This is a genomic window from Lacibacter cauensis, assembly GCF_007830055.1.
Lineage (GTDB): Bacteria > Bacteroidota > Bacteroidia > Chitinophagales > Chitinophagaceae > Lacibacter > Lacibacter cauensis.
This window is the reverse complement of sequence record NZ_VLLE01000002.1, coordinates 770,339-828,009: the sequence shown is the minus strand read 5'-3', so window position 1 is coordinate 828,009 and position 57,671 is coordinate 770,339. Positions and strand designations below refer to the sequence as shown.

Annotated in this window: 36 protein-coding genes (2 of these 36 running past the window's edge); 32 read left to right on the top strand and 4 right to left on the bottom strand. The window is 42.2% G+C overall.

All coding sequences use genetic code 11. The annotated features are described in order from the left end of the window. From IQ13_RS03505 to IQ13_RS03495, 3 genes are all read left to right on the top strand, one after another. A protein-coding gene (locus IQ13_RS03505; protein WP_144884545.1) for a NarK family nitrate/nitrite MFS transporter crosses the window boundary here: on the top strand, positions 1 to 769 show its 3' portion. It extends 530 nt beyond the left edge of the window; 769 of the gene's 1,299 nt are visible here — the last part of the coding sequence; the start codon falls outside the window, past its left edge; it ends in the stop codon at positions 767 to 769. Positions 770 to 818: 49 nt separating this feature from the next. Then, the gene (locus tag IQ13_RS03500; protein ID WP_144884543.1) at positions 819 to 4,394 is read left to right on the top strand and encodes a nitrate reductase; all 3,576 of its coding nucleotides are present in this window, start codon (positions 819 to 821) and stop codon (positions 4,392 to 4,394) included. A gap of 78 nt (positions 4,395 to 4,472) precedes the next feature. Beyond that, positions 4,473 to 5,969 (top strand): rubredoxin, encoded by a 1,497-nt coding sequence (locus IQ13_RS03495; RefSeq protein WP_158637293.1) that lies wholly within the window; start codon positions 4,473 to 4,475, stop codon positions 5,967 to 5,969. On the opposite strand, the gene mobA is transcribed toward IQ13_RS03495, so the two are convergent. Together mobA and IQ13_RS03485 are read right to left on the bottom strand one after the other, a co-directional pair. Beyond that, complete coding sequence (mobA, locus tag IQ13_RS03490; RefSeq protein WP_144884538.1) at positions 5,955 to 6,539, bottom strand: molybdenum cofactor guanylyltransferase; 585 nt, start codon at positions 6,537 to 6,539, stop codon at positions 5,955 to 5,957. The genes IQ13_RS03495 and mobA overlap by 15 nt on opposite strands. Before the next feature lie 11 nt (positions 6,540 to 6,550). Then, the gene (locus IQ13_RS03485; protein ID WP_144884536.1) at positions 6,551 to 6,850 is read right to left on the bottom strand and encodes an Rdx family protein; all 300 of its coding nucleotides are present in this window, start codon (positions 6,848 to 6,850) and stop codon (positions 6,551 to 6,553) included. Between the two features lie 121 nt (positions 6,851 to 6,971). Here IQ13_RS03485 and IQ13_RS03480 point away from each other — a divergent pair, with 121 nt between their 5' ends. The 12 genes from IQ13_RS03480 (at position 6,972) to moaCB (ending at position 18,212) form a co-directional block, all read left to right on the top strand. Further along, entirely contained in the window at positions 6,972 to 7,796 is an 825-nt protein-coding gene (locus IQ13_RS03480; protein ID WP_144884534.1) for an MOSC domain-containing protein, read from the top strand. 110 nt (positions 7,797 to 7,906) lie between these two features. Continuing rightward, positions 7,907 to 8,887: a GTP 3',8-cyclase MoaA gene (gene moaA, locus IQ13_RS03475; RefSeq protein ID WP_144884532.1), complete on the top strand. Its 981-nt coding sequence runs from the start codon at positions 7,907 to 7,909 to the stop codon at positions 8,885 to 8,887. Positions 8,888 to 9,106: 219 nt separating this feature from the next. Continuing rightward, positions 9,107 to 9,571: a (2Fe-2S)-binding protein gene (locus IQ13_RS03470; protein ID WP_144884530.1), complete on the top strand. Its 465-nt coding sequence runs from the start codon at positions 9,107 to 9,109 to the stop codon at positions 9,569 to 9,571. A 2-nt stretch (positions 9,572 to 9,573) separates the two neighbouring features. Further along, positions 9,574 to 11,676, top strand: a complete 2,103-nt coding sequence (locus tag IQ13_RS03465; RefSeq protein ID WP_144884528.1) for a xanthine dehydrogenase family protein molybdopterin-binding subunit — start codon at positions 9,574 to 9,576, stop codon at positions 11,674 to 11,676. A gap of 11 nt (positions 11,677 to 11,687) precedes the next feature. After that, positions 11,688 to 12,845 (top strand): XdhC family protein, encoded by a 1,158-nt coding sequence (locus tag IQ13_RS03460; protein WP_144884526.1) that lies wholly within the window; start codon positions 11,688 to 11,690, stop codon positions 12,843 to 12,845. After that, a complete protein-coding gene (locus IQ13_RS03455; protein WP_144884524.1) occupies positions 12,835 to 13,458 on the top strand; it encodes a nucleotidyltransferase family protein in 624 nt (207 codons plus the stop codon). The genes IQ13_RS03460 and IQ13_RS03455 overlap by 11 nt, the downstream gene beginning before the upstream one ends. A gap of 108 nt (positions 13,459 to 13,566) precedes the next feature. After that, positions 13,567 to 14,745, top strand: a complete 1,179-nt coding sequence (locus IQ13_RS03450; protein WP_144884522.1) for a molybdopterin molybdotransferase MoeA — start codon at positions 13,567 to 13,569, stop codon at positions 14,743 to 14,745. Positions 14,746 to 14,750: 5 nt separating this feature from the next. Then, positions 14,751 to 15,488: a sulfite exporter TauE/SafE family protein gene (locus IQ13_RS03445; protein ID WP_144884520.1), complete on the top strand. Its 738-nt coding sequence runs from the start codon at positions 14,751 to 14,753 to the stop codon at positions 15,486 to 15,488. 26 nt (positions 15,489 to 15,514) lie between these two features. Then, positions 15,515 to 15,742, top strand: a complete 228-nt coding sequence (locus IQ13_RS03440) for a MoaD/ThiS family protein (protein WP_144884518.1) — start codon at positions 15,515 to 15,517, stop codon at positions 15,740 to 15,742. A gap of 2 nt (positions 15,743 to 15,744) precedes the next feature. Beyond that, complete coding sequence (gene moeB / locus IQ13_RS03435) at positions 15,745 to 16,857, top strand: HesA/MoeB/ThiF family protein (protein ID WP_144884516.1); 1,113 nt, start codon at positions 15,745 to 15,747, stop codon at positions 16,855 to 16,857. Beyond that, positions 16,857 to 17,297 (top strand): molybdenum cofactor biosynthesis protein MoaE, encoded by a 441-nt coding sequence (locus tag IQ13_RS03430; protein ID WP_144884514.1) that lies wholly within the window; start codon positions 16,857 to 16,859, stop codon positions 17,295 to 17,297. The genes moeB and IQ13_RS03430 overlap by 1 nt, the downstream gene beginning before the upstream one ends. A 3-nt stretch (positions 17,298 to 17,300) precedes the next feature. Next, positions 17,301 to 18,212 carry a bifunctional molybdenum cofactor biosynthesis protein MoaC/MoaB gene (gene moaCB, locus IQ13_RS03425; RefSeq protein ID WP_144884512.1) on the top strand — a complete coding sequence of 304 codons (912 nt, stop codon included), beginning with the start codon at positions 17,301 to 17,303 and terminating at the stop codon, positions 18,210 to 18,212. Between the two features lie 13 nt (positions 18,213 to 18,225). On the opposite strand, the gene IQ13_RS03420 is transcribed toward moaCB, so the two are convergent. Beyond that, complete coding sequence (locus tag IQ13_RS03420; protein ID WP_144884510.1) at positions 18,226 to 20,064, bottom strand: C1 family peptidase; 1,839 nt, start codon at positions 20,062 to 20,064, stop codon at positions 18,226 to 18,228. 304 nt (positions 20,065 to 20,368) lie between these two features. Here IQ13_RS03420 and katG point away from each other — a divergent pair, with 304 nt between their 5' ends. From katG to IQ13_RS03390, 6 genes are all read left to right on the top strand, one after another. Next, positions 20,369 to 22,576, top strand: a complete 2,208-nt coding sequence (katG, locus tag IQ13_RS03415) for a catalase/peroxidase HPI (protein ID WP_144884507.1) — start codon at positions 20,369 to 20,371, stop codon at positions 22,574 to 22,576. Positions 22,577 to 22,710: 134 nt separating this feature from the next. Next, positions 22,711 to 23,823, top strand: coding sequence for a formylglycine-generating enzyme family protein (locus IQ13_RS03410; protein WP_144884505.1), 1,113 nt, complete (start codon positions 22,711 to 22,713; stop codon positions 23,821 to 23,823). Between the two features lie 221 nt (positions 23,824 to 24,044). After that, complete coding sequence (locus tag IQ13_RS03405) at positions 24,045 to 27,248, top strand: SusC/RagA family TonB-linked outer membrane protein (protein ID WP_144884503.1); 3,204 nt, start codon at positions 24,045 to 24,047, stop codon at positions 27,246 to 27,248. A gap of 20 nt (positions 27,249 to 27,268) precedes the next feature. Beyond that, positions 27,269 to 28,813, top strand: coding sequence for a SusD/RagB family nutrient-binding outer membrane lipoprotein (locus tag IQ13_RS03400; protein WP_144884501.1), 1,545 nt, complete (start codon positions 27,269 to 27,271; stop codon positions 28,811 to 28,813). Between the two features lie 39 nt (positions 28,814 to 28,852). Further along, positions 28,853 to 30,376 carry a DUF5689 domain-containing protein gene (locus IQ13_RS03395; protein WP_144884499.1) on the top strand — a complete coding sequence of 508 codons (1,524 nt, stop codon included), beginning with the start codon at positions 28,853 to 28,855 and terminating at the stop codon, positions 30,374 to 30,376. A 39-nt stretch (positions 30,377 to 30,415) separates the two neighbouring features. Continuing rightward, entirely contained in the window at positions 30,416 to 31,909 is a 1,494-nt protein-coding gene (locus IQ13_RS03390) for a calcineurin-like phosphoesterase C-terminal domain-containing protein (RefSeq protein WP_144884497.1), read from the top strand. A 51-nt stretch (positions 31,910 to 31,960) separates the two neighbouring features. On the opposite strand, the gene IQ13_RS03385 is transcribed toward IQ13_RS03390, so the two are convergent. Beyond that, positions 31,961 to 33,304, bottom strand: a complete 1,344-nt coding sequence (locus tag IQ13_RS03385) for a GH1 family beta-glucosidase (protein WP_144884495.1) — start codon at positions 33,302 to 33,304, stop codon at positions 31,961 to 31,963. Positions 33,305 to 33,575: 271 nt separating this feature from the next. Here IQ13_RS03385 and IQ13_RS03380 point away from each other — a divergent pair, with 271 nt between their 5' ends. The 11 genes from IQ13_RS03380 to IQ13_RS03330 form a co-directional block, all read left to right on the top strand. Next, entirely contained in the window at positions 33,576 to 36,014 is a 2,439-nt protein-coding gene (locus IQ13_RS03380; protein WP_242009470.1) for a bifunctional YncE family protein/alkaline phosphatase family protein, read from the top strand. A gap of 256 nt (positions 36,015 to 36,270) precedes the next feature. Next, complete coding sequence (locus tag IQ13_RS03375) at positions 36,271 to 37,914, top strand: right-handed parallel beta-helix repeat-containing protein (protein WP_199758158.1); 1,644 nt, start codon at positions 36,271 to 36,273, stop codon at positions 37,912 to 37,914. Positions 37,915 to 37,920: 6 nt separating this feature from the next. Next, entirely contained in the window at positions 37,921 to 39,357 is a 1,437-nt protein-coding gene (locus IQ13_RS03370) for a sulfatase-like hydrolase/transferase (RefSeq protein ID WP_199758157.1), read from the top strand. Between the two features lie 39 nt (positions 39,358 to 39,396). Further along, entirely contained in the window at positions 39,397 to 40,851 is a 1,455-nt protein-coding gene (locus IQ13_RS03365; RefSeq protein WP_144884489.1) for a sulfatase-like hydrolase/transferase, read from the top strand. Between the two features lie 272 nt (positions 40,852 to 41,123). Continuing rightward, positions 41,124 to 45,179, top strand: a complete 4,056-nt coding sequence (locus IQ13_RS03360; RefSeq protein ID WP_158637292.1) for a hybrid sensor histidine kinase/response regulator transcription factor — start codon at positions 41,124 to 41,126, stop codon at positions 45,177 to 45,179. Between the two features lie 154 nt (positions 45,180 to 45,333). Next, the gene (gene lacZ, locus IQ13_RS03355; protein WP_144884485.1) at positions 45,334 to 48,480 is read left to right on the top strand and encodes a beta-galactosidase, LacZ type; all 3,147 of its coding nucleotides are present in this window, start codon (positions 45,334 to 45,336) and stop codon (positions 48,478 to 48,480) included. A gap of 5 nt (positions 48,481 to 48,485) precedes the next feature. Beyond that, positions 48,486 to 50,015, top strand: a complete 1,530-nt coding sequence (locus IQ13_RS03350; RefSeq protein ID WP_144884483.1) for a sulfatase family protein — start codon at positions 48,486 to 48,488, stop codon at positions 50,013 to 50,015. A gap of 129 nt (positions 50,016 to 50,144) precedes the next feature. Further along, positions 50,145 to 51,644 (top strand): alpha-L-fucosidase, encoded by a 1,500-nt coding sequence (locus IQ13_RS03345; RefSeq protein WP_158637291.1) that lies wholly within the window; start codon positions 50,145 to 50,147, stop codon positions 51,642 to 51,644. Positions 51,645 to 51,701: 57 nt separating this feature from the next. Further along, entirely contained in the window at positions 51,702 to 53,222 is a 1,521-nt protein-coding gene (locus IQ13_RS03340; RefSeq protein WP_144884481.1) for a sulfatase, read from the top strand. 254 nt (positions 53,223 to 53,476) lie between these two features. Then, the gene (locus IQ13_RS03335) at positions 53,477 to 56,590 is read left to right on the top strand and encodes a SusC/RagA family TonB-linked outer membrane protein (RefSeq protein ID WP_144884479.1); all 3,114 of its coding nucleotides are present in this window, start codon (positions 53,477 to 53,479) and stop codon (positions 56,588 to 56,590) included. A 36-nt stretch (positions 56,591 to 56,626) separates the two neighbouring features. Further along, positions 56,627 to 57,671, top strand: partial view of a RagB/SusD family nutrient uptake outer membrane protein gene (locus IQ13_RS03330; protein WP_158637290.1) — the 5' portion only. The gene runs 518 nt beyond the window's last position; the window shows 1,045 of its 1,563 coding nt (coding positions 1-1,045); the start codon lies at positions 56,627 to 56,629; its stop codon lies beyond the right edge, outside the window.

Sequence of the window (57,671 nt, the reverse complement as noted above, 5' to 3'; positions counted from 1 at the left end):
TACAAAAGCAGAAGCATGGCGCTATGCCATGATCGTTCCCGGTGTAATGATGTTGATCGCTGCATTTCTTTATTTCCGTTATACAAAAGATACACCCGCCGGTAACTACGATGAAATTGAACGTGAAGTAAAAGCAAAAGGCAAAACGGATTACAGTGTGTTAAAAGACTGGAGAGTGTGGGCACTGGCCTTAGCCTATGCAGTTTGTTTTGGTATGGAAATCACGTTCGACAATATTGCGGCTTTACATTTTGTACAGGAATTTAAATTAACACAAGGCAGTGCAGGTTTCTGGGCCGGAGTGTTTGGCTTCATGAACATTTTTGCACGTGCACTCGGCGGCATTTTTGCCGATAAAGTGGGTAAGAAATACGGCATGCGTGGCAAAGGTTTATTGCTTGCTACCGTATTGTTGCTCGAAGGCGCAGGGTTGATCCTGTTTGCACAGGCCGGTTCGTTTGCGATGGCCATCATCTCCATGATCTCGTTTGCATTATTCCTGAAAATGGCGAATGGTGCTACCTATGCCATCACTCCGTTCGTGAATGAAAAAAATGTAGGATTAGTGAGTGGTATTGTTGGAGCAGGTGGTAATGTGGGAGGTATGTTGTTTGGCTTTCTCTTCAAAAGTAAAAGCATTACCTACGTAGAAGCGTTTGGCTATATCGGTATGATCGTGATTGCTGTATCATTGCTGGTATTAGTGACAAAGTTTACCAAAAAAGAAAAAGCTGCTGAAATAAATGTAGCACTTGAAAATGCTGCCTGATGATGAAACGATTGCTTGCCTTTAAAAATTAATACATGTTGACGTAATTATGGTGAAGATATCAGAACATACTCATTCGAAAACAAATCTTACAACCTGTTGCTATTGCGGTGTGGGTTGTGGTATTGTTACCAGTAAGGATAAGCTTGGACGTTTGCATGTGGAAGGTGATAAAAACCATCCGGTGAACAAAGGCATGCTTTGCAGTAAAGGCATGAACCTGCATTACACGGTGAATGATCGCTCTGATCGTTTGTTGTACCCGGAGATGCGATACAACCGCAATCAACCCCGTCAGCGTGTTACATGGGATACTGCTTTGGAACGAACTGCAAAAGTGTTTGCTACGTTGATTGAAAAGTATGGTCCTGATTCGGTTGCCTTTTATGCATCGGGACAATGTTTAACAGAAGAATATTACGTCATCAATAAACTCATCAAAGGATTTATTGGCAGCAATAATATCGATACCAATTCCCGCCTTTGCATGAGCAGTGCCGTAGTTGGTTATAAAATGAGTTTGGGTGAAGACAGTGTGCCGGTAAGTTATGATGATCTGGAGCTGGCAGATGTGATTTTTGTTGCAGGTGCAAATCCTGCCTGGTGTCATCCCATTTTGTGGAGGAGAGTAGAGTCTGCACGTGAAAAAAATCCTGATCTGAAAATTATTGTCAGCGATCCACGTAAAACACAAACCTGTTCAATAGCCAATGTGCATCTGCAGTTGAATCCCGGTACAGATGTTACGCTTCATCATGCAATCGGAAGAGTGCTGATCGAGACTGGAGACATTGATCTCAATTTTATTACCAATCATGCAGAAGGTTTTGAAAAATACCGAACCACTGTATTTGAACGCACGGTTGCTGAAGCAGCTGTTATTTGTGGCGTTGCTGAAAAGGATATTCGCTTAGCTGCATCGTATATCGGTAATGCGAAAGGTTTTATTACCATGTGGACGATGGGTTTGAACCAAAGCGTGATTGGCGTAAACAAAAATCTTTCGCTCATCAACTTAAATTTAATTACAGGTCATATTGGAAAACCCGGTTCCGGTCCGTTATCATTAACCGGTCAGCCCAACGCAATGGGCGGAAGAGAAGTAGGTGGCTTGAGTAATTTATTACCTGCGCATCGTGATTTGCTGAACCCCGAACACCGTGCTGCTGTTGAACAATTCTGGGGCGTTGCTCCCGGAACAATTGCAGCGAAGCCTGGTCTTACTGCTACTGAAATGTTTGAAGCGTTGAACGATGGCCGCTTAAAAGCAATCTGGATTCTTTGCACGAATCCGCTCATCAGTTTGCCCGATGTGCGTGTTGCAGAAGAAGGATTGAAGAAAGCAAAGTTTGTAGTGGTACAGGACATTAGTAATAAACCCGAGACGATCAGGTATGCAGATGTGGTGTTACCTGCTGCTGCATGGACAGAAAAAGAAGGTACGATGACGAATGCAGAGCGCCGCATCAGCTACTTGAATAAAATTATAGATGCACCGGGAGAAGCATTGCCCGATGCAGAGATCATTTGCCGCTTTGCAAAAAAGATGGGCTATAATGGTTTTGATTATAACAGCTTCGCTGAAATTTTTGCAGAACATGCTGCATTAACAGAAGGAACGAATGTTGATATGAGCGGATTGAACTACGCTATTCTCAAAGAGAAACGTACGGTGCAATGGCCTTATCCGAAAACTGCAGAGGGCTATGGAACAAAGCGTTTGTTTACTGATCATAAATTTTATACGCCTTCACAAAAAGCCATCATTCATTCTTTTAACGACGAAAATCAATCTGAAAAGTTATCGCCTGATTTTCCATTGATCTTAACCACCGGTCGCATCAGGGATCAGTGGCATACGATGAGTAAAACAGGAAAAATAAATAAACTCAAACAACATATTTCTGAATCGTTCCTCGAAATTCATCCGGAAGATGCAGAGAAACGTTCCATTAGAGAAAACGATGTTGTAGAAATTTTTAATGGCAGAGGTAATGTAAGAGTAAAAGCAAAATTCACAACCGATATTAAAAAAGGTGTTGTGTTCCTGCCGATGCATTGGGGTAAGGTATTGAACAGTGATCTGAACCGTGCAAACAATCTTACCAACAACTTAGTTGATCCAAAAAGTAAAGAACCCGATTTTAAATTTTCTGCTGTTGAAGTAAAACTGTATAAGAAAGCCAAACAAAAGATCATTGTGGTTGGAGCAGGTGCCGGTGCCTGTGGTTTTGTACGCAGCTACCGCATGATCAATACCGATGATGAAATTGAAATTTTCAGCAAAGAAGATTTTCCTTTTTATAATCGTGTATTGTTGCCCAATTATATCAGCGGCACATTGCAATGGCAAAGCCTCATTAAAATGAGCGATGCTGAAGAATATGATTACAACATCAAACTGCATCGTGGTGTAAGCATTAACGAGATTAACCGTGAACAAAAAACGGTAACAGATAGTAAAGGCAACACGCATCACTACGATGTGTTGTTGCTGGCAACAGGTAGCCGTGCAGCCATGTTGCGTGATGTGCCTGCTATGCAGGGCATCTTTACCATGCGCAGCAGAAACGATGCAGATAATTTTAAGCATCATGTTGATGCTGCAAAAGCCCGCCCGGATGACCCGGTCGGACGGGGAAAAGTAGTGATCGTTGGTGGAGGTTTGCTGGGTATTGAATTGGCCGCATCACTTCGTGAAGTAGGAGTGGAAGTAACCATCATTCAACGTATCTCCCGTTTGATGGATCGTCAGCTTGATCCGTTGGGAAGTCAACTGTTGCATGAGGAGTTAACAGATAAAGGGGTTGATATTTATTACAACGACGAGATCGAACGTTTCCTCGGCGATACAACGGTAACGGGCATTCGGTTAAAAAGCGGTTTAATGATCGATTGCCAGGCAATCGTCATTGCAATCGGCACGGTGCCGAATATTGAAATTGCAAAAGCTGCAGGTATCGATTGCAAACGTGGTGTGGTGGTGGATGAATTCCTGCAGACAAATGATCCTTCTGTTTTTGCCATTGGAGAAATTGCAGAGTTCAAAGGATTCCTGTATGGCATTACTGCAGCAGCCGAACAACAAGCCGAAGTGGTTGCAAGATATTTAGGCGGCGATATATCGACCTATTATTCAGGTTCATTGCTGATGAATATTTTAAAAATGCATGGCACAGAACTTTGTTCATTGGGCGAAGTGGAATGTCCGGACGATCCTGCGTATGAAGAAGTGGTGTTTATTGATAAAGCCAAACGTTACTACAAAAAATGTATCATTCATAATGATCGTTTGGTTGGTGCTATTTTAATTGGTGATAAGAGCGAGTTCCTTGAATACCGCAATCTCATTGAACAAAAAATGGAGCTGAGTGAAAAACGGTTACAACTGTTACGTTCTGGTAAAGCGCCTGAACCGGTGATTGGCAAACTGGTGTGCAGTTGTAACAATGTGGGCGAAGGAAATCTTATCAATAAAATAAAAGAAGGTTGTAAAGATCATTTGCAGTTGTGTCAACTCTCCGGTGCAGGTATGGGTTGTGGCAGTTGCAGACCTGAGGTGAAAGCGATACTGGAAGCCAACCTTCAAACAAGCGTTAAGGAAACTGCAATGGCAGATAAATAAAGTAACCCCAACGGCGGCTCATACTGAGCTTGTCGAAGTAGGCCCCGTTGGCGGTTGCTTCATAAAATGAAAGTATGTATGAGTAACAGTTCAACCATAAAGATCAATTTCCGTGGCGGTATTATTTCGCCCGGCGATCTGTACAATACATTGGTGGCTTGCACAAAAGTGGGTATCCGTCATGTAAGCTTTGGTTTGCGTCAGCAATTACTCATTAGTGTAAGCGTTGAGAACAGGGAAGCATTGCTGAGCGAACTTGATCTGATCGATATTGTTTATGAAACAGGTAATGATCGGCATCCGAACATCGTGAGCTCTTATCCAGCAGAAGAAATTTTCATCAATAATACCTGGCTCAGTGAAGGTGTGTACAAAGATATTTTTGATGGCATCGATTATCAGCCCACTTTAAAAATCAATGTAAGCGACAGCAACCAGAGTTTTACACCGATGCTTACGGGTAATATCAACTGGGTGGCTGCAAAAGATGCAGCACACTTCTGGCACCTGTTCATTCGATTCCCGAAAACAAATACCATTTTCGAATGGAACCAGTTAGTATATACGAATGATGTAGCAAGGGTATCAAAAGAAATTGAGCAGATCATCCTTGCTCATAAAGAACGTTTTTCCGATAATGCCGAAGCACAGGGCGAAACATTAATTAAGCTTGTGCATACCGATAAATACATTACCAAGTCTGCGGATAAGACGGTTCAGTTGCCAACATTCAATCTTCCTTACTACGAAGGGTTCAACCGTTACAACAATAACAAATACTGGATGGGGGTGTACAGGAGAGATGAATTATTCAGTGTTGATTTCCTGAAAGAAGTGAGTAAGCTTTGCCTTGAAACCAAGATCGGGCAACTATGTTCTACACCGTGGAAAAGTGTTGTTGTAAAAGGCATTGATGAAAAAGATAAAGCGAAGTGGAGTTTATTGCTGGATAAATACCACATCAATATGCGCCATGCAGCAAATGAATTGAATTTCCAGGTGGAAGATGATTGCAGCGAAGGGTTGGCGTTGAAGAACTACCTCGTTAAACAACTCAATAATGAAGATATACGAACCTTTGGTCTTTGCATTGGCATTAAAACAAGAAGCAAGAGCGAAGTGTTCAGTAGTATATTGATAAAACGGAAGCCACTGCTAAAACTGTTTGGCTGGGAATTTCTGTACCTCTACGATGTACTTTGTGCCAACGAATTCAACCCCAACGAACGTACCGGTTATGTGTTCAGCAGTAACAATCCTAAATTTTTATTGTCTGAACAGTTACGACGTTCTATTGCTGCGTTCTATCAACAGCTTGAAGGCAAGCAGGCAAAGGTTGAAAAAGTAGCAGCACCAAGAAAAGAAACCGATAAAAAAACGGTAACAGCATATGTGCATCAATGCAGCGATTGTTTAACTGTGTACGATGAAACAGTGGGAGAGCAGGAAAACAATATCGCAGCAGGTGTAAAGTTTGAAGCATTGCCTGCAGATTACTGTTGCCCGTTGTGCGATGCAGGGAAAGAAACTTTTGTAAAAGCGGAAAAATCAAAGCTCGGTCTACAAACCATTTAACTCGGCATGTGCATTAAAGTTGCGGAAGAATGATTTCTGTTCTTCCTTCACCGGAATACTGTAAACAGATAAATGATCGAGCATAAATTTCATGCTGTGGCGTGTAAGCTCACCTCTTTGGCGCATCTCATCAATCGTTAATAATCCTTTTGCCACATAAATGGCACACAAGGGTTCATGCTCTCCATCATTATCGAACAGGTAAGCATCGTAACCGGGATTATCGAGATAGTATTGATACAGTTCTTTGAGTAATGCTGAATCCATCAGCGGCAGATCGCAGGCCAGCACCAGCAGATCCTGCGTGGGTAAATGAACATGTGCACTCAGTACACCCAGCAACGGCCCGTGTACAGCAAGTGAAGCAGCATCAACAATTAAATCATCTTTCGCAAACACCTCTGCATAATCTGCAAACTGTTGATTGTTGACAGAAATTTTTACCGGCAATTGCAATGCAGCAATTTTATCAACAGCAGTCTGTGCCCATGTTTTTGCTTCATGTTTCAACAGGCCTTTGTCTGTGCCCATGCGTGTGCTTTGTCCACCGCAAAGTATAATGCCGGTCATAACTGTTGCGATTAAAGTGAACTATGGTGATGCGGTTTGGTATCGGCATGTCCAAGACTTTTACCCGGACTGACAATATCCCGTACAATTTGCTTCAGTTCTTTTATCTCCGGAAAACCGCCGTAGGTTTTGCGATTGAAAATTTCTTTGCCATCAATGGATATATGAAAATCGCCGCTTACTTCACTGGGTTGCAGCGTAACGCCTTTCAATTCGTTTTCGAATGTGGTAAGTAATTCCTGGGCAATATAAGCCGAACGTAACAGCCAGTTACATTTCGGACAATATTCAATGGTAATAACGGGTTTCATGTTTGCTTTGGCTTAAGGGGTGAAAGAACAGGATAAATTTACTGCTATTTTAACCGAATAAGCAGAATTCTTTCCGTTGGAAATACTGCCGGTTGGCTTTTAAAAACCTGTAATTTTAACCATGCTTTCTATCAGCCATTTATATGTGTATCCCATCAAGTCGTTGGGCGGAATTGAATTAACCGAAGCCCGTTTAACGGACCGTGGGATTGAACACGACAGAAGATGGATGCTGGTGGATGAGAACAATCGTTTTCTAACGCAACGGGAGTTTCCGCAAATGGCATTGTTGCGCACAGCCATTGATGCAAATGAATTAACCGTTTATGAAAAGGGGAATGAAGCGGATACGATCCGTGTTAACTTGAAGCCGACTGAAACAGCAACAGTGCGTGTGCAGGTATGGGATGATGTGGTTGAAGCGATCGTAATGAAAGACGAAATCAATCAATGGTTTTCAGAAAAGTTAAACCGTGTTTGTAAACTGGTATATATGCCCGATGCAAGCCAACGGAAAGTAGATGCAGATTATGCGTTGAACAATGAGCTCACCGGATTTTCCGACGCATTTCCGGTGCTGATGATTGGCCAGGCATCACTGGATGATCTGAACAGCAGATTAACAACAGCTGTGCCGATGAATCGCTTTCGCCCGAACATTGTGTTTACAGGAGGAGTCGCATTCGAAGAAGATACGATGCAGCATTTCCGGATCAACGGAATTGATTTGTATGCCGTAAAACCCTGTGCCAGATGCGTGGTTACAACCACCGACCAGGAAACCGGTATCATTGCAAAGGAGCCATTGAAAACATTGGCATCGTATAGAGCAGGAAATAACAAAGTGTATTTCGGACAGAATATTTTATATAAGCAGGAAGGAATCATAAGAGTGGGAGATGAGTTGAATGTTGTGCAGGTAAAAGAAGCGTTGGAGTTGAATTAATTTAACGAACGTCATTAAGGGCTCGTCATTGCGAGCCTTGTTGTTTGGCGAAGCAATCTGTTATTTAAAAGATTGCTTCGTACCTCGCAATGACGAATAAAAAGAAGAACATGTTGATCGACAAATATAATCGTGTACATAATTATTTACGGATATCGTTAACCGATAACTGTAACCTGCGTTGCTTTTATTGCATGCCGGAGGAAGATTACGAGTTTACCAGGCAATCACACCTGATGCAGGCGGATGAAATAGAATCATTAGCAAAAACATTTGTACAACTCGGCGTCAACAAGATCCGTTTAACCGGTGGCGAACCATTGGTACGCAAGGATGCTGCGGACATCATCCGTCGTTTGGGCAAATTGCCGGTGAAACTCACACTCACTACCAACGGTACAAGACTGCATGAGTTTGTGGATGTGCTAGAAGATGCAGGTGTACGTTCACTCAACGTAAGTCTTGATACATTGCAGGCTGAAACTTTTCAGCATCTCACCAGAAGAGATCAGTTTCAAAAAGTATATGACAATATTCAATTGCTCATCAGCCGCAATTTTCATGTAAAAGTAAATGTGGTGGTGATGAAAGGTTTGAACGATGGCGAGATTAATGATTTTATTGCATGGACAAAAAACACGCCTGTGCATGTCCGTTTCATCGAATTCATGCCGTTCAGCGGTAACCGTTGGACAAGCAACCAGGTTTTTACCTGGCAACAGATTTTACAGGTAGTGGAGCAACAAAATTCTTTTCTTCCGTTGAAGAATGAAGCGCATGATACAGCCAAAGGTTATATCGTTCCCGGTCATGCCGGAACATTTTCGGTGATCAGTACCATGAGTGCGCCTTTCTGCAGCAGCTGTAACCGCATGCGTTTAACAGCCGATGGTAAAATGAAAAACTGTTTGTTTGCCGAAAAAGAAATGGATCTGTTAACGGCTTTGCGTAACGGACAAGATGTAACACAACTCATCTCACAAAACATCTCTGATAAAGCAAAAGAACTCGGTGGGCAATTTACTGCCAACTTTGAACACATCAATGCCGATGCAATTCATAACAGAAGTATGATCGGAATTGGAGGATAAGAGCAAGTGCGAATTTAGAAGTACGGGGTACGAACGTCAGACGCCCTCGTCGGACGTGAAACGAATTGTACATAAATGTCTAAGCAACAGATTGTATTTAAGTTAATAAACTGCAACAATTTCCTTTTGAATTACTCAGTTACAACCATTCGTGTAAATGTGTTTTATTTTAGAATAGTATATTTTAAGATTAACTAACTTTCCTCAAAGTATTCCATTATGGCAATAATTAATCTGAATGTAAACGGTAAAACACTTTCGGTTGATGTCGATCCGTCTACACCATTGTTATGGGTTTTACGTGATCATCTGAATTTGGTTGGTACCAAGTTTGGTTGCGGCATGGCTCAATGCGGAGCATGCACTGTTCACTTGAACGGTAACGCTATACGCTCCTGTACATTGCCGGTGTCGTCTGTAAAAACAAATGCCATCGTTACCATTGAAGGATTAAGTGAAAAAGGTGATCATCCGTTGCAACAGGCATGGGAAGAACTCGATGTATCGCAATGTGGTTATTGCCAGGCAGGCCAGATCATGAGTGCTGCTGCCTTACTAAAACGCAATCCCAAACCCACCGATCAGGATATTGATAATGCCATGTCGGGAAACATCTGCCGCTGCGGCACACATGTACGCATTCGCAAAGCAATTCATTTAGCAGCTAAAAAAAGCAAAAAATAATTATGGCAACAACACATTCAAGAAGAAACTTTCTGAAAGTATCTGCTTTATCAGGTGGTGGTATGCTCATCAGCTTTAGTTTGCTCAACCTCACAGCAGAAGCAAAAGCATTGGAAGATGTGGTCTTTACACCTAATGCATATATCAAAATTAATGCTGATGGTTCCATTGTGTTATTTGCACCCAATCCGGAAATTGGACAGGGTGTAAAAACATCGTTACCCATGATCGTTGCTGAAGAACTGGGTGTTGACTGGAGAAAGATCAAAGTAGAATTAGCACCATTAGACAGTAGAATGGGCCGTCAAACAGCAGGTGGCAGCGGATCGGTGCGTGGACGTTTTACAGAACTGCGTACAGTTGGTGCAACTGCACGTGAAATGTTGATTGCCGCTGCTGCACAACAATGGAATGTTTCTGCAGCAGAATGTACGGTTGATAACGGAGAGGTTATTCATAAAACGAGTGGACGTAAACTGAGTTATGCATCGTTGGCATCTGCCGCAGCAAAACTGGAAGTGCCAACAAAGCCTGCGTTAAAAGATCCGAAAGAGTTTAAACTCATCGGCACACGTGTGCAGGATGTTGATGCGCATAAAATAGTAACCGGTCAGCCGTTGTTTGGCATTGATACCAGAAGAGAAGGAATGCTGTTTGCAATGGTAAGCCGTCCGCCTGCGTATGGCAAAACATTGGGCGAAGTAAACGATGCTGCAGCATTAAAAATAGATGGTGTAAAAAAAGTTGTGAAGATCAAGAATGCAGTGGCTGTGCTTGCCACCTCAACCTGGGCAGCGAAGAAGGGAAGAGATGCATTGGTGATTCAATGGAACGCAACAGAAAAACTGGAGAATACTGCAGAGCATTTTGCCACATTTAAAACAATGCTTGATAAACCAACTGCAACTCCTCAACGAAACGATGGTGATGTGGATGCAGCTGCACAAGGCGCTGTGAAGGTTTTGGATGTAACCTATGAAATACCAACATTGTCGCACGGACAAATGGAGCCGTTGAACTTTTTTGCCAATGTACAAGATGGTAAAGTAGAATTGTTTGGCCCAACGCAGGTACCTGCGGCTGTCAGAACCGAAGTATCGAAACAATTAGGAATTCCTGAAGCGAATATCACCATATCATCTCCACGGCAAGGTGGTGGATTTGGCAGAAAATTAATGACCGATAATGGTGTTGAAGCAGCGTTGATTTCTGCAGCAGCACAATGCCCGGTGCAGGTACAATGGACACGTGAAGATGATATGCAGAATGATTTTTATCGTCCGGCAGAAATGTGGCGCTACCGTGCAGCACTTTCGGCTACTGATTTATTATCCTGGCATCAATCAGGAGTAGGTATTGGTCGAGGTGTGCGTGGCGATAGTTATGTTGCGGGCGCAATTGCCAATTACCGTGCCGAAGGACAAGGTCTCACCAGCAATACACCCACCGGCTGGTGGAGAGCACCCGGCGCCAATACACTTGCTTATGTTGCTGAAAGTTTTATGGACGAATTGTGTACGGCTTTGAAAAAAGATCCTGTTGCATTTCGTTTAGCGTTACTGAAAAAAGCAAAAGAACAAACGGTTGGAAAGATCAATTACGATCCTGAAAAATATAAAAGCGTGATTGATCTTGTCGTGAAGATGAGCAAATGGGGCACAAAAACACCCGGTGTGTTCAGAGGGTTTTCAACTTGGTTTTCGTTTGGTTCCTATGTAGCGCAGGTGGTGGATGTACAAATGGTGGATGGACAACCAAAGGTGAAGAAAGTGTATTGTGCCGTTAACTGTGGCCGTGTTATTAATTTGAGTGGTGCAGAAAATCAGGTACAGGGTTCTATTGTTGATGGTATCTGTCATGCTATGTTTCCGAAAGTAACGTTTGTAAATGGTGCTGTGGTTGAAACAAACTTTCATCAATATAAATTTTTACGCATGAAGGATGCACCAACAGAAATTGAGGTGCAGTTTGTTGAAAGTGATGAAGCGCCAACAGGTTTAGGAGAGCCCGCTTTACCGCCGGTAGCCGCAGCTTTGGCCAACGCCATTTTTGCAGCAACAGGAAAGCGTTTACGTAAGTTGCCGTTTGCAGAACAGTTGGGTTAGTTGAGTATTGCATGACAAAAGAGATCAATGAAATAATTGCAGCATATAAACAGGCAACGCAGAAAGGAACGAAATCTGCGCTTGCAACGGTAGTATATGTAGAAGGTTCATCGTATCGCCGGCCCGGTGCACGCATGCTCGTGGAAGAAGATGGACGGATCACGGGTGCCATCAGCGGTGGATGTTTAGAAGGTGATGCATTACGAAAAGCATTGCTGGCGATTCATCAAAACCAAAACAAACTTGTTACCTACAATTCAATGGACGATGAAGATGCTGCGTTTGGTGTGCAGTTAGGCTGCAATGGTATTGTACATATTTTGTTTGAACCGATTGATGCTGCTGACGAAAATAATCCCATCGCTTTATTGGAACGTTCGCAGTTGTACAGAAGAGAAACAGTTATCGTTACCTTGTTCTCGCTCAATAATTTTCATGGTCATCAGCCCGGCACCTGTTTCTTTCTTGACACAGCAACTTCCTTGGCGAAGATTGATGATGCAGGCTTGCTCACACATATTCAAGCCGATGCTGCAACTGTTTTAAGTGAAGGCTCTTCTTCCTTTAAAGAATATGCAGCATTTGAATTAACCGCTTTTGTTGAATTGGTTCAGCCAACTGTTTCATTAATCATTATCGGCGCAGGTAACGATGCATTTCCATTGGTAGAAATGACGAGTGTATTGGGTTGGCAGATCACCGTTGCAGATGGAAGACCCACACATGCCAATGCGCAACGTTTTCCAGGTGTTCAACACTTGCTTACAGGAAAACCTGAAGAGATTATCAACCAACTTTCACCCGATGAATGGACAGTATTTGTATTGATGACACATAACTATAAGTATGACCTGGCGATGTTGAAGCAGCTGCTGCAAATCAACTGCAGATACATCGGTACACTTGGGCCAAAGAAACGTTTGGAACGGATGTTCGATGAACTAAAAGAAGAAGGTATTATGGTAACAGATGAACAACGGGCAATGATCCATGGGCCGATTGGTTTAGATATAGGCGCAGAAGCAGCAGAAGAAATTGCATTGTCTGTACTGGCAGAAATAAAAGCTGTATTTGCAAAACGAACCGGAGGCTTTTTAAAGAACCGTTCTGTCAGTATTCATACCCGCAACGAATTGGAATTACAGAAAGCAGGCAGCAATGGCAAATGAACAAATGCATAGCAATCATACCGGAGTTATACTACTCGCTGCAGGCGCATCATCCCGCTTAGGTTCTCCGAAACAGTTATTGGATTTTGCCGGTTCAAAGCTTTTGCAACATGCGATTGATACAGCACTTGCATCCGATGCAATGCATGTAGTTGTTGTAGTAGGGGCAAATGCAGAGATCATCAAACAGGAATTACAACATACAACTGCCAAAGTTTTTGTGCATGATGCATGGAACGAAGGAATGGCTTCCAGTATCCGCTTCGGTTTACAAACGTTGCTGAAATTGCATCCGGAAGTTGAAGCAGCTGTTTTCATGGTAGCCGATCAGCCGTTTGTAACAGCCGACTTATTAAATGAGTTGATGGAACTAAACAAAAAAGAACAGCACAACATTGTTGCAAGTAAATATGGAACTACTTTTGGAACACCGGTGTTATTTAGCAAACGTTTCTTTCCTGAGCTGATGAAATTAACAGGGGATACAGGGGCAAAAAGCCTGGTTCGAAAATATCAGAACGAAGCAGCGTTTGTTCCTTTTCCGAAAGGAGAGATTGATATTGATACGATGGAAGACTATGAAAAGGCGAAAGGTGGAGGGTTTAAGGCGTGAGGAAGAAAGCACCCCACGTTACACCTGCCAGCCCGATATGTTAGAGATGATAGCAGTCTTGAATCGTTTTTCTTAGACCTTACAGCTTATACCCTAAACCCTAAAAAAGTGATTTCAGTAACAGAAGCAAAACATATTATTTCAACAACTGTAACAGCATTACATCCAGTTACAGTACCGTTGTTACAGGCAAGAGGAAAAGTACTGGCTGCAGACATAGTTGCAACAGTTGATATTCCTGCCTTTCCGCAATCAGCAATGGATGGTTATGCATTTGCTTTTGATGATATCCAAAAAGAATTGATCATCGAGGGAGAAATGGCTGCAGGAAGTTCTTCAACTGTTGAAGTAACGACCGGAAAAGCCATCCGCATTTTTACTGGTGCACCTGTACCTGCCGGAGCAGATACCGTGGTGATGCAGGAAAAAGTAAGAACAGAAAACGGTGTGTTGCTCATTGACGATGATAAACTGCAACGCCACAGCAATCTTCGTCCTGTTGGTTCCGAAATAAAAGCAGGTGAATTGGCTTTACCGAAAGGGGGTATACTCACTGCTGCTGCCATTGGTTTCTTAGCTGGAATTGGTGTAACGGTAGTATCCGTCATTCCTGATCCTGTGATCAGCATTATCCTTACCGGCAACGAATTGCAGGAGCCGGGCAAGCCATTGTTGTACGGACAAGTGTATGAATCGAATTCGTTTGGTTTAACAGCCGCATTGGAATCGTTGCATCTTTCTGTTCATCGCATTTATAAAGCAGAAGATGATCCGGAAATATTAACAGCAATCCTGCAACAGGCGTTAAACGAAAGTGATCTTGTTTTACTCACAGGCGGTGTAAGTGTAGGAGATTATGATTTTGTGTTGCAGGCAGCAAATACATGTGGCGTTTTGCAACAGTTTCATAAAGTAAAACAACGGCCGGGTAAACCTTTGTTCTTTGGTACGAAAGATAATAAGTTAGTGTTCGGCTTACCGGGTAATCCTTCATCAGTGCTTACCTGTTTTTATGAATATGTAACGGAAGCATTGTCGCTGCAAACAAAACGCCCCTTACAATTAAAGACTGTGCAAACTGTCTTGGCGAAAGATTGTATAAAGCCACCGGGACTTACGCATTTTCAAAAAGCCTATTACGACGGAGAAAAAGTATTGCCGTTAACAGCACAGGAATCGTATAAACTCAATTCCTTTGCAACAGCCAATTGTTTGCTGGTGCTCGATGGAGAGAATGACGAGTACAAAACAAACGATCCGGTAACCATTCATTTACTGCCTGCATAATTGCTATGGATTTTATTTACCTGTTTTATATCCTCTTGTTTCTTGTTGCATTTTTATATGCATCAGTAGGGCATGGCGGTGCCAGTGGCTATTTGGCATTGATGGCCATCTTCAGCATTGCTCACGACGTAATGAAGCCAACTGCATTGCTGCTGAATTTGTTTGTATCGCTTACATCGTTCATCCAGTTTTACCGGGGTGGATATTTTCGGATGAAATTATTTCTGCCGTTTGCATTAGCGTCTGTACCGTTTGCATTTGTCGGCGGGTTAATAAGTATTGAAGCCGCTGTTTACAAGCAAATACTGGGATGGTTGTTATTATTACCGGTCATTCGTTTTCTATTCTTTGGTAATGTGCGGGTAGCAGAACAAAAAAGCTATTCACTGCCTCTGGCAATTTTAATCGGTGCTGTTATTGGCTTCCTATCCGGGTTAATAGGAATTGGTGGAGGTATTATCTTATCGCCCGTGTTACTGTTATTACGGTGGGCGGATATGAAACAGACTGCAGCGATCAGTGCCCTGTTTATTTTCGTCAACTCGCTTTCCGGGTTAGCCGGTCAGTTAACGAAAGGTATTCACTTTACCACAGACATGTATTTGTATGTGATCATTGCTTTTGCAGGAGGGTTTGCCGGTGCTTATTTCGGCGCAGTAAAACTGAAACAGGTAGTTTTAAAATACATACTGGCAACTGTATTATTGGTTGCTGCAGTTAAATTGATTGTTACTAGTATTTAAACAAGGAAGGAATAAATTTGCAGTACATGATCACTGTTTTATTTTTTGGGAAGTTGGCCGAAATAGCAGGTGCAAAAACCGAACTGCCGCATGTAGCATCAACTGATGAATTACTGCAGCAATTACGGACAAGCTTTCCATTGCTTGCCGCAGAGAAATTTATTGTAGCAGTAGACAAAAAAACAATCACAGAAAATACTTTGTTAACAGATAACTGTACGGTGGCTTTATTACCTCCTTTCTCCGGCGGATAACCATGAACAACGACCGACTATATGATCGATACCAACGGCAACTGATCCTGAAAGGATTTGGCGCCGAAGCACAGCAAAAGCTGTTGTCGGCTTCTGTGTTGGTCATCGGTGCAGGTGGATTGGGTTGTCCGGTGTTGCAGTATCTTGTTGCAGCAGGTGTCGGCATAGTCGGTATTGTGGATGATGATAAGGTATCGCTTTCAAATCTGCATCGGCAGGTGTTGTACAATGTACAGATGATCGGCCGGCCAAAAGTGGATAGTGCGGTTGAAGTACTGCAGCAATTGAATCCGCAAACAAAATTCACCGTTTACAACGAGCGACTCACAGCTAAAAATGCAGCAACCATTCTTTCCGTATTTGATGTAATCGTCGATGGCTCTGATAATTTTGCTACCCGGTATTTAGTAAATGATGCCTGTGTGTTGTTGAACAAGCCATTAGTGTACGGTGCTATTTCACAATACGAGGGACAGGTAGCTGTGTTCAATATCGAACAATCTGTTAATTACCGTGACCTGTTTCCGCATCCGCCAAAAGAAGGTGAAGTATTGAACTGTGCAGAAGCAGGTGTATTGGGTGTATTGCCGGGCATCATCGGCAGTATGATGGCGAATGAAACCATTAAGCTCATCACTGGTACAGGAGTGTTGTTGGCGAATAAATTATTTACCTATAACACACTCACCAACCAAACCTATGAACTGGAGTTGAGCAAACATGGAGAAACTTCAGCGCTTATTCCTGCAACAATCGAAGCATTGCAGCAAACAGATTATGAATGGCTGTGCGGCACTGCAACATTGATCAATGAAATTGATGCAAGTACTTTTAATGAAATGATTGCAGAAGGCAAAGCAGCTATTGTGGATGTAAGGGAAAAAGATGAACAGCCTGTTGTAACAGAATTCAGCCACATGCAGATTCCGTTAAACCAGTTGCAACAACATACAGCCTGGTTAACAGAAAATACGATTGTTGTATTTTGTTTGTCAGGTAAACGAAGTGCAGCAGCGGCTAAACAGCTGGAAGAATTATTCGGCACTTCGAAAAAGATCTATAGTTTAAAAGGTGGTATCCAGCAATGGATGCAGCAACAAAAACAAACCGTGTAATGGAACGTAAACCGAAGAATATATTTGTACAGGGTGCGATTGCCCCCGCATTTATTGCAGACAGTATTGCGAAACACAGCAGTAAAACAACTATCGGCGGGCATAACATTTTCTTAGGACAGGTGAGGGCAGACCTAATTGATGAAAAGAAAGTAGCCGCTATTGAATACACAACGTATGAAGAACTTGCATTGGAAAAAATGCATGTCATCCGTCAAGAAATATTTGCGAAATATGAACTCACGTGCATGCATGTGCATCACAGTCTGGGTACAGTAGCTGCCGGGGAAATCTGTTTGTTCGTGTTTACTTCCTCTGCACATCGCCGTGCGGCAATCGATGCCTGCAATGAAGCGGTGGAACGTATTAAAACAGAATTGCCTGTCTGGGGCAAAGAATTATTTGAAGACGCATCGCATCAATGGAAAGTAAATCAATAAACAATGGTCGACATTACACATAAATCAACAACCTTACGCCAGGCAATTGCATCGGCAACCCTCACTGTTTCCAAACAGGAAACCATTGATGCGATTCAAAATAAATCTGTACCAAAGGGTGATGTGTTTGAATTTTCACGTGCAGCAGGTTTATTCGCCATCAAAAAAACAAGTGATGTGATTCCTGATTGTCATCCGTTACCGGTGGAGTTTGCAGCCATCAAGCATGAAATAGAAGGATTAAGTATCCGCATTCTTGTTGAAGTGCATACGATCTATAAGACAGGTGTGGAAGTGGAAGCCATGCATGGTGCAGCCATCACTGCATTGACCATGTATGATATGCTAAAACCTTTGGATAAGGGCGTGGAGATTTCTTCCATCAAACTCGAAAGCAAGAAAGGCGGTAAAACAGATTTCAAAGATGAGTTGAAAGAAAGCATCCGCACAGCAGTCATTGTTTGTTCCGATTCTGTGGCAGCAGGTACCAAAGAAGACAGCAGCGGTAAAGCCATTCTGCAAAAACTCGAGAAGCATCAACTGAAAGCAGCTGTGTATGACATTATTCCCGATGAGTTTGATGCCATTCAATCAAAAGCAAAACAATACAGCAACGAAAACTATAACCTCATCTTATTCACAGGGGGCACCGGTTTGTCGCCAAGAGATATTACACCCGAAGCCATTCAACCTTTACTCGATAGGGAAATTCCCGGTATGATGGAAGCTGCACGCAGCTATGGGCAACAACGCACGCCCTATGCTATGTTGTCGAGAGGTGTAGCCGGTTTCATTGGCAACTCACTTGTTATTACATTGCCCGGTTCAACCAAAGGTGCTGCAGAAACCATGGATGCGTTGTTTCCTTATGTGCTGCATTTGTTTCGTGTAGCAAAAGGTATGCGGCACGATTAAACCAACAGCTTCGCTACGAACGTTTAATATTTTTAATGATGGTTTCGATTGTGGTAGCATCATTATCAAACCCGCCGTGTGATGTACTTTTTGTAGCAGCTCCGGGGCTATTGAACGATTTGATGGATGCTTGTTTGTACCTCGGCTCATCTTTAAAAAACTTTTCCATACCTAATACCGGTGTTTTACGGCCCGGTTCAAACGAATTGGAAACAAGATAGAGCAGCGATTTCGAATAAATGGAACAATTATCTTTCTGCTCAACTTCATCGCTTAAATGAAATTGATAATAGTTGCCTATTTTTTTATTGTTGATGGCTTTAAGAATAGTTGCATCAAACAATTCATTGGTAACTGCAGGAGCCATAAACTGCACAGTTTTAAAATTCCATCCAAGGCTGATCATTTTTTCGGCAAGGTGACTATGTACAATACTGCCGGCTGAGTGACCGATAAGATGAATATTTACATGCTTCTTTAATTCGCTGGCAGGCGATGTTGCATATTTGTACAGTAGCTGGCCGCCGCTGTTTTTTTGATAACTGATGGCCTTTGCATTTTCTTTCATTTCCTTCCATATTTTAATTCCCAAAGGTGCTGCCAATCGTTCCAGTCGTTCGTCTTTCCAATTAATAATTCTGTCAATAAGACCACCGGTCATTCGGGGTTCTTTGCCCAGCAGTGTATCTTCAATCATATTCTTTACCGTATTGAAAATATCCGTTTCCCACATCAGCATAATCGGAAAAATCTGTGCATCGTATAATTTTTTGCACCACACAGCATAACTGTCGGCAGCCGATTTTTCGCCCACCAAACCACCGTGTGCATAAATGGCTACATCCATTGGTTTGTTTTGCAAGCCCCAGCGTTCACGTGCAATACCGGCGTGTTGTGTTACCAGCGATTCAATGTCCATTTCAGTTGTTCTGTATTCTCCCGAATTACTGAGCATGCCGTTATTCTCCATATCAATGATAAACGGATCAAGCTCTCGCTTCTTAAGGATAGGGTCGGTAGCAATTGCCACTTTGTTTTTACTGTCGAGGCGTAGCGTGGCAGAGTTAGCAATGGTTAAATGAAGATCTGTTGTAACACCTATTTGTGCAACCCAGCAATCCATAGCATTCTGCTGCCAGTCTTCGTAGGTTAATACAGCAAGTCCATCCGTTCCCCAGGTTTTGCCCCAGGAGTTTTGAATAATAAAACCTGTTTGGTTATAGCCAATAATAACGAACGCATGGCCTCCGTCGCTTTCTTTCGCTTTTGTATTTGGAATTTCCAGGTAGTGGTGATGTGTTGATTTTTTCAAATGATCCCAGCCTGCATGGCAAACCGCACTGGCATACAATACCCCCAAATCGTTGATGGCACAATGCATGTCTTCAATACTTTTGGGTTCTACCCTGTAATAGGCGCCCAAAGGATGGTTAACAGAGTTGAGCCACCAATCGCCATCTGTTGCAGTAATGTCGGGCTTGGGCATTTCAAGTGTTTTCCAAAAACGGCTTTCGCACGCACCATGTTTGTGCCAGCCTTTAATTGCACCTCGCAGACTGGAACCTTCGTCTTTTTTGTAACCCGGAAATTCATCGTAGCGACGTGCCATGGAATACAGCATAAAAGGAGAGGCTGTAAATGTATGATTGGAGGGATCGATTTTCCGAACCAGAAAATTAACCACTGTTGCCAATGCAAAACCTGTACAGGCACTGGTTTCTTTTTGATTTAAAACAGGAAGCTTTGTTTGTTGAATAAACGATTTTCCGGGAGCTGTTGAAACGGAGGGTTGATACATTCGGTCCCTGATATCAATTTTATCGGGAACAACATTGTGTTTTCTGCTTTTCATATTAAAAGGTGTTATGAAACAAAGTAGAAATTAAACCCGAACGATACAAGAGGCAGCAACTTCTTTTGTAATATGGAATCATGCTTAATCTGACAACTGTCAGCTGCTTCTGTTTCAAAATATCACGAGCTGCTGTTAACTTTAATATCCGGCTGTTTCAGTGATTGTTTCGAACCAACTTATAGATAATAACTATGGAATGATAAAAACAATCAATTGAACTTATAATTCTAAGTCAGTAGTTTTGACGCATTAACATGTCCTGGAAACTTCATTACTAATCTTTCATATCAAAACGTAAAAAATGGAAAATAACACATCGCAAGGCAAGTGTCCGGTTACCGGCGCTATGAGTAAGCAGAGTGCAGGTAGCGGTACCAGAAACCGTGACTGGTGGCCCAACCAGTTAAAGTTGAATGTGCTTCGTCAGCATTCAGCCTTATCTAATCCAATGGGTGAATCTTTTAATTATGCTGAAGAATTTAAAAGCCTCGACCTCGATGCGGTGAAGAAAGATATTTATGAGTTGATGACAACATCGCAGGATTGGTGGCCTGCAGATTATGGTCATTATGGTCCGCTCTTCATCCGCATGGCATGGCACAGTGCAGGTACTTACCGTGTGCACGATGGCCGTGGCGGTGGTGGTGCAGGTACGCAGCGTTTTGCTCCTTTAAACAGCTGGCCCGACAATACCAACCTGGATAAAGCTCGTTTGCTGCTCTGGCCAATCAAACAGAAATATGGTAAGAAATTATCTTGGGCCGATTTAATGATCCTTGCAGGTAACTGCGCATTGGAATCAATGGGCTTTAAAACATTTGGTTTCGGGGGGGGGCGTGAAGACGTGTGGGAGCCGGAAGAAGATATTTATTGGGGTTCTGAAACAGAATGGCTTGGCGATAAGCGTTACACCGGCGACCGTGAACTGGAAAATCCATTAGCTGCTGTACAAATGGGTTTGATCTATGTAAACCCTGAAGGGCCTAACGGCAACCCTGATCCGATTGCTGCTGCACGTGACATTCGTGAAACTTTCGCACGCATGGCTATGGATGATGAAGAAACGGTTGCATTGATTGCAGGCGGGCATACATTTGGTAAAACACATGGTGCGGCAGACCCTAGCAAATACGTTGGTAAAGAACCGGCAGGTGCAGGTATTGAAGAAATGAGTCTTGGCTGGAAAAACACATTTGGCACAGGTGCAGGTGCAGATACTATTACCAGCGGTTTAGAAGGTGCATGGACAACCACGCCTACAAAATGGAGCAACAACTATTTCGAAAACCTGTTTGGTTACGAGTGGGAATTAACAAAGAGCCCTGCAGGTGCACATCAATGGAAGCCGAAAGGTAATGCGGGTGAAGGGTTGGTGCCGGATGCACATGATCCATCAAAACGTCATGCGCCGTTTATGTTAACAACAGATCTTTCGTTGCGTTTCGATCCTGCATACGAAAAAATTTCCCGTCGTTTCTACGAAAACCCCGATCAGTTTGCCGATGCGTTTGCACGTGCATGGTTTAAACTTACCCATCGTGATATGGGGCCACGTAACCGCTACCTCGGTAAAGAAGTGCCCACAGAAGAACTCATCTGGCAAGACCCGATTCCTGCGGTAACGCATGAGCTGATTAACGAACAGGATGTTGCCGCATTGAAAGCAAAAGTGCTGGCTTCTGGCTTAACGGTATCAGAGTTGGTAGCTACTGCATGGGCATCTGCATCTACCTTCCGTGGATCGGATAAACGTGGCGGTGCAAATGGTGCACGCATCCGTCTTGCTCCGCAGAAATACTGGGCAGTGAATAATCCAACACAATTATCAAAAGTGCTGGATGCACTGGAAGCAATTCAAAAAGAATTCAACAGTGCGCAAACAGGCGGTAAGCAGGTTTCAATTGCCGACTTAATTGTACTGGCAGGTTGTGCAGCTGTTGAACAAGCAGCAAAAGATGCAGGCTTTGCAATTACAGTTCCGTTTACGCCTGGCCGTACAGATGCATCGCAGGAACAAACAGATGTTGAATCGTTTGGTTACCTGGAACCTGTTGCTGATGGTTTCCGTAATTATCTCAGCAGACGTGCTACAACAACTTCTGAAGAGCTGTTGATTGATAAAGCACAACTGTTGACACTTACAGCTCCTGAAATGACAGCATTGGTAGGTGGTATGCGTGTACTCAACACCAACTTCGATGGTTCGAAACACGGTGTGTTAACGAATACACCGGGTGTGTTGACAAACGATTTCTTTGTGAACCTGCTCGATTTTGGAACTACCTGGAAAGCGGCCGATCCTGTACAACAAGGTTTCTTTGGTACAGACCGTGCAACAGGCGATCTAAAATGGACAGCTACACGTGCAGATCTCATCTTTGGTTCTAACTCCGAGCTTCGTGCAATTGCAGAAGTATACGGTTGTGCAGATGGCAAAGAAAAGTTTGTAAAAGACTTTGTAGCTGCATGGAATAAAGTAATGAATCTCGATCGTTTCGATCTGGCATAACAGGTTGTATATTGGTTATAAAGTGAGGTGGTCTGTATACAGACCACCTTTTTTTTGAACGATTTAGATGCATACTATTTAATAAGTTTGCTGTTAAGGTTGCAGCATATCTTCACTGCAAGAAACAAAGATTGATGAAACGGATGTATACATATGCTTTTGCGCTTTCTACCCTTGCTTTGCTTAACAGTTGTGCAGAAAATAGAGATGCTGATAAACAAAAAAGCGATTTGGTTGAATGTGCTGCAGATAATGCAGCCGGTTTTTTACCGACAGTTGAAAACAATCTTACCAGACCAACAACTCTTCCCGAAGGAATGGTTTGGATACCGGGAGGCACATTTTCGATGGGTACTGCAGAAGCCAATGAATCGTTATGCGAAGTAAAAGGCCTTACTACCGATGCAACACCTATACACCAGGTATATGTTGATGCATTTTTAATGGATGAACACGAAGTAACCAATGAAGAGTTTGCAAAATTTGTAGAAGCAACCGGCTACAAAACAGTTGCCGAACAAGTGCCCACCAAAGAAGAATTTCCTGATGCGCCTGTTGAAATGCTGGTTGCAGGATCGGTGGTGTTCAGTCCGCCGGCAAACGCCGTGAACTTAAATGATTACATGCTGTGGTGGCAATTTGTAAAAGCTGCCGATTGGAAACATCCGCAAGGTGCAGGCAGTAGCATTGAAGGAAAAGAAAATTATCCTGTTGTACATATAGCTTGGGAAGATGCAATGGCTTATGCAAAGTGGGCAGGTAAACGTTTACCAACCGAAGCCGAGTGGGAGTTTGCAGCAAGAGGTGGTTATTGCGGAAAACGTTTTGCATGGGGCGATGAGTTCAATCCATCGGGTAAAGCAATGGCTAATACCTTCCAGGGAAAATTCCCCAACAACGATCTTGCAAAAGATGGCTTCAAAGGCATTGCGCCGGTAAAACAATTTGCAAAAAACGGTTATGGTCTGTACGATATGGCCGGTAATGTGTGGGAGTGGTGTGCTGATTGGTACAACCACGATTATTACCAAAGCTTACCTGCAAACGAAGTCATTAAAAATCCGGTTGGCCCTGCAGAAAGTTTTGATCCGGCTGAACCGGGCATGAAAAAGAAAGTACATCGTGGCGGTTCGTTTTTATGTACTGATCAATACTGTTCCCGCTATGTAATGGGCACACGTGGAAAAGGTGAGTGGCGTACAGGCACCAATCATCTTGGCTTCAGATGTGTAAAGGATGTGCAATAAAAATTGTTATTGATAAATGAAAAAGTCAGTTCAGTTGAACTGACTTTTTTTATTGCATGCATGTTCTTCATTAGTTAATATACACGCAATTCTTTCCATTCGTCACGCTTAATATTCCCATAACCTTCACATAACACTACGGAAACATACAGCTTTCATCTTGCGCCCGGTATAAAATTCGACTCGATCATTTTTCAAACTCTTTAACCAAAACTTACAAGATGAAGCTTTCTTTTTATGTAAGCCTTTGTTTCTATTTTCTATTTCTTGCATTTCCTGGTTTAACACAAACGCAACCACAAAATTCGGCTGTGGTAATTTCCGGTATTGTAAAAGATGCAGAGACAAATAACGGGCTTGCAGGCGTTACTGTTGCGGTAGCAGGTAAAAAATCATTATTTGTTACACAGGAAGACGGTAGCTACACCGTTGCTGTTCCCAAAGGAACAACCATTGTTTTTTCTGCTGTATCGTACGAAGAGCAGCGCATTGTTGTGAGCGACAATCAACGCATCCGAAATGTATTATTAAAGCCCGCAGCAAAAGAACTGGAAGGTGTTGTTGTAACCGCACTGGGCATTACACGTAAACAAATGGCATTGGGATATGCAGCAACAACCATCGATAACGAACAGTTAACCGATGCAAAATCTGCCAACTGGATTGATGCATTGTCGGGTAAAGTTGCCGGCTTAAACATGGTTCGTTCGGGTAGCGGGCCAACAGGAACCAACAAAATTATTCTGCGTGGTGAAAATAATTTAACAGGTGATAACGAAGCATTAATCGTTGTTGATGGTGTTGTTATTAACCAAGGTAGTGGTCGACGCAGCTCCATTGCGGGTGAGGTAGTATATGGTACCGGTAGTGACAATATGCCTGCTGATTACGGAAGTAGTCTGAATGATTTGAATCCGGAAGACATTGAATCGGTGACAGTGTTGAAAGGCCCCGGCGCTGCAGCATTGTACGGACAGCGTGGAGCAAACGGTGCAATTATTATTACCACAAAATCGGGCAGTTCAAAACGGAAAGGTTTGGGTGTAACCTTCAGCTCCAATGTTTCAATGGAACAGGTGAACCGCTGGCCCGCATTGCAATACGAATACGGACAAGGTCTTGCCGGTGCTGCTTATTATTCCTTTGGTGCATCAGCAGATGGTGCAAGTACCAGTGGAACAAGTTCGGCTTATGGTCCACGGTTTAATGGTCAGCAGTTTTTCCAGTTCGATCCTGTTACACAGGCACAGGGTACACAACGTACAGAATGGAGACCTTACAAAAACGGGGTGAACAGTTATTTCAATACCGGGAAAACTATCACCAATTCCATAAGTGTAGATGGTGGTACCGATAAAACAACAGCACGTTTTTCGATGACGAATGTGTTGAACGACTGGATAACTCCCAACACCGGCTACAAACGTAATACAGTTGCATTATCGGTCAACTCAAAAGTGAATGATAAACTGCAGATTAGTTCAAAAGTAAACTACACCAATAAGTGGAGCGATAATTTGCCCGGTGCAGGCTATGGCAATCAATCCATCATGTACTGGTATATTTTCTGGCAGCCAAGTGCAGATCCCAACTGGTTAAAAAATTATTGGGTAAACGGACAGGAGAATAAACGGATCATGTTCCCCTTCAGCAGCTTTCCGGAAAATCCCTACGCAATTGCTTATGAATTTATCAACAGTTCTAACCGTCATGGTATAACCGGAAATATCCAGGCAAATTATACGCTTACAAAACAACTTAGCTTACAGGTACGCACATCAGTTGATCAATCGTACGAAGAGCGTGCACAGAAACGTCCTTACGACGCAGGTTCAAAATTGGTGAAAGGAAGTTTGCGTACACAGAATATTTTCTCCAGTGAAATAAGTGCAGACTTTTTACTGAAGTACAATCAGAAAATCGGTACACATATCGATCTGTCAGCAATGGCCGGAGGAAGTTTATTACGCAATAAATACAAGCGTGATGAAACACGTGCCGATTCATTGATTTATCCGGGTTTGTACTCGTTTGCAAACTCAGCAGGGCCATTGGTAAGTATGCCTTACAGCAGCCGTTATGGTATCAATAGCTTTTACGGCTTACTTACGGCATCGTACGATAAATTTTTATTCCTCGATTTAACGGCACGCCAGGACTGGAACAGCGTATTGGCAACACCCGAACGTACAACCAATGCAGGATTCTTTTATCCATCTGCCAACATGAGTTTCATTTTATCGAACGTAACAAGGTTGCCAAAATATATCAATTATGCAAAACTCCGTTTCTCTGCATCGAGTGTGGGTAGCGGTGGAACCAATCCCTATTTAACGGCTTACAATTACGAATCGGCCGGCAGTTTATTTGCAGGTGGCTTACAAACACCGGGATTACTGGCCAACCCCAATCTTCGTCCGTTGCGTACAACATCGTACGAAGCTGGTGCAGAACTGAAGATGTTGAAGAACAGGTTAAGTCTTGATGTGGCGGTGTATACAGGTAGTACAAAAGATCAGCACCTGCGCAGAATACTCGATCGTTCATCGGGTTTTACACAAGTACTCATCAATGCAGGACGTGTAAACAATAGTGGTGTGGAAGTGGCATTGAATGGTTCGCCTGTAAAATCAAAAAAAGGATTTAACTGGAATGTGGGAGTTGTGTTCTCAACCAACAGAAACCAGATAAAGGAATTACTCGATAGCTCAGTGGTGTTGCAAACCGGCCCTGTTGGTGGCGGACAAATTGTTGCAAAGGTTGGCGGCAGCATGGGCGATTTGTATGGCCGTGGCTATGTACGTTCTCCCGACGGACAAGTGGTGTACGATACATTAACCGGTAATGCACTCATTTCGCAGGATGTTGTTTATCTCGGCAATACAATTCCCAAATACAAATTCGGTATTACCAACGAGTTTACCTACAAACAATTCCGTTTAAGCTTTTTGTTTGATGCGCAACTTGGCGGTGTAGCTCATTCGCTGATGCATTACAAATTGGCTGAACAGGGTAAAACAAAAAATACATTGCCCGGTCGTTACAATGGTATTATCGGGAATGGCGTAGTGATGACGGCTGATGGCAAGTACAGAACCAATGATGTTATTGCTACCAACATTGATGAGTATTACCGTTCGCATTATGGTGTTGATAATGCAGAAGGCAGCACCTTCAGTACCGACTTTTTCAAGTTTCGTGAAATGCGCTTCGATTATACACTGCATACGAAACTTGTACAGAAGCTAAAACTGCAAAAAGCAACAGTGGGTGTATATGGCCGTGATTTATTTATCTGGTCGCCATGGCCCATGTTCGATCCTGAATTTGGTACACTCAGCGGAACAGATATTGTGAGAGGTTTTGAAACTGCACAGTTCCCTTCTACAAGAACGATGGGTGTAAACCTCGTAGTTGCATTTTAAATTTTTAAAGACAATTAAACATGAAGAGCAATAAATTATTTGTACTGCTGCTTGTATGCAGTGTTACACTTGCATCGTGCACAAAAGGTTTTCAGGATTTGAATACCGATAACAACAATATCGCTTTTGCACTACCGCAGCAGTTGCTGGCACCTGCACTAACAGGAGCTTTAAATTATAACATGATCCGCAACCGCAATTTCAACAACGAGTTGATGCAGGTTACAGTGAACATCAGCGATGCAGAAGGACAGGTTTTCCGTTACGATTTCCGTTCTACCTGGGCCGATTACCTGTACAATGGTTTGTATTCGGAGTTAACCAACTTCAAAGACATTTACCGGATGGCAAGCGACACTGCTTCGAGTAATTACAACAAATCGTATATGGGTATATCGCTCATTTGCCAGTCGTGGATCTATTCCATTCTTACAGATACCTATGGCGATATTCCGTATTCACAATCGAACCAGGCAAAAGATTCTTTACGCTACGAGCCGAAGTTTGATAAACAGCGGGATATTTACCTCGACATTTTTCAAAAACTGGAAGCTGCGAATACTTTACTTTCAAGTAATACAGCAATTGTTGCAGCAAGCGATCCGGTTTATTATGGCAACGTAGCACGCTGGCGCAAATTCGGCAACTCGTTGTACTTACGTTTGCTGTTGCGTGTTTCGGGCAAAACTGAAGTAGCAGCAGATGCAATTGCCAAGATCAAGGAAATTACTGAAACCAATACATCAGCATATCCCATCATCGCCAGTAATGACGAGTCGGCTATTTTACGCTTTACAGGTATTGCACCTTACACATCACCACTTATTGCAGTACGGGAACAGGATTTTCGTCAACCCGGTTTAGCAACCTTCTTTATTCAAAATTTAGTTGATTGGAACGATCCACGGATTGATATTCCCACATACGGCAGCGGTGGTTTTAACCGTTGGGGTATTGCGCCTTACTCAGGTGCATATCTGGGCATTAACAGTGGCTATGCACCAGGTGAAAATCCGGTAAAGAAATCTTATTTCTATTCCATGACCTCAGCAGTTTCGTTACAAACAGAACCAATGGCGGGGATGATGATGAATTATGCCGAACTGCAGTTTATTCTTGCAGAAGCTGCTGCCAAAGGATGGATCAGCGGTTCAGCAGAAAACTATTACAACAACGGTGTACTGAACAGTATTACACTTTGGTTACCGTTATGGCCAACAACCATCAATCAACAAACAGGTTTACCGAATGATGTAAAAACATTTGTTGTTGCTGCAGATATTCAATGGGATAATAACGCATCGTTGGAAGATAAAATGGAGCGCATTCATCTGCAGAAATATTATGCACTGTTTCTTGCAGATCTGCAGCAATGGTTTGAATACCGTCGTACAGGACATCCGGTATTACCGAAAGGAGCAGGCTTACGTAACAATGGCGAAATGCCTGCACGTATGACATATCCCGTTTATGTGCAATCTGCAAATCCTACAAACTATAAAGCAGCAATTACTGAACAAGGGCCCGATGTTATTTCAACAAAAGTATGGTGGCAAAAACCATAACAGCTATGCAACGGCTTTGTGAATTTTAAAAATCAAAACATGAAATATTCATTTGTTTATACGATCATCTTGTGTTCTGTTTTAGTTTTTGGTTGTGCAAAAGACCAAACCTATCCCGGTGCACGCATCAGTCCATACATTGCATTATTTGACATCAGAGATTTATACAAAGGGTCTGATGTGACGCTTACAAAAGATCGGATGTACGGCTCAACAAAAATTACCGGAGTGGTGGTTTCGGATCATACAGAAGGAAATATGCCCGAAGGTTTACTGGTATTGCAGGATCGCAGACGTTTATCAGAGCTGCGAGGTATTTCGATTGCTTTAGGCAATGCGGCTGCGAACTATGTGCCCGGCGATTCAATCATTGTTGATGTTGAAGGCGGCATTTTAAAACGTGTAAATGGCATTTTACAAATAACGGGTGTAAACGAAACAGCTGTTACAAAAGTTGCAACAGGCAAAGCCATAGCAGTAAACAGAGTACCCTCGAACCTGGTACTTGCCAATCCTGATAAATACGAAAGCACCTTGATTGTTGTGGTGAAGGGTGGTTTTAATCCTGCACCTGCACCAACAGATGTGCTTAGTGGCGACAAGCTGCTAAATGATGGATTTGGTGAATTGAAATTACACACCTATGCAACGGCCGCATTTGCCAACAATTCGGTTCCTTTTCTGGCAAATTTTTACGGCATTGTATTTAATCAGCAAACAGCAGATAAAATATTAGTACCGCAGCTGCAAATGCGTAAAGCAAGTGATGTAGTGGTATTAAGTTCAACCATTAATGTAGCACCAATCTTAATTACAGGTTTCATCAGCGATGTGGCAGGTGGCGATGGTAACTATGAATACATGCAGTTTATGGCAACACGTGATATTGATTTTGCAGCAACACCATTCTCTGTGGTGGTTACCAACAATGCCAACGCATCTACACCAACCGGTTATCCTGCAAATGGATGGGCGACGGGAAGTATGCGTACATATAAAATGAATCTTACATCAGGTACTGCAGCAAAAGGAACTTTCTTTTATGTGGGAGGTGCCAATAAACTCATTAATGGAGCTTCATCAACCAACATCAGCAATGCAAACTGGATACGTGCATTTGACTATACAACCATTAATGGTGATGGCTTTGGTACAAAAACAAGTGGCTTGTTTGCCAACAGCGGTAACGCATCCGGGCTGGCAGTATTTGCAGGCACAACTGTTACGGCTGCATCTGTTCCGGTTGATGTACTGTTTGTTGCAACAGGCGGAAGTTTATATACACCCACACCAACAGCACAAGGTTACCGTATTGCCAATACCGATTGGTACGATATTAAAAATCCGATCACACTGGAAGATCAGCCATTTTATCGCAGCGGATCAAATACACTGAATATGGCTTATACAACTGCAGACCGTGGCTACTTCTATAAAATGGGAGGAGAGTACAATGTTGCATTGGGCCGTTGGATGAAAGCGAGAACACAGAACAATATCCTGCTTACCAAAACATCCACACTTAGTGAAATTGAAGGAGAGGGCGCAACCAAATTGCAATAACATGCTTTAATCTTAATTACTCAGAACGAGATCGATAATATGAAAAGAAAAGATTTTTTTAAACTGTTCGGCTTTGCTGCAACAGGACTGGCATTGCCACCGCTTGCAACTAAAGCAGCTGTTAATGAACAAAGTTTACAACAGCCTGTAAAACCAGTAACTGTTACAGGAAAAGTTATTGCAAACGGAAAAGGTATTGCAGGTGTGGCGGTAACAGACGGAACAAGTATTGTGCTTACCGATAAAAATGGCAACTATACACTGGAGGCTGCAGCAGGAGCAGAGTTTGTATATATTTCGTTGCCGGCAGGATATGCATTTCCGAACGAAAAGAAGATGGCAACGTTTTACAAAACGATCGATACAAAAACAGAAAACTTTGTTGCAGACTTTACACTGGAAAAATTAACGGTGGACGATTCGAAACATTGCTTTGTTGTTTGGGCCGATACACAAATGATTTCAGAAAAAGATGTGGAATTGCTCAAAACACAGTCGGTTCCTGATTTGCAGCAACTCGTGGAATCTTACCCAACAGGAACACTGTTTCATGGAATCGGTTGCGGCGATCTGGTGTGGGATAAATTTGAATTGTTCAAAGGTTACAAAGAAGCAATTGCTGCAACCGGCGTTACCTTCTTCAATGTAATCGGCAATCATGATATGGACATTAAAACCGCTCGTACAGATGAGTGGAGTGCAGAAACATTTAAAAAAGAATTTGGGCCAACGTACTATTCGTTCAATCGTGGAAAGATCCATTATGTGGTACTGGATGATGTGTTCTTCATTGGCACTGCAAAAAAATATATCGGTTATATTACCGAAAATCAATTGTCATGGCTGGAACAGGATTTGAAAAATGTATCGAAGGGTTCAACAGTTGTCGTAAGTCTGCATATTCCAACTGATACCGGTGCTGCCCGTCGTTATAAAAAAGAAGCTGAGTTGGGATCGAATGTGTCCAACAGGGAACAGTTGTACAAAATTCTTGCAGATTATAAAGTACATTTTATGTCGGGCCATACCCATTTCAACGATGTGTGGGAAAAAGAAAACATGATGGAACATAACCACGGCACTGTATGTGGTGCCTGGTGGACGGGCCCTGTATGTGGCGATGGTACGCCAAGCGGTTATGGTGTTTATGAAGTGGATGGTAATGAACTGACATGGTATTACAAATCAACCGGACTTCCAAAAGAACACCAGGTAACAGTTTTTGAAAAAGGAAGATCGAAAGATTACCCCGATGAAATAATTGCAAACGTATGGAACTGGGATAGCAAATGGAAAGTTGAGTGGTTTGAAGATGGTGCTGCGAAAGGTGCAATGGAACAACGTGTAGCATTTGACCCTCTGGCGGTTGAACTATACAGCGGCCCTGAGTTGCCGAAGAAACACAAGTTTGTGGAACCAACACTGGCCGATCATATCTTCTTTGCAAAACCATCGGCTGGAGCAAAGGAAATCGAAGTAAAAGTGACCGATCGTTTTGGCAAAGTCTACAGTGTAAAAAAGAAACTCGCATAGCCCGCATTTGAAAACAAAGAAAAGCCGGTTGCTTTGCAGCCGGCTTTCTTTTTATTTTGCAAGCAGAAAATTTCTCCACCAGTAACCACTGTCCTTAATCGTACGTAGCTGTGTCTTAAAGTCAACATGTATTAAACCGAACCGTGCATTGAATCCTTCGCTCCATTCAAAGTTGTCTGTTAACGTCCAGGCAAAATAACCTTTTACGTTTACGCCTTCCTGCTTTGCTTTATGCATGGCACTAATGTATTGCTGAAAATAAGCAATGCGTTCTGCATCGTGCACCGCACCATTCTTCAACACATCTTTAAAGCAGGCGCCGTTTTCTGTAACAATAATTGATTTTACACTGCCATAATTCCAGTAACGCTTCAGCATACGGTAAAACGAATCAGCATTAATTTCCCAACCCAAAGCAGTATGCGGTGCCTTTCTTGTTGTTGCTTTTACTTCAGAAGCCTGTATGTAAGGGATGAGTGCATTGTGTTTAACGGTCACCGAAAAATAATTCTGCACACCAATAAAATCAAAATCAAACTGCATGCGGTCGGTATAACGCCAGGCTTTTGTTTGCATGTGCAGCTTATCCATCAATGGGAAATCATCATGCGGGTAGTTTCGTCCCAACGTAGGTTCAATAAACAAACGATTCAACAACATATCCAATCGTTTTGCAGCGTCCATATCTTCTTTCTTATTGCTGAAGGGTAGTACTTCACTGCAGGAAAAGCTGGTGCCGATTACTGCGTTACGAACATGCTTACGTACAATACGTCCGCCTTCGGCCTGTGCAAGAACCGCATTGTGGATAGCAGGAAAAAAGTTTTCCAAACCGGTTTTCCCCGGTGCATGTTTACCCAGCATATATCCCAGCGAAGTAAAGCCCATGGGTTCGTTTAACACAATCCAGTGTTTTACCTTGCTGCCGAATTCTTCAGCTACAAATGTTGCATAACGGGTAAACCATTTTTGTAGGTGTACGCTTGTCCAGCCGCCTTCTTTTTGCAGTGCATGCGGCAGATCCCAATGATAAATTGTTGCAAACGGTATTAACCCCAGCTGCAAACATTCATCAATCAGCTTGTGATAAAACGCCACGCCTTCTTTGTTTACTTTGCCAATGCCATCAGGAAAAATGCGGCTCCATGAAAACGAAAAACGAAACACATGAAAGCCGAGTGCTTTTGCCAGCAGCAAATCATCTTTATACCGATGGTAGAAATCGCAGTTGTCAGTTGGTCTTGCTCCACCTTTTATTTTGCCTTGCCTGCGTGCAAACACATCCCAGATAGAAGGTCCTCGGCCATCAATATTCCAGGCGCCTTCGTTTTGTGCAGCCGCAATAGCCACACCCCACAAAAAATCGTTACCAAAAGCTGAAGCTGAGTATTGCAAGAAAATGTTTTACCGAAGTTGATGATTCTGCACGATTGCTGTGTTAACGAATTACTATCTTTTATGAACTGTAATTGTTCTTTTAAAGGTTCGTGCAAATTGCACACAATTTTATGCAGCCGCTTTTTATTTCGAAACAAGCGTATTGTTTAAATAGCTGTTCAGCTTCATAATGTTTACTACCTTTCGGTTGTTACCGGGTGAGGATATTTACAAACTATTTAATGGGTTCACTATGCGGTCTTTTCAATTTCTTTTCAGTCTTCTTTTTTTGAGTCAAACAGTTTTTGCACAACAAAGCCCAACCGTTGAGCAACAGCTAAACAAATCGAGAGTACGTTTACCGAATGGCTGGCAGCTTTCTCCTGCCGGAAGGATGTTGCCTTTGGGTGATCTGCCGCTGAATATAGCCGTATCAAAAACTAAACGCTACATGGCGGTTACTAATAACGGACAAAGCGTACAAAGTATTCAGCTCATCGATCCGAAAGCAGAAAAGATTCTGCACAGTATCATTATTCCAAAATCGTGGTACGGACTTACGTTCAGTGAAGATGAAAAATTTCTTTATGCATCGGGCGGTAACGATAACTGGATTTTACAATACGCCATTACAAACAATAAACTGCAACTGAAAGACAGTATTCAGCTTGGTGGTAAATGGCCGGTAAAAATTTCGCCCACAGGTATCAGCATCGATGATAAAGCCGGTTTATTGTATGTTGTAACAAAAGAAAACAATGCATTGTACATCGTGGATCTTGCCAGCAAGAAAATTCTTCATCAGGAAAAATTAGGTAGCGAAGCATATGCATGTATGCTGTCGCCCGACAGAAAAGAACTTTATATTTCGCTATGGGGCGGCGATGCAGTTGTTGTTTTTAATACTGTTACCCGCAGTATCAGCTCAAAAATAGTTGTAGGTGATAACCCGAACGAGCTTTTATTGAATAAAAACGGATCGTTGTTACTTGTTGCGAATGCCAATGATAACAGTGTTTCTGTAATTGATACGAAGCAACTCAAAGTACTGGAAGTATTGAATACGGCTTTGTACCCCGATGCACCTGCAGGTTCAACCGCCAACGGTCTTGCTTTGTCTGCCAATGAAAAAAGTTTGTACGTCGCCAACGCCGATAATAACTGCCTGGCTGTATTCGATGTATCGAATGCAGGTAAGAGCCGTCCCAAAGGATTTATTCCTGTTGGCTGGTATCCATCAAATATTAAAGTAATTGGTAAAAAAATATTCGTCGCAAATGGCAAAGGTTTTTCTTCGTTTGCAAATCCAACAGGGCCCAATCCTACAAGACCGGAGCAGACAGTTGAACATCATGTTGGTGATACCACTGTAAGAGTCCGTTCGGGATATATTGGCGGCTTAATGAAAGGAACACTTTCGATTATTGATGAACCATCAGAAACGACATTGGCCGTTTATTCGAAAGCTGTGTATACCAACACGCCTTACAGTAAAACAAAAGAACTGCATGCTGCAGGCGAAGCAGGTAACCCGATACCGATGAAGGTAGGACAACCTTCACCCATTAAATATGTGTTTTATCTAATTAAGGAAAACAGAACTTACGACCAGGTGCTGGGCGATGTTCCGCAAGGAAATGGCGATACAAGTATTGTGTTGTTTGGTGAAAGAGTGACCCCCAATCAGCACAAGCTGGTGAAAGAATTTGTACTGCTCGATAATTTTTATGCTGATGGTGAAGTAAGTGCCGATGGACATAACTGGAGCACTTCTGCAAATGCAACGGATTATCTCGAAAAAAACTGGGTAACAAGTTATGGCGGAAGAGGAGGTACTTATCCCGGCGAAGGCAAACGGGAAATTGCCAACCCGAAAAAAGGCTTTATCTGGGATTATTGTAAGCGTGCTAGTGTAAGCTATCGAACCTATGGTGAATTTGCAGATGATGGTAAGCCCAACATCCCTGCTTTGGAAAATCATGTATGCACGTATTTTACGGGTTATGATTTAGCCGTGCGTGACACCACACGTTTTTACCAATGGAAAAGGGAGTTCGATTCGCTGGTTGCGGTGAATGCTGTACCGCAATTCAATACTGTTCGTTTCGGTAACGATCATACCGAAGGGCAACGCACAGGTCGTCCAACACCCTTTGCACATGTTGCAGACAATGATCTTGCTGTGGGATTATTTGTTGAGTATTTATCCAACAGTCCCATCTGGAAAGAATGCGCCGTGTTTATTGTAGAAGATGATGCACAAAACGGATCGGATCATGTGGATGCACATCGCACTACTGCGTATGTTGCTGGTCCTTTTGTGAAGCGTGGCTTTGCAGATCACACCATGTATTCAACTTCCTCGATGTTGCGCACGATGGAATTAATTCTTGGTTTACCTCCCATGAGTCAGTACGATGCAGCAGCTACACCCATGTGGAATTCGTTCACCGCAACGCCCAATTACAAAACGTTTGTTGCATTGCCATCTAACATTAACCTCAACGAACGCAACACAAAAAACACCGCCAGTGCAAGACTCAGCAACAGTTTCGATTTCAGAAAAGAAGATACCATTCCCGATCTCATCTTCAGCGAAATTGTTTGGAAAACAGTAAAGGGTGAAGACTCTCCAATGCCGGCACCACGACGCAGTGCATTTGTAAAACTAAAAGAAGAAGACGATGAGGAGGAGGAAGACAAAGAAAAACCTCTACGAAAGAAATAGTCTATCAACATGAATAAGTCGCCCCGTTAAAATCAACGGGGCGTTTTGTTTACTCGATAAGATGTAGAAAAAGGATGAAGCGTTTTCATTCTTCTTTCGTTTAAACAACAGCATTAACTGAAGGATAAAAGATTTGACACATCTATACCGCTTTCTTGAACTTTCCGTAACCGGCCCGGGCTTATTACAATTCTACATTTAAAGTAAAATTTTACACCACTCTAACTACCAGCTTCAAATGAAAACCGTCGTTGTTTTGCTGTTCGTTCTACAGGCTCTCTGCATAAGCTTTTCAGCAAATGCCACGAATTATTACATCAACAGCATTACAGGCAACGACGCAAACAAAGGAACCTGCAAAACAGATTGCTGGAAAACAATATCACCGCTAAAAACGATTCAACTGAAAGCCGGCGATTCCATTCTGTTGGCAACAGGCCAGGTTTTTACCGGCATGTTATCATTGATTGATGTGAAAGCCGATGTCAAGCACCCGGTGGTGGTCAGCAGTTATCCGTTTAAAGGAAACAAGGCAAAACCTGTGATTGATGCTGGCGAAGAATTGAATGCCTTACTCATTCAAAACTCTTCGTTCATTCATGTTACAGGAATTGAATTCACCGGCAAAAAACCTTACACTGCAAACAATAGCAACAATAAAGCGCAAATGCGTTGCGGAATTTTAGTTGAAATAACGAAAGACGATTTGTTTCAGCAGATACAACTTACAGATGTGCTGGTACACGATGTGTATTACAATGAGCCCGGTTTTACACGTTCAGCTGCAGAGGTAAAATCGGCCAACGGTACACAGAGTTATGGATGGGGTATTCGTGTAATCAATAATACGAAAGCCGGAAAGTTAACGGGTATAAAAATTCTCAAGTCAAACGTATTCAACGTAAGTCATACAGGTATAAAAGCAACGGCTAACGTCAACGGTATTCAGCAACTGGAAATTGCAGCTTGCAGTGTATCGCAAACGGGAGGGCCGGGCATGCAGTTTTCCGGAGTGACAGATGGCCACATTCATCACAACACAATCGATCATTCCGGATCAACAGCCGATAGCAGAAACTGGGGAAGAGGCAGTGGATTGTGGACGTGGAGCTGCAGCAATATACTTATTGAGCACAATCGTTTTGAACATGCAAATGGCCCTGGTGATTCGGCAGGTGTACATATTGATTATAACTGCAGCGATGTAGTAATACAGTACAATCTCAGCGCCAATAATGCAGGCGGATTCTGCGAGATCTTAGGCAACAATTATAACTGTGCTTACCGCTACAACATCAGCATCAATGATGGTCATCGGGTAAAAGGAGAAAATGGTGCGTTCCAGGAAGGGAAAATTTTCTGGCTTAGTGGTTACCAGGGCAATGAAAAGAAAAATGCCGGTCCATACAACAGTTATTTCTACAACAACACCATTTACGTTGCTAAAAATATAATTCCGAAAGTAGCTGTAAGCAGCAGTGCTGATGGCGTACTGATTGCCAATAACATTTTTTATTTTGAAGGAGCGGCCCAAATGGTTGCAGGCGATCAGAAGAAAAAAGAAGTGGATGTTGATGGTGTGCCGAATGTAGTGTTCATGAATAATCTTTTTCTGCGTGCAGATAACTGGCCAACAGATATTCCATTGCAGGATGCAGCACCGCTCTTTGGTGATCCACAATTTATCAAAAAAGGAACTGTACAGCTGCAGGATTACCGGCCATCAAATAGCAATTTGATTAAGAACAAAGGCATTGCTGTTCTCCCGATTCCAAACGACAGTATCGGTTTGCGAATTGGTTTGAAGGTAGAGCATGATATACTGGGCAATCGTATTGTTGGCAAACCCGATATCGGAGCAATTGAAGTAACTGAAAACGGAAAAACCAATCATAAATAACAGCCTGTGAAGAATAGAAAAATTCAGCAACGTATAGTCGGCTTAACTGCAATATTGCTTATTGCAACGGCTTGGGCCTTTACAAAAAAATCAAAATCAGAAACGGTAACGGATCAAACGAAGCCGAACATTATCATCATTCTTACAGACGATCAAGGTTATGGCGACGTTGGCTTTACGGGTTGTAAAGATATTCCCACACCGAATATCGATCGCATTGCAAAGAATGGTGTTGTATTTACAAATGGCTACGTTAGCTATGCGGTGTGCGCACCCAGCCGTGCCGGTTTAATGACGGGTCGTTACCAGGATCGTTTTGGTTACAGCCGCAATCCCTTGTATCGCCCGTTTGATGCAACAATTGGTTTGCCATTAACAGAGCAAACATTACCGGAACTGCTAAAGCAAAATGGTTACAATACGATGGGCATTGGCAAATGGCATTTAGGTGTGCATCAACAGTTCCGTCCATGGAACCGTGGCTTCAACGAATTTTTTGGTTTCCTCGGCGGTGGGCATCGCTATCTTCCGGAAGAATATACCATTGCACAGCAGGATAGTGCAAAGAATGAGGCAGAGAGCTATCGTACCAAACTCATCCGCAATAACACGGTTGTTGAAGAGCGTGAATATTTAACGGATGCATTATCAAGAGAGGCTGTTTCTTTTATTGAGCGTAACAAGCAACAACCATTTTTCCTTTACCTCGCCTATAACGCACCGCATGCACCCTTGCAGGCTACACCGAAATATTTAAGCCGTTTCGAACACATCAAAAATCCGAAACGTAAAACCTATGCAGCCATGGTTAGTGCCGTTGACGATGGCGTTGGTGCGGTGTTAGACAAACTGCAACAACTGCAGCTTACAGAAAATACGATTGTCATTTTTCTTTCGGATAATGGCGGTCCGGAAAATGATAATGGCAGCGATAACGGTCCGCTGCGTGGTGGCAAAGGATCTCTTTTTGAAGGCGGAATAAAAGTGCCGTTTGCCATGCAATGGCCCAAACAGATCAAGGCAAACACGCAATACGATCAACCCGTTATATCGTTGGATATTTTTGTAACAATTGCTTCGAACATCGGAAAGAGTAGTTCTCCAAAGAATCAATTAGATGGTGTCAATCTCCTGCCTTATCTACAATCAAAACAACAAGGATCGCCGCATGCGTATTTGTTCTGGCGACAATTTGATCAAAAGAATTATGCTGTACTTCACCAGTCTGGATTTAAAGAAGTCATTCTGAAAGACTCGGTTTTCAATCTCTACAATCTGAAAGCAGAAATTGATGAGAAAACAAATGTGGATGATAAAAACTTGCTCAACAGTTTTGAGCAGCAGCGACGAAAATGGGAAGCTCTGACAATTGCACCAATTTTCTACGGACTGAACCAGGAAGAAATCTACGAACGGGAGAAAAAAGCAGCGCCACAAAAATAAACTGCTGTACAACAGCACAAGATCACATATAAAATCAGCATGAGATATATTCAAACGATAAAACAAAACAAACGAAGCTGCTATGTAGCGGGCTGTTTGTTTTCTTTGCTGCTAGTTGCATTGTTGATTGGCAACAGTGGATTTAAAAAAGACAAGCAAGTTTCAAAACCAAACATCATTGTGATACTGATTGATGATGCAGGTTATGCTGATTTTGGGTTTATGGGATCGAAAGATCTGCAAACGCCGAATATTGATCAGCTCGCCGCAACTGCAGTACGTTTTACCGATGCACATGTTACCGCTTCTGTGTGCAGTCCGTCGAGAGCGGGTTTGTTAACCGGCAAATACCAACAGCGCTTTGGTTACGAATGCAACGAAGGAGACGGGTATACAGGGATGGATACCAAACAAACCATCATCCCCAAACTGTTGCAGCAACAAGGATATGCTACGGCTGCATTTGGCAAATGGCATTTGGGTTTTAAACCCGAGCAACATCCGTTACAAAAAGGCTTTCAATATTACTATGGTTTCTTAAGTGGTGGTCGAAGTTATTTTTACCGACCGGATAAAGATGATCGTCAAGGAGCAAAAAATGCATTGATCGAAAATCAACAGCAGATAAAGTTCGAAGGTTACCTTACCGATGTGCTGGCTGATAAAGCAGCTGCTTACATCCGAGCAAACAGTAAGCACCCGTTTTTCATGTACTGGGCACCCAATGCTGTTCATACACCAATGGAAGCGAGTAAAGAAGACATGGACAGATTTGCCAACCATCCCCGCCAAAAACTTGCAGCCATGACGTTTGCACTCGACCGTGCAGTTGGTAAAATAACAGATGAACTGAAAAAGCAAGGTTTGTATGAGAATACACTTATTTTCTTTTTAAGCGATAATGGCGGCGCACACAATAACCAATCGATCAATTTTCCATTAAAAGGATTTAAAGGAAATAAATACGAAGCCGGACACCGGGTTCCGTTTTTAGTTAGCTGGCCTAAACGATTTGCGGGCGGAACAGACTTTACAGGACTTACTTCTTCGCTGGATATTTTTCCAACAGCACTTGATGCAGCAGGTGTACAGCCAACAGCATCACTCGGGTTAGACGGTGTAAGTCTGTTGCCATTCTTAACTGCAGATAAAAAAATGCAACCGCACGAACAATTGGTTTGGCGTAAAGATGCTGCAGCCGCAATCCGCATCAATCAATACAAACTGATTCGGGTAAAAGGGCTGGGCGAGCGGTTGTATGATCTGAACCAGGATCCCGGCGAAACAAACGATCTGCGGCAACAACAACCCCAAATCTTTTCATCGATGAAGCAACAACTGCTTACTTGGGAAAAAGATAAAATGAAACCCATATGGACTGAAGGCGCAATGTGGGATACCATTACATTGATGATTCACGACGATTTAATGAATAACCGAAAGGTACGAGTGCGCAATCCTGAAGAATTGGCAACCTTCCGTTTAAAGAAATAGATGTTCGTAACCTGATAAATAACACAACAGCATGTTTACAAAGCAAAAAACGGGAAATATTGAAAAAAACAATCAACGGTTAAATATTAAACTGGCAGTCATCTATTTTTTACTGGTCATTTTATTTATTTCGTTATTACTGTTTTTATAGTTTAGCGCAAGGCTGTAAAAAAACTTCAACTAACGTGGAATTCATCTAAATTGTAAGTTCGGTTAACGATTAATTTAGAAACGCTTTGTCGTCCTGTATAAAAAAATATGCTTGCCTGCTGTTGTTAATTGCTGTAGCCCTTACCGGTTATACGCAACGGGCCAGTTCGTTTATCAGTATAACGGGCGAGTTGGTGAACAACGAAGTTACTTCCATCATACAGGATAAAAACGGGTTTATCTGGTTTGGTACAAGAGGTGGTTTACAACGCTTCGATGGCTATGAAATGAAATTGCTCAAAAACGATTTCGGCAAAGGAAGCAACTTGTTAAGTCAATCCATTGAAGTCTTGCAGAATGGGAAACAGCATAACATCTGGATTGGTACAAAATCGGGCGGACTGAGTGGATATGATCTGGAGACCGGAAAAATTTCCAACTATCCAAACAATAATCCAAACAGCACCGGATTTAACGCCGATTATATTCTTTCCATTTTAGATACCGACAGCGAAAAATTATTGATTGGTACATGGAAAGGGTTTCAATACCTCAATAAAAAAACAGGCGAGTTTACAATTCTCAACAGTGTTTGGAAAACATTCGATATACAACCTGATGGCAAAGGCGGTTACTGGGTGGCAACAAACAACGGATTACAACATTTTACTTCAAGTCTTGTTAATGATGTGTCGTATAATTTCGGCATCAACGCTGTCAACATTACGTCCATTGTCAACGATAAAGCAAGCAATTGTTTATGGCTGGGCACCTGGAACGAAGGATTGATACGGTTCGATCTCTCTACCAAAGCATTTAAAAACTACAGGCATCAAAAAAATAACGAAACCACACTCAGTTCCAACAACACCTATCGTATTTTACTCGATTCGAAAGGTACGTTGTGGGTGGGTACATGGGGAGGCGGTTTAAATCGTTTCAACAGTAAAACAGAAAGCTTTGAAAAAATACATTTAGAAATTCCCGGTATTTACACCAACGATAACCAGATCATTCTAACAATTCAGGAAGACCCTTCCGGTTTATTATGGATAGGCACGGATGGTTCCGGCGTTTTTAAATTCGATCTGAAGCAGAAAAAGTTTTTCAATATTGGATACGACAACAAAAAGAATACGCTCTCTGGCAGTACACATGTGCTTTCGGTGTATGTAGATCCGTTTAATAAATTATGGCTAAGTACAAAAGGCGGCGGTATACAGTATTCAGCCAATTGGAGCAATTTTACCGAGATAAAAATTGATGACGTTCAAATTCCGAATGCGCCCAACTTGCCCTATGAAAGCCGCTCGTTTTTGCAGGAAGGCGATTATTTATGGGTAAGTACAAACAAAGGCTTGATACGTATCTTAAATAAAGGACAACAAACAAAAGCCCATGAACTATTCATTCCTGTACCAAAAGGTACTATATCCATCAGTGCGAAAAAGACAACACAAATAGTAAAAGATTCTTCAGGCATCATCTGGATCGGCACACAGGAAGGCGGTCTCAGTTGTATTACGGGTTATGATAAGCAAAACAAACCATTGTTTAAAAATTATCAGCCTGCTTATGGCGTTAAAGGTGCGTTACAAAACGAACGAGTAAGTTGTTTGCTGGTTGATTCGAAAAAGCGGCTGTGGATTGGTACTTATAAAGGATTACACCTGTATCAACCGGCAACCGACAAGTTCCAGGTATTTACGCAGAGTAATGAAAAGAAGAACAGCATCAGCAACAATACTATTCTATGTTTAGCAGAAGATAACTATGGAAACATTTGGGCTGGCACACAATACGGCGTAAACAAGATTACCGGATATAACGGCAAAGACTTGACAGTTACAAGTTACACAACAAAGGATGGACTGCCCAGCGATTATATTCATGCGGTGATTCCTGATAAAAAAGGGCATATCTGGATGAGTACCAATAAAGGCATTATCCGTTTTAATCAATCGAACAATTCATTTGCTGTTTTCGATAAACGGGATGGCGTACAATCAATTGTTTTTTCTGAAAACGCTTTTTGTAAAGATGCAGCAGGTCGTTTTTTCTTTGGTGGAGTAGAAGGCTTAACTTATTTTTTTCCGGATAGTATTCAAATCAGTCAATTTAAACCGCCGATCTACTTTACCAATTTAACCGTCAACAATATCCCATACGAATTTGGTACAGGTAAAGCAGACAGTGTGCTTTTAAACAAACCATTTTATAAGACGGAGAGTATTACGCTGAACCATAAAGAGAATATCTTTTCGGTTGAGTTTGCTGCACTCGATTACCATGCACCCGATAAAAATGAATACATGTACAAGCTCGAGGGCTTTAATGAAGATTGGGTGTATGCCGGTAACAAACGCCTGGTTTCGTTCACCAATTTGCAGCCCGGTACTTACAAGCTACAGGTAAAAGCAAGCAATAGCGATAAAAGATGGAATCCTGCATCGCATGAATTAACCATAAAAATTCTGCCACCACCATGGAAAACCTGGTGGGCATACAGTATTTACATTGCAATTTTCCTATTTCTGTTATGGTTAACACGTTATCTTGGTTTACGGCAGGAGGCATTAAAAAATCAATTAACGCTGAGCAAACTTGAACGCCAACAAGAAAATAAATTAGCCGATTTTAAGGAACGATTATTCACGAATATTTCGCATGAATTCCGTACACCATTAACACTTATACTGGGGCCGTTGGATGATTTACTGCAACGGAAGAAATTGGATGCTGCAGTTGAAAAAAGTCTTCGCCTGATACAGAAACAATCGAAGCGCATGTTGCGGATGGTGAACCAGCTGCTCGATTATCAAAAAGCAGAAGCCGGAAGTTTAAAATTATCGTTACAACCGGGTGAAATGATTTCGTTTTGCCACGGCATCTGCATCCTATTTAACGATGAAGCAGACAGAAGAAATATTACGTACACGTTTACTTCACAGGAAAAATATCTCTCGTTTAACTTTGATCACAACAAGCTGGAGATTATCGTTTTTAATATTCTGTCGAATGCGTTTAAATTCACGCCCAATGGTGGAAGTATTACGGTAAGCGTTAAGAAAAAAGAAAATCGCTCCTGCGAAATAAGTGTACAGGATTCCGGAAGAGGGATTCCCCCTAATGAAATTGACCGGATCTTTGATCGGTTTTACAGGGGTAGAGCAGAAGATGCCACAACCATTTCCGGTACAGGCATCGGGCTTTCGTTTGTAAAAGAATTAACGGAACTGCATGGCGGAACTATTACAGCAAAAAGTGATGGCGTTAACGGCAGTTTGTTTACTGTTACATTACCGGCGCTAACCGTTGCAGAATCACTACTGAATATTCCAACCGAACCTTTGAACCACAACGCTGAAAACATTGAACAACATTTAAACTCAGATATTATGCAGGACGAACAAGAGCAGATCAGCCAGGAACAACCGATTATCCTGGTGGTGGAAGATGAAGCAGATATGCTGCAGTACATCTACGAAATTTTATCGCCTTCGTTTAAAGTAGTTACAGCAACCAATGGCAGAGAAGGTATTGAAAAAGCAGTTGAAACAATTCCTGATCTCATCGTCAGCGATGTAATGATGCCTGAAGTAGATGGTCTTGAATTGTGCCGGAAGCTCAAATCAGATAAAGACACATCGCATATTCCGATCATTCTCTTAACTGCACTATCTGATATGGAGCATCATGTACAGGGTATTCGTGAAGGGGCCGATGTGTATTTACCCAAGCCATTTAACTCGCAGTTGCTGCTGGTACATATTCAAAACCTCATCAACTCCCGTAATACGCTGAAAGAATTATATGCTAAACGGATACTGCTGGGCACAGGTAATTTTGAGATCAAAACATTTGAAGAAGAGTTTTTGGCCAAGTTGATGAAGCTGGTGGAAGAAAATATTTCAAACAGTAATTTTAATAACGATGACCTGGCCAACCTCATGTTTATGAGCCGATCAACTTTTTACCGTAAACTCAAAGCCGTAACAGGTATGTCGGGCAATGAATTTATCCGCACCGCCAGGTTAAATTATGCAGCCAAGTTACTGGAGAGCGGAAAGTACTCGGTAACAGAAGCGGCGTATGAAGCAGGGTTCAACGATATCAAATATTTCAGAAAACGCTTTCAGGAACAATTTTCCGTATCACCTTCAGAGTACAAAAAATAACAATCACACATTACTGCAAGGGCAGTGCATTAACAGGCTCTGCTACGTTTGCACCCCTATTTTGAAAAGAACAGGTACTGCAGCTATAATAATTTAGCTGTTATTTCATGCCTTTATGTAGTAGTTACAGCAAAGGTTTTGAAAACACATTGTAATGAAAGCTTGTCTAAATAATTATTGTCTTGCACGTATCTGTTGTTTGCTTGTTCTATTGCTTCAAATTTCAGTTTGCAGCGCACAGAGCCAACATGCCCCATGGGAAAATCCAAAGATTGTAGATGAAAATAAGGAAGCACCCCATACTTCGTTTGTGTTGTTCAATAAAAAAGAAGATGCACTGTCGGATGATATGCAGCGTTCATCTTTTTATCAGTCGTTGAACGGCGATTGGAAATTTTTCTACGCTCCGGATATTTCAAAAGGGCCACGTAATTTTTTTGAAACAACATACGACGACTCCAGATGGAATACCTTACCTGTCCCATCAAACTGGGAGCTAAAAGGCTTTGGTACTCCTATCTATACCAACATCATTTATCCTTTTCCCAAAAATCCGCCGTTCGTTGGTAACGATAATCCGGTTGGCACTTACCGAAAAGAATTTACAGTACCGGAAAACTGGAATGGTAAAGATGTGTTGTTGCATTTTGGTTCTATCACCGGCTGTGCGTTTGTGTATGTAAACGGACAAAAAGCAGGCGTCACGAAAGCATCAAAAACTGCGGCAGAGTTTAACATTACAACGTATTTGCAAAAAGGAAAGAACCTGCTGGCCGTACAGGTATTTCGCTGGCATGATGGGAGCTACCTCGAAGACCAGGACTTTTGGCGTTTAAGCGGCATTGAACGGGATGTGTTTATTTATGCGTTGCCTGCATTAAGCATTTGGGACATGGAAGTAAATGCCGACCTGGATGCGTCGTATAAAAATGGATTGTTGAATGCAGATGTATTTCTGCGGAAATTTAAAAACAATCCCATCAAGGATGCAGTTGTTGCTGTTGAGTTGCAGGATCAATCGGGGAAAATTCTTTTCAGCCAAAAGAAGAAAGTAAAAGATGCAGCAGATACGTTGCAACAGGTTTCTTTTAAAACTACTGTTACACAACCAAAACAATGGAGTGCAGAAACAGCGAACCTGTATAACTGCATCATCAGTTTGCAGGATGCTTCGGGCAAAATCATTCATACAACGGCAGTAAAAATTGGTTTCAGAAAAGTTGAAATAAAAAATGCACAACTGCTGGTAAATGGTAAAAAGATCATGGTACATGGTGTTAACCGGCACGAGCATGATGAATACCTTGGTCATGTACCTACAAAAGAGTTAATGATCAGAGATATTCAGTTGATGAAACAACACAACATCAATGCAGTGCGTACGGCGCATTATCCCAACGATCCGTTATGGTTAAAACTTTGCGACGAATACGGGTTGTATGTGGTGGATGAAGCAAATGTGGAAATACACGGTATGGGTGTGCTGCCCGGCAAAATTGATACCACGAATCATCCCGCATACCAACCGGAATGGGCTCCTGCAATAAAGGATCGTGTTGTTCGCATGGTAGAGCGTGATAAAAATCATGCATCTGTAATTATCTGGAGCATGGGCAACGAGTGTGGGAATGGAAAAGTTTTTCGTGATACCTATCAATGGATCAAACAGCGGGATAAAAGCAGACCCGTATTGTTTGAACAGGCAATGGAGGAGTGGAATACGGATATTGTCAGTCCGATGTATCCCAGCATTAAATACATGAAGGATTATGCAAAAGATGTAACAAAGAAGCGCCCCTTTATCATGTGTGAATATGCACATGCCATGGGCAACAGCAGCGGTAACTTCCAGGAGTATTTTGATATCATCAACTCAAGTCCGCATATGCAGGGTGGTTTTATTTGGGACTGGGTTGACCAAGGCTTTAAAACCAAAGATGAAAACGGCAAAGCCTATTGGGCTTATGGCGGCGATTTTGGCGCAGGTAATCTACAAAACGATGAAAACTTTTGTGCCAACGGTTTAGTAGCAGCCGATCGTTCACCACATCCCGGCATTTATGAAGTAAAGAAAGTGTACCAGGATATTGTTTTTAAAGACAGGAATTGGAAAAGCGGGATCATACAAGTACAAAATAATTTCAATTTTATATCACTTGCCGGCTACCAATTTAAATGGGAATTGTTGAAGAATGGTGTAGCAGTCAAGTCCGATACGTTTTCAATTGCTGTGCAACCTTCATCAGCAGCAGAAGTAAAACTGAACTTACCTGTATTGGATGAAAGCAGTGAAATGATGCTAAATGTATATGCTGTAACACGAACAGCAACAGCATTGGTACCAGCCGGACATGAAGTGGCACGTGAGCAGTTTGGCGGTAATAGTTTGCAATTCTTTACACAAAGCAATTTAAGACAAGGCAAACTCGAATTAGTACAGGCAGATAACATCATCCATTTTAAATCAGGTGCAATCAGCGGCAGCTTTAACAGCAAAACAGGAAAATTTATTGCATACCAAATGGATGCTGTTTCGTTGCTGAATACATTCCCTGAACCTTATTTCTGGCGAGCACCAACAGATAATGATTTTGGCAACCAAATGCCACAACGTTTAGGTTTTTGGCGCAATGCACATAACCTGTTGCAGCTTGACACAGTGAAAGTCTACGAACAAACAAAAAACGGATTCGTGATTGACTGTTACTATCGAATGACAGCTGTAGACGTACCTTATGTAATTACGTATGAACTGCTGAACAATGGCGCAGTAAAAGTAACAGCGACTATTGATCTGCAAAACAAGAAGCTTCCCGAAATGCCCCGCTTTGGCATGCGTTTAACCGTTCCGAAAACTTATACGCAAATCGATTTTTACGGCAGAGGCCCTTGGGAAAATTACAGCGACAGAAACACCGCTGCTTTTGTTGGTATCTATCAACAAAAAACAGCAGATCAGTTTGTAAAAAATTACATCAGGCCACAGGAGAATGGCTATAAAACCGATATTCGTTGGGTGCAGTTGTACGATACAGGAAACAACGGTATTAAGATAACGGGAGTACAGCCGATCTGCTTTAGTGCATTGCCGTACATGACTGAAGATCTTGATCCCGGTGTTACCAAAAAACAACAGCATCCTTCCGATTTGAACGAACGGAAATTCACATTTGTACATGTTGATTTAAACCAACGAGGAGTGGGAGGCGATAACAGTTGGGGGGCTTATCCACACCCACCTTATTTATTAACCAAGAATAAGTATACTTACAGTTACATCATAGAGCCTGTTACAAAATAAATGATATGAAGAAACTCATCAACCGATTATTGCTTGCAACGTTTGTACTTTCAGTATGTACTGCAGTACAAGGTCAACCAACCAAAAGTAAAAAGCCAAACATTATTTTAATTTATACCGATGATCTCGGTTATGGCGATGTTGGTTGCTATGGTACATCGGCTATTCCTACACCAAACATTGATCGTTTGGCAAAGAATGGTGTGCGTTTTACCAATGCGCATGCAACATCTGCCACATGTACACCCTCACGCTTTTCGTTGCTTACAGGAAAATATGCATGGCGTAAAGAAGGAACAGGTATTGCTCCCGGCGATGCATCGCTGATCATTCCTGTTGCAACTACAACATTACCCGGCATGTTGCAAAAAGCCGGTTACAATACAGCGGTGATTGGTAAATGGCATTTAGGATTAGGCGATGCAAACGGTGCAGACTGGAACGGAGTGATTAAGCCGGGCCCGCTTGAAATTGGTTTTAACTACTCCTTCTTAATTCCTGCAACAGGCGATCGTGTGCCATGTGTGTTTGTCGAAAACCACAATGTTGTTAATCTCGATAAAAACGATCCGATAAAAGTTAGTTATACCGGCCCTGTTGATGCAAATGCACCCACCGGCAAGAAAAATCCGGAGTTGTTGAAAATGCATCCATCGCACGGACATGATATGACGATTGTGAACGGCATCAGCCGCATTGGTTACATGAGTGGTGGTACTGCTGCACTTTGGAAAGATGAAGACTTTGCGAACATACTTGTTCAGAAAGCAACCGCATACATTACGCAGCAAAAAGCAAATCCCTTCTTCTTGTATTTTTCTACACACGATATTCATGTGCCACGTGTTGCCAATGAACGTTTCGCAGGCAAGAGCGGCTTTGGTCCGAGAGGCGATGTGCTGCTGCAATTGGATTGGACAGTTGGACAAATTGAAGAAGTGTTGAAGAAAAACGGATTGCTGGAGAACACACTCATCATTTTCACCAGCGATAACGGCCAGGTAATTGATGATGGATACAAAGATGATGCAGTTGAAAAGTTAGGTAACCATAAACCAAACGGTATTTATCGTGGTGGTAAATACAGTGCATTTGAAGCAGGTACAAGAGTTCCGTTTATTGTAACCTGGAAAGGGAAGATACAACCTGGCAAAGTAAATACTGCTTTGTTCAGCCAGGTAGATTTGTACGCCAGCTTAGCTGCGTTAACAGGTGGTAAAGTGGAAGCAGGCCAGGCGCCCGACAGCAAAAACTATTTGCCGGTTTTACTCAATCAAACCAATAAACCACGTGAATATTTAGTGGAGCAATCCATTAACTCTACACTATCGTTGGTAATTGGTAATTGGAAATACATTGAACCATCAAAAGGGCCAAAGATCAACAAGGATACCAATACGGAATTGGGTAATGATCCGAAGCCGCAATTGTATAACCTGGCTGATGATCCCGGCGAAACAAAAAACCTTGCAGAAGTTTATCCTGAGCGGGTTGCAGAAATGAAACTCAAACTCGATAACATCAAGCAGAAATAAATTGAAGAAGCGAAGTATTCCAGAACAGCAATACTTCGCTTCTTTGTATACAGCGCAAACCATTGCACAAAAGCGGGAAAGACGTTCATTGGAATTTTTCAGCAAGTTATCTTGCGTAAAAATGATTGCATGCCATTACGAATAAACTACAAGGCTTTTCTTTTATTCCTTGCATTTGGAATAACCTGCATGCATGCTTCTGCACAACTGTTGCAACCGGCTACTGCACCCAATACTGCACAAAAAGAATTGATCAAACGTGGGTATGGTATGTTCATCCATTTCGGTGTGAACACATTTACCAATCTAGAATGGTCGGATGGTACTACACCTGCCAGTGCATACAATCCAACCAACCTCGATCCCGATCAATGGGTACGTACAGCAAAAGAAGCTGGCTTTCGTTATGTGTTGCTGATCACCAAACATCACGATGGCTTTTGTTTATGGGATAGTAAGTATACCGATTACGATGTGGCTTCATCACCCGTTAAAACGGATGTGGTAAAAGCTGTTGCCGATGCCTGCAAAAAATACGGACTGCAATTCGCCATTTATTATTCGCTTTGGGACAGACATGAACCTACGTTCAATGATCCCAATCCGCAGAAGTATATTGATTTTATGTTGAATCAGTTGAAAGAACTGTTTACCAACTATGGCTCTATTTGTGAACTCTGGCTGGATGGTGGCTGGAAAAGAAATCCCACTGATTGGGGTATTGACCAAGTGTATAAACTGGTAAAGCAGTACAACCCCAATTGTGCAGTAAGCGTTAATCACACCATCGTAAATGAAGAAGGCAAACGAAAATTTACTTTGCCTTCATTAATGACAGAAGACAATAAATATTTCTTTCATTATTTCCCCAGCGATTTCAGGTTGTGGGATCCAAAGATCATTACCAAATTCGATAAGAAGCAATACCTGCACGAAGGAAAATCGTATTACCTGCCTTACGAACATACCATTTGCTTAAGCAGCCGATGGAACTGGTTTCAAAAATCGGAGCAACTTCCTGTTCGTGCTTTGGATGAGCTGGAAGAATTATTTTATTGGTGTACCGATAATGATAATTCGCTGGTGATAAATGTACCGCCCGACAAAACCGGACGCATCAGAGAATACGAAGCGCTTGCAGTAATTGAATTGGGAAAACGTTTGGGCATTAAGCCCAACAAACCTTTGCCTAAAAACGGAAGATTTATTTCGCTGTTAAAACCTGCTGCAGCAAGCAGTGTAGCTGCAGATAAAGACATTACCTACAGTGCCTCATTTGTAAATGACGGAAGTTTAGACAGCCGCTGGCTTGCTGCCGATACAACAGCTGCATTAACCATTGAACTCAATCCTGCTGAAGCATTTAATAAGATCAGCATCTTTGAATACCAGGATACAAAAAATCTACCTGACGGATTTTCGCAGATAAGAAACGGCAGAATAAAGGAATACAGCATTGATATTTGGCAGAACGGACAATGGCAAACTATTTACTTAGGCACAGAGCCAATGGGCGATTGTAAAGTCATCCGTTTTCCAAAAACGTATGCAACCAGTAAATTACGATTGAACGTACTGAAAGCAACTGCACCGCCTTCGGTGTATGAGCTGTCGGTGATCAATTTTTAAAAACTGGACGGCGTTATACAGGTATCATCAGCAATCCTGATCATTAAAGAATAATTTATGTTACGGAACCTCCTTGCAATATTCTCATTTTTATGTTTACTGCAGCCTGCTTCTGCGCAAACCAAACAACAACAACCGAACATAATTGTAATTCTTGCCGATGATCTGGGCTGGGTCGATCTTACATCGTACGGCAGTACATTTTACGAAACACCTAATCTTGATCAACTGGCTGCAAAAGGAATTCGTTTTACTCAAGGTTATGCCACCTGCCCGGTATGTAGTCCTACACGTGCAACGATGATGACAGGCAAGTACCCGGTTAAAACCGGCGTTACCGATTGGATCAAAGGACGGCAGGAAGATGGCAAAGCAAAGCCTTATGAAAAATTAATTGCACAACCCACCGCTTACCAATTGGCACTCGAAGAAAAAACAATCGGAGAGTATGCACTTGCAAATGGATACAGCACCTTCTTTGCCGGTAAATGGCATTTAGGTGAAGAGGAAAAATATTGGCCGCAATATCAGGGCTTTCAAACAAATATCGGCGGATGGAGCAAAGGCTCACCCACAGGAAGAATCAACGACAGTACTGGCGGCTTTTTTACGCCGTATAAAAATCCAACCTTACCGGATGGCCCGGCAGGTGAATATTTAACCGATCGCTTAACCAACGAAAGTCTTGCATTTATCGAGCGTAATCAGCAAAAGCCTTTCTTATTAATGTATTCAATGTACGCTGTGCACAATCCATTACAGGCACCTGCTGCGTTGATTAAAAAGTACCAGGCTAAACAAAAGCAACTCGGCCTTACAAATAACCAACGTTTTGCAAAAGATGAACCATGGATGAAATACGAAGACGGATGGAAAAGAAGATTGGTACAGGATCAGCCTGTCTATGCAGCCATGATGGAAAATATGGATTGGAACATTGGTCGCATACTGGATAAACTCAAGCAGTTGAATTTAGATGATAATACATTGGTGATCTTTACATCAGACAATGGTGGATTAAGTACTGCCGAGGGCAGCCCAACAGTAAATGGTCCGTTGCGGGCAGGGAAGGGCTGGTTGTACGAAGGTGGTATTCGTGTACCGTTGATTATGTATTGGAAAGGCAAGATCATTGCAGGAACTACATCTGATTTACCGGTTACAACAGCCGATCTATTTCCAACCATTGCAGCAGCGATCAATCGAAACTATCAAAAAGAGCAAAGCATTGATGGTGAAAATATTTTAATGCTGTTGAAAAAACCGAAGGGCTATAACAACCGGAAATTATTCTGGCATTATCCGCATTACAGCAACCAGGGTGGCAAGCCAGGTTCAGCCATTCGTGCAGGTAATTACAAACTCATTTACAATTACGAGGATGAAAGTACAGAGCTGTATGATGTGGTACAGGATATTGCGGAGAAAAATAATCTCGCAGCATCCAAACCCGTAATTGCCGCTAAACTTAAAAAAGATTTATTGGATTGGTTAAAAGCCACCCACGCACTTATGCCTTTTAAAAACCCTGCTTATAATCCTGCTGCTGTTTCTTCAACAAACACCGAACACGAATAAAATTTCGGCTTTTGCAGAATAGCAATTACTGTTTCGAAGCAACAAATAGTTAGCATGTTTGCTGCGGAAAAGTAATGCTGTACACACATGCAGTGAAACACTCATTTGTATAGAAATCTCTTCGTTACTACCCCTTTTCAAGTAATCGCTGTTGAACGAATTACACCGCTTTTTTGAAGCACTAACCCACCTGTCAAGTAACATATAGTTGCGTACTTAGTTGTGTATTTCTAAATCAAACTAAAACTGAAACGATGCTTGTGCTTAAAAGGATTTTACTCTCTCACATCGGCTTACTCTGCTTCTTCCTCTTACTAAGCCTGCAGTCATTTTCGCAATCAACTACTGTTAGTGGTACAGTCATCAATGCGTCGGACAACACACCTGTTGCAGGCGTATCGGTTGTACAGCAAGGTTCATCTAAAGGAACCACAACAGACGCAAAAGGTTTTTTCACCTTAAACGTATCTGTTGCAAAGCCTGTTCTTGTATTCAGCAGTGTTGGCTATCAAACCTACACACTTAGCTGGGATGGCTCTTCGGCTATTGCCATTAAGTTGGAACCTGAAGTTGCTGCGTTGCAGGATGTAGTGGTTATCGGTTACGGTACACAGAAAAAGATCAATCAAACCGGTGCTACACAAACACTCAAGTTAGATGAGTCGGTAAACCAACCGGTAACCAACTCCGGACAGTTGATGTATGGTAAGTTTTCCGGTGTGCAGTTAACACAGAGCAGTGGCTTACCCGGTGCCGATGCATCAAGCATCGTCATCAGAGGTGTGGGAACTTTTGGTTCATCTACACCATTAGTGGTGATTGATAATATTCAATATGACAACCTGAACGTGTTCAACAATCTTTCTCCATCAGACATTGAAAGTATTTCAGTACTGAAGGATGCTTCTGCAGGTGCTATCTATGGTGCCCGTGGTGCAAATGGTGTAATTATTGTTACCACGAAAAAAGGAAAGAGCGGATCGATGAGTGTTCTTTATAACAACTACATCGGCTTCCAGGAAGTAACTGTTGTTCCCAAATATTTAAACGCACCGGATTATGCAACGTTGAAAAATGAAGCAGACATCAACAGAAATGGTCCTTCAACAACACTGCGTTATTCTGTAGCAGACATACAGGCAATGCGTGACGGTACAGATCCAGACCGTTATGCCAATACCAACTGGGCAAAAGAAATTTTGCGCAGAGCACCCATTCAAAATCATTACATCTCTTTTTCGGGTGGTAACGACCGTACAACATACCGTGCTTCGTTTGGCTATTTGAACCAGGAAGCAGTGGTGCGTGGTAAGTTTCAATCGAGTCGTTATAATTTAAGTTTAAACTTAAATTCAAAACTTACCAACTGGCTTTCTATTTCCAATTCATCGAACGCTTATTGGTCAAGATTTACCGGCCCTACCGGCGGTGCCGATGCCATAACAGGTGAAACCGGGATCATCAATCAGTTCCAGCGTTCATCACCAACTGTTCCCGTTTATTATAAAAATGGCGAGTATGGTACAATAGACGGATCGTATTACTCGGTAAACGCAAGCTTCCCCATCACGAATGCAATCAGAAGAGGATATCTTGGCGATTACAGCAGCGATGAATTAAATTTTGCCAATCGTTTTGGTATAAACATCAACTTTACAAAAGATCTTTCGTTCGAAACAAGTGGCAGCTTTAATATTTTCAACAGTCAGGAATCTGATTTTACACCACGTAACGCAACATACGACTGGACAGGACAAGTGGTAGCACAAAACCCGTTAAACGTTTTACGCAACAGTACAGCATTCAACTATCGTTTGCTCAACGAAAACATTCTGCGCTATGCACATAAGTTCAAAGACAAACATGATGTATCTGTTCTTTTAGGACATTCTGTGCAGTACGGCCGTAATGATGGTTTTGCAGGCTCACTGAAAAACTTCCCCACAGATGGTCTGCAGGAGTTTAATGCAGGTGGTGTTACAGAACCAAATGTTACAGGTGGTGCTTCAGAGTTTGCTTTACAGTCTTTATTTTCAAGAGTAAACTATAGCTACGATGGTAAATACCTGCTTGAATTAAATGTAAGAAGAGATGCTTCTTCTCGATTTGGTTCGAGTTACCGATACGGAAATTTCCCTTCTGCATCAGCAGGCTGGCGCATAAGCGAAGAAAAATTTATGCGTAGCATCAACTGGATTTCTGATTTGAAATTAAGAGCCAGCTGGGGTATTACCGGAAACGATAATATTGCCAACTACCTGTATGCACAAACCTATAATGTTGGCCTCGATTATTTTCTTGGAACCAGTATTGTAAGTGCAGCGGCAGTTACCACATTGGCAAACCCGAATATAAAATGGGAAACAATTAAGCAATACGATCTGGGTATTGATGCAGGATTGTTCAGGAACAGTTTAACTATTACTGCAGATTATTTTAACCGTAACAGTTACGATTTATTGTACAGCAACTTTCCGATTCCATCATCAATTGGCGTTACCAATATTTCGGCAATTAATGCAGCGAGCATGATCAACAAAGGTGTTGAAGTAGCTGTAAATTATCGTGGCCGGATCAAAGGAGGACTAACTTACAGCGTTGGTGGAAGTGTAAGCAAGTTTGCAGATAACAAAGTAACCGGCCTGGGCGATCGTGGCTTGGAAAGCATCAGCGGTGTAAGTATCATCCGTGTAGGTGTACCTTACAATGCGTATTACGGCTACAAAGCACTTGGTATTTTCCAAACAGCTGATGAAGTAACCAACGCACCAAAACAATTTAATAATCCGGCATTAACAAAGCCAGGCGATATCAGGTATGCAGATCTTTCGGGGCCTGATGGCAAACCCGATGGTTTGGTAAATGATTTTGATCGTACAATCATTGGTAATCCATATCCTTCATGGATCTACAACTTCAATGCAAACCTCAATTACAAAGGTTTTGATTTGAATGTATTGTTTGAAGGTATTGGTAATGTAGATCGTATTCTGTACGACAATGGCCAGTTACCCTTTGAAGGCGACAGAAACAATGTGTTAACGTATTGGTTGGATCGTTGGACGCCAACAACGCCTTCTGCCAAATTACCAAGATTAGGTGGTTACAGCAACGCCATCATCTCATCCTTCTATATTCAGGATGCATCGTTCCTCCGTATGCGTAATCTGGAAATCGGCTACTCATTACCATCAGCACTCATTAAGCGTATTGGTTTATCAAAAGTGCGTGTATTTGTTGGCGGACAAAATCTGTTAACGTTTACCAAGCTTGAAAACTTTGATCCCGAAAGAGCCAGAGGCCGCAACACCGATCAAAACGTACCGCTGTACAAAGTGTACACATTTGGCTTAAACGTAAAATTATAAACTACCGATAGGGCAAAACCCTCTAAAAAAATGTTTATGAAAAAAATATTCATCATACTCCTTACAGCTTCACTTGCCGGATGTTCAAAGGATTTTACCGAAAGAGCATCGCTTACACAAATTGCAAAAGAAAACTTCTGGAAGTCTGAACAGGATGCGCAGCTTGCCATCAACGGCATTTACGATGCCATGCAGGACAGAGCATTGTACAGCGGCAACCTCAATGCCACTGCCGGTCTTACCATGTTCGATTGCTTTGGAGATAATTTGTACAACAACTATAAATGGGAAGGTCCCGGCGATTTCATGATCGGCATCATTACACCTTCCAATGGTATGTTCAGCAGCATCTGGAGCTCATCGTACAAGGGAATTGCCAGAGCAAATGCGGCGATTGAAAATATTCAGAACATGTCCACCACACTCATTAGCCAGGATAAAAAGAATGCATTATTTGGACAGGCATTATTCCTGCGTGCATTATACTACTTCAATCTGGCTGTGTATTTTCAGGATGTGCCGTTAATTACAAAAGTGCAAACAATTGAAGAAGCGTATGTGCCTAAAAATACCTACCAGGAAGTTAATGCACAGGTAATAGCCGATTTAACAGAAGCAATTGACAAGTTGCCTGCGTCTTATCCTGCCACACAATATGGTTATGCTACAAAAGGTGCAGCGTTAGGCCTATTGGCAAGAGTGCATCTGTATAACAAAAATTATCAAGGCGTTGTAGACGCAACTACAACACTGCTTACATTAGGTTATAGTTTAAATCCAAGCTATGCACAGTTGTTTACTGAGCAAGGCGAATTGTCTAAGGAAATTCTTTTCTCAGTTCGTTTCAACCAGGATGTATCAAACAACAATGAGTTGTTTTCCGGTACATTTTTAGGCAACCCGGCAGTTGATAAATTACCAATGCCGAATCTGGTAAAAGATTACTACTGCACAGATGGTAAACCAATTACAAGTTCTCCGTTGTATGATCCGGCGCAACCAACCGGCACGGCTTCGCATCCACAAAAAAAGAACCGTGATCCACGCTTACTTGCATCTGTTTATTTTAAAAATGATACAT

Coding starts and splice junctions, on each gene's coding strand:
- IQ13_RS03455 (WP_144884524.1), top strand. CDS start 12,835: ATGGCAAATGAACAAATGCATAGCAATCATACCGGAGTTATACTACTC.
- lacZ (WP_144884485.1), top strand. CDS start 45,334: ATGAAAGCTTGTCTAAATAATTATTGTCTTGCACGTATCTGTTGTTTG.
- IQ13_RS03440 (WP_144884518.1), top strand. CDS start 15,515: ATGATCACTGTTTTATTTTTTGGGAAGTTGGCCGAAATAGCAGGTGCA.
- IQ13_RS03470 (WP_144884530.1), top strand. CDS start 9,107: ATGGCAATAATTAATCTGAATGTAAACGGTAAAACACTTTCGGTTGAT.
- IQ13_RS03495 (WP_158637293.1), top strand. CDS start 4,473: ATGAGTAACAGTTCAACCATAAAGATCAATTTCCGTGGCGGTATTATT.
- IQ13_RS03430 (WP_144884514.1), top strand. CDS start 16,857: ATGGAACGTAAACCGAAGAATATATTTGTACAGGGTGCGATTGCCCCC.
- IQ13_RS03485 (WP_144884536.1), bottom strand. CDS start 6,850: ATGAAACCCGTTATTACCATTGAATATTGTCCGAAATGTAACTGGCTG.
- IQ13_RS03405 (WP_144884503.1), top strand. CDS start 24,045: ATGAAGCTTTCTTTTTATGTAAGCCTTTGTTTCTATTTTCTATTTCTT.
- katG (WP_144884507.1), top strand. CDS start 20,369: ATGGAAAATAACACATCGCAAGGCAAGTGTCCGGTTACCGGCGCTATG.
- IQ13_RS03345 (WP_158637291.1), top strand. CDS start 50,145: ATGCCATTACGAATAAACTACAAGGCTTTTCTTTTATTCCTTGCATTT.
- IQ13_RS03350 (WP_144884483.1), top strand. CDS start 48,486: ATGAAGAAACTCATCAACCGATTATTGCTTGCAACGTTTGTACTTTCA.
- moaA (WP_144884532.1), top strand. CDS start 7,907: ATGTTGATCGACAAATATAATCGTGTACATAATTATTTACGGATATCG.
- IQ13_RS03410 (WP_144884505.1), top strand. CDS start 22,711: ATGAAACGGATGTATACATATGCTTTTGCGCTTTCTACCCTTGCTTTG.
- IQ13_RS03400 (WP_144884501.1), top strand. CDS start 27,269: ATGAAGAGCAATAAATTATTTGTACTGCTGCTTGTATGCAGTGTTACA.
- IQ13_RS03420 (WP_144884510.1), bottom strand. CDS start 20,064: ATGAAAAGCAGAAAACACAATGTTGTTCCCGATAAAATTGATATCAGG.
- IQ13_RS03365 (WP_144884489.1), top strand. CDS start 39,397: ATGAGATATATTCAAACGATAAAACAAAACAAACGAAGCTGCTATGTA.
- IQ13_RS03395 (WP_144884499.1), top strand. CDS start 28,853: ATGAAATATTCATTTGTTTATACGATCATCTTGTGTTCTGTTTTAGTT.
- IQ13_RS03445 (WP_144884520.1), top strand. CDS start 14,751: ATGGATTTTATTTACCTGTTTTATATCCTCTTGTTTCTTGTTGCATTT.
- mobA (WP_144884538.1), bottom strand. CDS start 6,539: ATGACCGGCATTATACTTTGCGGTGGACAAAGCACACGCATGGGCACA.
- IQ13_RS03340 (WP_144884481.1), top strand. CDS start 51,702: ATGTTACGGAACCTCCTTGCAATATTCTCATTTTTATGTTTACTGCAG.
- moaCB (WP_144884512.1), top strand. CDS start 17,301: ATGGTCGACATTACACATAAATCAACAACCTTACGCCAGGCAATTGCA.
- IQ13_RS03465 (WP_144884528.1), top strand. CDS start 9,574: ATGGCAACAACACATTCAAGAAGAAACTTTCTGAAAGTATCTGCTTTA.
- IQ13_RS03335 (WP_144884479.1), top strand. CDS start 53,477: ATGCTTGTGCTTAAAAGGATTTTACTCTCTCACATCGGCTTACTCTGC.
- moeB (WP_144884516.1), top strand. CDS start 15,745: ATGAACAACGACCGACTATATGATCGATACCAACGGCAACTGATCCTG.
- IQ13_RS03460 (WP_144884526.1), top strand. CDS start 11,688: ATGACAAAAGAGATCAATGAAATAATTGCAGCATATAAACAGGCAACG.
- IQ13_RS03390 (WP_144884497.1), top strand. CDS start 30,416: ATGAAAAGAAAAGATTTTTTTAAACTGTTCGGCTTTGCTGCAACAGGA.
- IQ13_RS03480 (WP_144884534.1), top strand. CDS start 6,972: ATGCTTTCTATCAGCCATTTATATGTGTATCCCATCAAGTCGTTGGGC.
- IQ13_RS03500 (WP_144884543.1), top strand. CDS start 819: ATGGTGAAGATATCAGAACATACTCATTCGAAAACAAATCTTACAACC.